Annotated in this window: 52 protein-coding genes (1 of these 52 only partly in view); 25 read left to right on the top strand and 27 right to left on the bottom strand. The window is 42.7% G+C overall.

The genetic code is table 11. The features are described 5' to 3' along the window. The 3 genes from CHA01nite_RS00700 to CHA01nite_RS00690 form a co-directional block, all read left to right on the top strand. Window positions 1-530, top strand: partial view of a peroxiredoxin gene (locus CHA01nite_RS00700; RefSeq protein ID WP_146939301.1) — the 3' portion only. The gene continues 103 nt to the left of window position 1, outside the view; only the last 530 of its 633 coding nucleotides appear in the window; its start codon lies off the left edge, out of view; the stop codon is at window positions 528-530. Between the two features lie 124 nt (window positions 531-654). Next, window positions 655-960 (top strand): thioredoxin family protein, encoded by a 306-nt coding sequence (locus CHA01nite_RS00695; protein ID WP_146939300.1) that lies wholly within the window; start codon window positions 655-657, stop codon window positions 958-960. Between the two features lie 2 nt (window positions 961-962). Next, the gene (locus CHA01nite_RS00690; protein ID WP_146939299.1) at window positions 963-1,211 is read left to right on the top strand and encodes a DUF6952 family protein; all 249 of its coding nucleotides are present in this window, start codon (window positions 963-965) and stop codon (window positions 1,209-1,211) included. Between the two features lie 365 nt (window positions 1,212-1,576). On the opposite strand, the gene CHA01nite_RS00685 is transcribed toward CHA01nite_RS00690, so the two are convergent. The 4 genes from CHA01nite_RS00685 to CHA01nite_RS00670 form a co-directional block, all read right to left on the bottom strand. Continuing rightward, entirely contained in the window at window positions 1,577-2,263 is a 687-nt protein-coding gene (locus CHA01nite_RS00685; protein ID WP_146939298.1) for a Bax inhibitor-1/YccA family protein, read from the bottom strand. A 26-nt stretch (window positions 2,264-2,289) separates the two neighbouring features. Continuing rightward, window positions 2,290-2,757, bottom strand: a complete 468-nt coding sequence (locus tag CHA01nite_RS00680; protein WP_146939297.1) for a peptidylprolyl isomerase — start codon at window positions 2,755-2,757, stop codon at window positions 2,290-2,292. Window positions 2,758-2,822: 65 nt separating this feature from the next. After that, the gene (locus CHA01nite_RS00675) at window positions 2,823-3,269 is read right to left on the bottom strand and encodes a peptidylprolyl isomerase (RefSeq protein WP_146939296.1); all 447 of its coding nucleotides are present in this window, start codon (window positions 3,267-3,269) and stop codon (window positions 2,823-2,825) included. Window positions 3,270-3,304: 35 nt separating this feature from the next. Further along, the gene (locus CHA01nite_RS00670; RefSeq protein ID WP_146939295.1) at window positions 3,305-4,339 is read right to left on the bottom strand and encodes an acyl-CoA reductase; all 1,035 of its coding nucleotides are present in this window, start codon (window positions 4,337-4,339) and stop codon (window positions 3,305-3,307) included. A gap of 59 nt (window positions 4,340-4,398) precedes the next feature. Here CHA01nite_RS00670 and CHA01nite_RS00665 point away from each other — a divergent pair, with 59 nt between their 5' ends. From CHA01nite_RS00665 to CHA01nite_RS00635, 7 genes are all read left to right on the top strand, one after another. Next, on the top strand, window positions 4,399-4,749 hold the full coding sequence (locus CHA01nite_RS00665) for a 4Fe-4S binding protein (protein ID WP_146939294.1): 351 nt from the start codon (window positions 4,399-4,401) through the stop codon (window positions 4,747-4,749). 120 nt (window positions 4,750-4,869) lie between these two features. Beyond that, window positions 4,870-5,934: a 3-phosphoserine/phosphohydroxythreonine transaminase gene (gene serC / locus CHA01nite_RS00660; RefSeq protein ID WP_146939293.1), complete on the top strand. Its 1,065-nt coding sequence runs from the start codon at window positions 4,870-4,872 to the stop codon at window positions 5,932-5,934. Between the two features lie 121 nt (window positions 5,935-6,055). Then, window positions 6,056-7,018, top strand: coding sequence for a D-2-hydroxyacid dehydrogenase (locus CHA01nite_RS00655; protein WP_146939292.1), 963 nt, complete (start codon window positions 6,056-6,058; stop codon window positions 7,016-7,018). A gap of 3 nt (window positions 7,019-7,021) precedes the next feature. Continuing rightward, window positions 7,022-8,266 (top strand): DUF1015 domain-containing protein, encoded by a 1,245-nt coding sequence (locus tag CHA01nite_RS00650; protein ID WP_146939291.1) that lies wholly within the window; start codon window positions 7,022-7,024, stop codon window positions 8,264-8,266. Window positions 8,267-8,320: 54 nt separating this feature from the next. After that, window positions 8,321-9,727 (top strand): M20/M25/M40 family metallo-hydrolase, encoded by a 1,407-nt coding sequence (locus tag CHA01nite_RS00645; RefSeq protein ID WP_146939290.1) that lies wholly within the window; start codon window positions 8,321-8,323, stop codon window positions 9,725-9,727. Window positions 9,728-9,740: 13 nt separating this feature from the next. After that, window positions 9,741-10,526, top strand: coding sequence for a hypothetical protein (locus CHA01nite_RS00640; protein WP_146939289.1), 786 nt, complete (start codon window positions 9,741-9,743; stop codon window positions 10,524-10,526). Window positions 10,527-10,740: 214 nt separating this feature from the next. Next, window positions 10,741-12,096, top strand: coding sequence for a M28 family peptidase (locus tag CHA01nite_RS00635; protein WP_146939288.1), 1,356 nt, complete (start codon window positions 10,741-10,743; stop codon window positions 12,094-12,096). 423 nt (window positions 12,097-12,519) lie between these two features. Here the strand turns inward: CHA01nite_RS00635 and CHA01nite_RS00630 are convergent, their stop codons facing one another. Next, window positions 12,520-13,671, bottom strand: a complete 1,152-nt coding sequence (locus CHA01nite_RS00630) for a phage tail-like protein (RefSeq protein ID WP_146939287.1) — start codon at window positions 13,669-13,671, stop codon at window positions 12,520-12,522. 569 nt (window positions 13,672-14,240) lie between these two features. Between CHA01nite_RS00630 and CHA01nite_RS00625 the strand changes: the two genes are divergently transcribed. Beyond that, on the top strand, window positions 14,241-14,615 hold the full coding sequence (locus CHA01nite_RS00625) for a hypothetical protein (protein WP_146939286.1): 375 nt from the start codon (window positions 14,241-14,243) through the stop codon (window positions 14,613-14,615). Between the two features lie 153 nt (window positions 14,616-14,768). Here CHA01nite_RS00625 and CHA01nite_RS00620 read toward each other — a convergent pair whose 3' ends face one another. From CHA01nite_RS00620 to CHA01nite_RS00595, 6 genes are all read right to left on the bottom strand, one after another. Beyond that, window positions 14,769-15,932 (bottom strand): aspartyl protease family protein, encoded by a 1,164-nt coding sequence (locus tag CHA01nite_RS00620; RefSeq protein ID WP_146939285.1) that lies wholly within the window; start codon window positions 15,930-15,932, stop codon window positions 14,769-14,771. A gap of 86 nt (window positions 15,933-16,018) precedes the next feature. Continuing rightward, window positions 16,019-16,594 (bottom strand): hypothetical protein, encoded by a 576-nt coding sequence (locus CHA01nite_RS00615; protein WP_146939284.1) that lies wholly within the window; start codon window positions 16,592-16,594, stop codon window positions 16,019-16,021. Window positions 16,595-16,620: 26 nt separating this feature from the next. After that, entirely contained in the window at window positions 16,621-18,027 is a 1,407-nt protein-coding gene (locus CHA01nite_RS00610) for a T9SS type A sorting domain-containing protein (RefSeq protein WP_146939283.1), read from the bottom strand. A gap of 68 nt (window positions 18,028-18,095) precedes the next feature. Beyond that, entirely contained in the window at window positions 18,096-19,133 is a 1,038-nt protein-coding gene (locus CHA01nite_RS00605; protein WP_228458304.1) for a peptidylprolyl isomerase, read from the bottom strand. A gap of 81 nt (window positions 19,134-19,214) precedes the next feature. After that, window positions 19,215-19,724, bottom strand: coding sequence for an FKBP-type peptidyl-prolyl cis-trans isomerase (locus CHA01nite_RS00600; RefSeq protein ID WP_146939282.1), 510 nt, complete (start codon window positions 19,722-19,724; stop codon window positions 19,215-19,217). 135 nt (window positions 19,725-19,859) lie between these two features. Further along, window positions 19,860-20,930: a branched-chain amino acid aminotransferase gene (locus CHA01nite_RS00595; RefSeq protein WP_146939281.1), complete on the bottom strand. Its 1,071-nt coding sequence runs from the start codon at window positions 20,928-20,930 to the stop codon at window positions 19,860-19,862. Between the two features lie 84 nt (window positions 20,931-21,014). Between CHA01nite_RS00595 and mnmC2 the strand changes: the two genes are divergently transcribed. Further along, window positions 21,015-21,689 carry a tRNA (5-methylaminomethyl-2-thiouridine)(34)-methyltransferase MnmC2 gene (mnmC2, locus tag CHA01nite_RS00590; protein ID WP_146939280.1) on the top strand — a complete coding sequence of 225 codons (675 nt, stop codon included), beginning with the start codon at window positions 21,015-21,017 and terminating at the stop codon, window positions 21,687-21,689. A gap of 577 nt (window positions 21,690-22,266) precedes the next feature. After that, a complete protein-coding gene (locus tag CHA01nite_RS00585) occupies window positions 22,267-22,683 on the top strand; it encodes an NUDIX domain-containing protein (RefSeq protein WP_146939279.1) in 417 nt (138 codons plus the stop codon). Between the two features lie 34 nt (window positions 22,684-22,717). On the opposite strand, the gene CHA01nite_RS00580 is transcribed toward CHA01nite_RS00585, so the two are convergent. Then, complete coding sequence (locus tag CHA01nite_RS00580; RefSeq protein WP_146939278.1) at window positions 22,718-23,422, bottom strand: DUF4294 domain-containing protein; 705 nt, start codon at window positions 23,420-23,422, stop codon at window positions 22,718-22,720. 52 nt (window positions 23,423-23,474) lie between these two features. Between CHA01nite_RS00580 and chrP the strand changes: the two genes are divergently transcribed. Continuing rightward, on the top strand, window positions 23,475-24,548 hold the full coding sequence (chrP, locus tag CHA01nite_RS00575; RefSeq protein ID WP_146939277.1) for a chryseobasin maturation metalloprotease ChrP: 1,074 nt from the start codon (window positions 23,475-23,477) through the stop codon (window positions 24,546-24,548). 317 nt (window positions 24,549-24,865) lie between these two features. Continuing rightward, window positions 24,866-25,516, top strand: coding sequence for a ribulose-phosphate 3-epimerase (gene rpe, locus CHA01nite_RS00570; RefSeq protein ID WP_146939276.1), 651 nt, complete (start codon window positions 24,866-24,868; stop codon window positions 25,514-25,516). A gap of 383 nt (window positions 25,517-25,899) precedes the next feature. Here the strand turns inward: rpe and CHA01nite_RS00565 are convergent, their stop codons facing one another. From CHA01nite_RS00565 to CHA01nite_RS00530, 8 genes are all read right to left on the bottom strand, one after another. Then, window positions 25,900-26,316, bottom strand: coding sequence for a nucleoside-diphosphate kinase (locus CHA01nite_RS00565; RefSeq protein ID WP_146939275.1), 417 nt, complete (start codon window positions 26,314-26,316; stop codon window positions 25,900-25,902). An 876-nt stretch (window positions 26,317-27,192) separates the two neighbouring features. Next, on the bottom strand, window positions 27,193-28,119 hold the full coding sequence (gene rsgA, locus CHA01nite_RS00560) for a ribosome small subunit-dependent GTPase A (RefSeq protein ID WP_146939274.1): 927 nt from the start codon (window positions 28,117-28,119) through the stop codon (window positions 27,193-27,195). Window positions 28,120-28,314: 195 nt separating this feature from the next. Continuing rightward, complete coding sequence (locus CHA01nite_RS00555; RefSeq protein WP_146939273.1) at window positions 28,315-29,394, bottom strand: chorismate mutase; 1,080 nt, start codon at window positions 29,392-29,394, stop codon at window positions 28,315-28,317. Window positions 29,395-29,946: 552 nt separating this feature from the next. After that, the gene (locus CHA01nite_RS21140; protein WP_507762370.1) at window positions 29,947-30,375 is read right to left on the bottom strand and encodes a DUF8439 domain-containing protein; all 429 of its coding nucleotides are present in this window, start codon (window positions 30,373-30,375) and stop codon (window positions 29,947-29,949) included. A gap of 194 nt (window positions 30,376-30,569) precedes the next feature. Further along, a complete protein-coding gene (gene dnaX / locus CHA01nite_RS00545) occupies window positions 30,570-31,655 on the bottom strand; it encodes a DNA polymerase III subunit gamma/tau (RefSeq protein WP_146939271.1) in 1,086 nt (361 codons plus the stop codon). A gap of 102 nt (window positions 31,656-31,757) precedes the next feature. Continuing rightward, the gene (locus tag CHA01nite_RS00540) at window positions 31,758-32,387 is read right to left on the bottom strand and encodes a TetR/AcrR family transcriptional regulator (RefSeq protein ID WP_146939270.1); all 630 of its coding nucleotides are present in this window, start codon (window positions 32,385-32,387) and stop codon (window positions 31,758-31,760) included. A 7-nt stretch (window positions 32,388-32,394) separates the two neighbouring features. Beyond that, on the bottom strand, window positions 32,395-33,651 hold the full coding sequence (locus CHA01nite_RS00535; protein WP_146939269.1) for an aminotransferase class I/II-fold pyridoxal phosphate-dependent enzyme: 1,257 nt from the start codon (window positions 33,649-33,651) through the stop codon (window positions 32,395-32,397). A gap of 234 nt (window positions 33,652-33,885) precedes the next feature. Beyond that, entirely contained in the window at window positions 33,886-34,641 is a 756-nt protein-coding gene (locus CHA01nite_RS00530; RefSeq protein WP_146939268.1) for a helix-turn-helix transcriptional regulator, read from the bottom strand. A gap of 94 nt (window positions 34,642-34,735) precedes the next feature. Here CHA01nite_RS00530 and CHA01nite_RS00525 point away from each other — a divergent pair, with 94 nt between their 5' ends. Both CHA01nite_RS00525 and CHA01nite_RS00520 read left to right on the top strand, forming a co-directional pair. Beyond that, window positions 34,736-35,383 (top strand): DUF1349 domain-containing protein, encoded by a 648-nt coding sequence (locus tag CHA01nite_RS00525; protein WP_146939267.1) that lies wholly within the window; start codon window positions 34,736-34,738, stop codon window positions 35,381-35,383. Window positions 35,384-35,798: 415 nt separating this feature from the next. Next, window positions 35,799-36,128, top strand: a complete 330-nt coding sequence (locus CHA01nite_RS00520) for a hypothetical protein (RefSeq protein WP_146939266.1) — start codon at window positions 35,799-35,801, stop codon at window positions 36,126-36,128. Here the strand turns inward: CHA01nite_RS00520 and CHA01nite_RS00515 are convergent. Then, window positions 36,114-37,697 carry a Na+/H+ antiporter gene (locus CHA01nite_RS00515; RefSeq protein ID WP_146939265.1) on the bottom strand — a complete coding sequence of 528 codons (1,584 nt, stop codon included), beginning with the start codon at window positions 37,695-37,697 and terminating at the stop codon, window positions 36,114-36,116. The genes CHA01nite_RS00520 and CHA01nite_RS00515 overlap by 15 nt on opposite strands. A 711-nt stretch (window positions 37,698-38,408) precedes the next feature. Here CHA01nite_RS00515 and CHA01nite_RS00510 point away from each other — a divergent pair. Further along, a complete protein-coding gene (locus CHA01nite_RS00510) occupies window positions 38,409-38,828 on the top strand; it encodes a hypothetical protein (protein WP_146939264.1) in 420 nt (139 codons plus the stop codon). A gap of 64 nt (window positions 38,829-38,892) precedes the next feature. Here the strand turns inward: CHA01nite_RS00510 and CHA01nite_RS00505 are convergent, their stop codons facing one another. From CHA01nite_RS00505 to CHA01nite_RS00490, 4 genes are all read right to left on the bottom strand, one after another. Then, window positions 38,893-40,617, bottom strand: coding sequence for an SNIPE associated domain-containing protein (locus CHA01nite_RS00505; protein WP_228458302.1), 1,725 nt, complete (start codon window positions 40,615-40,617; stop codon window positions 38,893-38,895). A gap of 202 nt (window positions 40,618-40,819) precedes the next feature. Then, window positions 40,820-41,245 (bottom strand): hypothetical protein, encoded by a 426-nt coding sequence (locus CHA01nite_RS00500; RefSeq protein WP_146939263.1) that lies wholly within the window; start codon window positions 41,243-41,245, stop codon window positions 40,820-40,822. A 3-nt stretch (window positions 41,246-41,248) separates the two neighbouring features. Continuing rightward, on the bottom strand, window positions 41,249-41,962 hold the full coding sequence (locus CHA01nite_RS00495) for a glycohydrolase toxin TNT-related protein (protein WP_146939262.1): 714 nt from the start codon (window positions 41,960-41,962) through the stop codon (window positions 41,249-41,251). A 223-nt stretch (window positions 41,963-42,185) separates the two neighbouring features. After that, a complete protein-coding gene (locus tag CHA01nite_RS00490) occupies window positions 42,186-42,986 on the bottom strand; it encodes an HAD family hydrolase (protein WP_146939261.1) in 801 nt (266 codons plus the stop codon). A 550-nt stretch (window positions 42,987-43,536) separates the two neighbouring features. Between CHA01nite_RS00490 and CHA01nite_RS00485 the strand changes: the two genes are divergently transcribed. From CHA01nite_RS00485 to CHA01nite_RS00470, 4 genes are read left to right on the top strand one after another with little or no spacing between them, the layout of a single operon-like run. Further along, complete coding sequence (locus CHA01nite_RS00485; protein ID WP_146939260.1) at window positions 43,537-43,980, top strand: sugar dehydrogenase complex small subunit; 444 nt, start codon at window positions 43,537-43,539, stop codon at window positions 43,978-43,980. Further along, window positions 43,977-46,040, top strand: coding sequence for a GMC oxidoreductase (locus tag CHA01nite_RS00480; RefSeq protein ID WP_146939259.1), 2,064 nt, complete (start codon window positions 43,977-43,979; stop codon window positions 46,038-46,040). The genes CHA01nite_RS00485 and CHA01nite_RS00480 overlap by 4 nt, the downstream gene beginning before the upstream one ends. 5 nt (window positions 46,041-46,045) lie before the next feature. After that, complete coding sequence (locus tag CHA01nite_RS00475; RefSeq protein ID WP_146939258.1) at window positions 46,046-47,542, top strand: ferritin-like domain-containing protein; 1,497 nt, start codon at window positions 46,046-46,048, stop codon at window positions 47,540-47,542. Between the two features lie 16 nt (window positions 47,543-47,558). After that, complete coding sequence (locus CHA01nite_RS00470; protein WP_228458301.1) at window positions 47,559-49,103, top strand: peroxidase, FMP-type; 1,545 nt, start codon at window positions 47,559-47,561, stop codon at window positions 49,101-49,103. 303 nt (window positions 49,104-49,406) lie between these two features. Here CHA01nite_RS00470 and CHA01nite_RS00465 read toward each other — a convergent pair whose 3' ends face one another. Continuing rightward, window positions 49,407-49,868, bottom strand: a complete 462-nt coding sequence (locus tag CHA01nite_RS00465) for an Lrp/AsnC family transcriptional regulator (protein WP_146939257.1) — start codon at window positions 49,866-49,868, stop codon at window positions 49,407-49,409. A gap of 758 nt (window positions 49,869-50,626) precedes the next feature. Between CHA01nite_RS00465 and CHA01nite_RS00460 the strand changes: the two genes are divergently transcribed. Beyond that, window positions 50,627-52,612 (top strand): FIDD domain-containing protein, encoded by a 1,986-nt coding sequence (locus CHA01nite_RS00460; RefSeq protein ID WP_146939256.1) that lies wholly within the window; start codon window positions 50,627-50,629, stop codon window positions 52,610-52,612. Between the two features lie 81 nt (window positions 52,613-52,693). On the opposite strand, the gene CHA01nite_RS00455 is transcribed toward CHA01nite_RS00460, so the two are convergent. Then, window positions 52,694-53,860 carry a cytochrome-c peroxidase gene (locus CHA01nite_RS00455; RefSeq protein WP_146939255.1) on the bottom strand — a complete coding sequence of 389 codons (1,167 nt, stop codon included), beginning with the start codon at window positions 53,858-53,860 and terminating at the stop codon, window positions 52,694-52,696. A 579-nt stretch (window positions 53,861-54,439) separates the two neighbouring features. Here CHA01nite_RS00455 and CHA01nite_RS00450 point away from each other — a divergent pair. Continuing rightward, entirely contained in the window at window positions 54,440-56,776 is a 2,337-nt protein-coding gene (locus CHA01nite_RS00450) for a TonB-dependent receptor (RefSeq protein WP_146939254.1), read from the top strand. Between the two features lie 3 nt (window positions 56,777-56,779). Next, window positions 56,780-57,577 carry a DUF4249 domain-containing protein gene (locus CHA01nite_RS00445; RefSeq protein WP_146939253.1) on the top strand — a complete coding sequence of 266 codons (798 nt, stop codon included), beginning with the start codon at window positions 56,780-56,782 and terminating at the stop codon, window positions 57,575-57,577. Window positions 57,578-57,671 lie beyond the last annotated feature (94 nt).

The following is a 57,671-nucleotide window of genomic DNA, read 5'->3' as shown; positions in this document are numbered from 1 at the left end:
AGCAGAAAGTACTTTTGTTCTGGTACCCGAAAGATTTTACTTTCGTATGCCCGACGGAACTTCACGCATTCCAGGAAGCTCTGCCTGAGTTCGAAAAAAGAAACACAAAAGTAATCGGTGCTTCTTGTGATACCAACGAGGTACACTTCGCATGGCTGAACGTTTCCAAAGACAACGGTGGTATCGAAGGCGTAACTTATCCTATTCTGGCGGATACCCACAGACAACTGGCCAACATGCTTGGGATTGTAGACCAGGATTTCGAATATAACGAAGAAGGGGAAGAAGTTTTCACCGGATCAAACGTAACTTACAGAGCAACTTACCTGATCGACGAGACCGGAAAAATTTTCCACGAATCGGTAAACGATATGCCGCTTGGCAGAAACGTAAAAGAATATATGAGACTGATCGATGCTTATACGCACGTTCAGAAGCACGGTGAAGTTTGCCCTGCCAACTGGGAAGAAGGAAAGGATGCGATGAAAGCAGACCGTACTTCTACTGCTGAGTATTTAGCTAAAAATTAAAAATTTTTAATATAACAATGTAACAATCTAACAGTGTAACAATTTTTAAGAGCAGTTTTTTGAATTGTTAGATTGATTAATTTTCAGATTGTTACATTGTTTATTTTTTATAAAAAAATAAACAATGTATACCGAATTAACAGAAGATACGCTTCAGAATATCGTAAGCGAAAATGAAAAAGTGGTTGTTCAATATGGAGCGACATGGTGCGGGAACTGCAGGATTATGAAGCCTAAATTTAAAAAATTAGCTTCTGAAAACGACAGCATTCCTTTCCTGTATGTAGATGCGGAAAAACTGCCGGAAAGCAGAAAACTGGCTAAAGTGGATAATCTTCCGACGTTTGCCATTTTCAGAAACGGTGAACTGGTAAACCAGGTACAGTCTAACCAGGCGGAAAGTTTAATCAATTTATTTAACGAGTTGTAATTATGAAATTACCGATTATCAGACAGTTCTACCAGAACCAGACGCCTGCAAATTTAGAGAAGACCCTTGAAGTACTTGAAAGCTTCACGGAATTCAGAGGAACTACCGAAGAAGATCTGAATGTTGCCGGAGAGCTTATTACCAATATCTGCGGCGCCCTGGAAGTTCATGCCAGCGTACAGAGCGGAATGAGTGAAAAGGATGCTTTGAATTCTTTTGCCCAGAAGGTTTTAGGTTCGATCGACAAATAGTTTCAAACACTAATTTCACAAATATTTTTCACAGATGAACACAAATATAAGATTGTGGCGCCTGTGATTTTATTAGTGCCATTTGTGTTTAGACTCACAGAAATTTTAAACACTAATTTCACCAATTTCTTCACGAATGAACACAAATATAAAATTGTGACGCTTGTGATCTTATGAGTGCCATTTGTGTTTAGACTCACAGAAATTTTAAACACTAATTTCAATAATTTCTTCACGAATAAACACAAATATAAAATTGTGACGCTTGTGATTTTATTAGTGCCATTTGCGTTCAACCGACCAAAAATAAAAATCCCGATGCCCAGACATCAGGATTTTTTGGTTAATCAAATTTCTTATGTCGATTAGCTTCTTCTGCTCATCAGGATACTCAGGATATACCAGAACAACAGCATGATGGAGGCAAACAGCTGTAAAGATGCTCCTACATATTGATTCGTGCTGTATGCATTCTTCAGGATGCTGGTCTGATACAGAATCGTTGCAGAAGCCAGGATCACCATTCCCACGGAAAACCAGAGTCCTAAATTGAATCCGAAAAGCATTCCGCCTGCAATCAGTCCCAAAGAGATAAATCCGCCGATAATGATTACATTTCTTAAAAAAGAAAAATCCCTTTTGGAAGTAAATGCAACCAGGGAAATCCCGGCAAACATCGCTATAGTAAGCATGGCCGCCTGGAAGATAACGTTCGGTCCTGCATAGAGCGTAGCAATCTTGATCAGCGGAAGGAATATCACTGCTTCCAGGATGATATAAAACCCAAGTCCGAAATACTGCGTAGACCGGCTTTGCGAAAGCGACCATTTGGTGGCCAGCACCGAGGCCAGCCAGAATACCCCGATAATCAGCAGCCAGATGTACCGTTGGGCAAACATGGCAAAAATCAATTGGTCCGGAACCATTTTAAGCATGACACTTTCTACCCCGATAAAAGCAAGGATCGACAGGGCCACATGGATGTAGGTCTTCCTGTAAAACGCTGCTTTATCCACATCATTGGCATGCGCCACTAAAACATTTGTCATCATAGTTTTATTTTTTAGTTTAAATTATTTTATTTCGTAACCTTATACGGCTTGATCCCCATTATTTTTCCGTCTTTTTCGAATACGGCCGTGATGATCTTCGCCGGTTCAGCCGATTGGTCATCCGCATATTTGTACTGGATCATCGGATAGCTGCTTCCATCAATAAAAGGCTTGTAGCCGCTTTTAGTAATGGCAAAGGTTTTACTGGTATCAATATCAACAGCCAGCTTCTGATAGACTGCTTCCGTAACCATTTTTCTTGCTTTTTCCGACAGCAGTGCATCCATTCCTTTCCGGTCGGAAGCTTTCAGCGCACTGATGAATTTCAGGAAATTACCGTTATACAGGGCAAGCTCCTCTTTGCTTAACTGCAAAGCCGCTTTGGTACCGGTATCGATATTCTCCTTTTTTGTTTCAGCTTTAGGAGTTGCTTTTTTCTGGGAGAAAAAGAAAGGTGCCGATAAGACGGACAGGATGAATATTGTTTTTTTCATAAGCTCTTATTTCAGATAACCCATTAACAGAAATACCTACGTACTTATTGTCTGCAGTTTGTCTTTTATTTGCTGTATTCCGGCTTAACCCCGAGAATCTTGCCGTCGTTTTCAAAAATGACGGTGATGATATCCCTTGGCGGATCCGACGGGTCATCGGCATATTTGTACTGGATTGCCGGATAAGTCTCATTATCCAGCAGTTTCTGGTAGCCCGATTTATACACTTTGGTCTTCCGCTCAAAACTGATCCCGCCGGACAACTTCCGGATTACATCATCGGATACAATATGCTTTACTTTATCGGAGATCAGATAATTGACAGCCTGCGTATCCGAATCTTTCAGTGCTGTTACAAACTTTATAAACGACTGGTTGTAAATGGCAAGCTGGTCTTTGCTTAATTCGGAAGTCAGCTCAATTTTCTTGCTTTCTACAATTTTGATCTGGCTTGCCTGGGAAAATCCCAGCTGAAAAGCCAATACGGTAAGTACCGTCACTATTTTCTTCATACGGATCAGGATTGGTAACGGCAAGATACGAAGAATTATATTACCGATAAAAATTTCATGGTGTCCACGTTATCTGCGTAGGTATTCAGTCCCGGATTCTGTGCCTCGCCCGGGGTAATGGAGTCCAGACCCAGTTCTTCCCTGGCTACGATACACTGGATATGCTCTTCATTTTCAGCGATAAACCCTTTCACTTCATCCAGGGAAGAATACCGGCTGAAATTGATAACGGAAAGAGGACTGAATAATTTTTCATCCTCTTTCAGCATCACGAAATTATTATCCCAGAACTTTTCCTGGTTCAGCAGGTAGATTGCCCGGTTGTAGTCGTAGTTGTTAGCATATTTATGATGGTTGATGATATCCTGAAACCCGACAAAGCTCTCGAAAATACGGTCGATTACAAAATCTTCAGGAATAAACAGGCGGGTTACGTTTCTGCAGCCCAAGCCGAAATACCGGAAAATATCCTCCGCCAGCAGCTTCAGTTCGTTTTCCGTTTCGTCACCTTTTAAGACGGCAACTGAAGTTCTGTTTTTACGGATGATATGCAGGTGGTTTTTAAAATAATACTCAAGGTAGCGCGCCGTATTGTTGCTTCCGGTGGCTATTACCGCATCGAAGTTCTCCAGCCGCTCAACAAATTCAAACGGAACGGTGCCTTCTGAAAATTCATTCCACTTTTTTAAGAGGAACGGGATCATGTACTTATCCTTTGAAGAAAGCTTGATCACCGGGATATGGTTGCTCAGCACCACGGAAATCACATCATGGAAACCGACCAGCGGAATATTCCCGGCCAGGATAAGCCCTACCCTCTTTGAGATTTTTGAAATCTGATATTCCTTCAGCCAGTTGTTTATATTTTCTTCTGTAAGCAGACCGGCCCACTGCTGCAGGGCAAATCTTTGGTTTTCAATGGTGAACCACGGGTTTTCTATTTGGGTTCTTTGTAATAAAGATTCAAAACCGGCATCCTCTTCATTGTAAGTTGGCTGATCTTTTGCTAAAAAGTCTTTTATATATTCACTGAGTCTGATAAGACCTAAAACTTGATTTTCGGTATTCATAATTACTGTAAAATTGGGGAATATTTTGTAATTTTGTGCAAATTTAAAAAAAATTAGCGATGGCTATTAAAATAACTGATGAATGCATTAACTGCGGAGCCTGCGAACCGGAATGCCCGAACAATGCAATTTATGAAGGAGCAGTAGACTGGAAAGCTTCGGAAGGTACTGAACTGAAAGGTACCGTAACCCTAACCTCAGGACTTACCGTGGATGCCGATGCACCGCAGGAGCCTGTAAGCGATGATGTATACTTCATTGTAACCGATAAATGTACGGAATGCAAAGGCTTCCATGAAGAGCCTCAGTGTGCCGCGGTCTGCCCTGTAGACTGCTGCGTACCGGATGAGGACCATGTAGAATCTGAAGAAGCACTGCTTAGCAAAAAAGCATTCTTACACGGAGAATAAAAAGCTGCCGTCTCATCCATCATGAGGCGGTTTTTTATATACCGGAAATCTGAATTTTAATAAAAAACGATCAATAAAGCCGTAAAATAATTTTTTACGGAAACCAAAAAAATAAATAATATGAGCAAAAAGCACAACTTTAGCGCAGGACCATGCATCTTACCTCAGGAAGTTTTTGAAAAATCGGCACAGGCGATCCTGGATTTTAACGGAATCGGACTTTCCCTTCTTGAAATCTCGCACCGGAGCAAAGATTTCGTAGCGGTAATGGATGAAGCGCGCGCCATTGTAAAAAGGCTGATGAATCTGGGTGACGATTATGAAGTTTTATACCTTGGCGGGGGTGCCAGCCTGCAGTTTGCCATGGTTCCATATAACCTGATGAAAGTTGGAGGGAAAGCGGCTTACCTGGACACGGGAACATGGGCCGCAGGAGCGATTAAAGAAGCTAAAAAAGTAGGGACTGTAGATGTATTAGGATCTTCCAGAGAAGAAAACTACTCATTTATTCCTAAAGATTATACGGCAGGTGCGGAATATGACTATTTCCACTGTACCTCCAACAATACGATTTACGGGACCCAGATGAAATCTTTCCCGGAAGTGGATACGCTGATGGTCTGCGATATGAGCTCCGATATTTTTTCGAGACAGCTGGATTTCTCGAAATTTGACCTGATCTATGCCGGAGCCCAGAAAAATATGGGACCTGCCGGGGTAACTCTGGTCGTAATCAAAAAAGAAATTTTAGGGAAAACCGGAAGAGAAAATATGTTCTCCATCCTGGATTACTCACAACATATCGCCAAAGAATCCATGTACAATACGCCGCCGGTATTCCCGGTATATGCTTCCCTGCTTACCCTGCAGTACCTGGAAAACAACGGGGGCATTGCTGCGGCCGAAGCCAGAAATGAAGCCAAAGCAAAACTTCTGTACGATGAAATCGACAGCAACCCGCTGTTTGAAACGTTCTGTGTAAAAGAAGACCGTTCCCTGATGAACGTTTCCTTCAAGATTACCGACGAAAGCAAAAAAGAAGCGTTCGATGCAGCGTGGAAAGCAGCAGGAATCAGCGGATTGAACGGGCACAGAAGCTTAGGCGGATACAGGGCCAGTTTATACAATGCCATGCCGGTTGAAAGCGTACAGGTACTGGTGGATGTCATGAAATCCATTAACTAATATAAAAATTTGAAATTCAATTATTTAAATAATAACCGGTGTTATTTTAAATTTTCTTAATTTGCGCCACTGTTAAATTATTTAAAATGTATCTGTTTAAATAATTAAAGAATATAAAAACATGAGGGTTTTAGCTAACGACGGAATTTCAAAAGCGGGTGAACAGGCATTGAAAAATGCAGGAATCGAAGTACTGGAGCACAGGGTTGCACAGGAACATGTCATCAGCTTCATCAATGAAAACAACGTGGATGTCCTGCTGGTAAGAAGTGCCACGAAAGTGAGACAGGATGTTATCGACGCCTGTCCCGGCCTTAAAATCATCGGAAGAGGAGGCATCGGGATGGATAACATCGATGTTGAATATGCGATTGAAAAAGGAAAGTACGTCATCAATACCCCGACGGCTTCGTCAAAATCAGTAGCAGAGCTGGTGTTCGGCCACTTCTTTTCTCTGGCGAGGTTCCTCCATGAGTCCAACAGGCTGATGCCGCTGGAAGGAGAAACGCACTTCAACGCCATGAAAAAGTCATTTTCCAATGCCTATGAGCTTTCAGGGAAGACGCTTGGTGTTATCGGATTCGGAAGCATCGGCCAGGAAGTACTGAAAATAGGGATTTCTCTGGGCATGAACGTGAAGGTCCTTACCAGAAAGCCGAAGACCAAAACCCTGACCCTGGAATTCTTTGACGGCCAGTCGCTGAATTTTGAAATCACTTCCACCAATGATATGGATGCCTTCCTGAAAGACACGGATTTCATCAGTATCAATACGCCTAAAACGAACGAATATATCATCGATACGCCACAGTTTGAGAAAATGAAGGACGGCGTTTATATCGTCAATACGGCAAGAGGCGGTGTGATGAATGAAGTGGCCCTGATCGATTTCATCGAATCTGAGAAAGTAGCGGGTGCCGCACTGGATGTTTTTGAAAAAGAACCGAGCCCGGAAGTCCTGTTATTGATGAATCCTGCACTTTCACTTTCTCCTCACATCGGGGGAAATACGGTGGATGCGCAGGAAAAAATCGGAGTCGAGCTTGCCGAACAAATTATTAAGATTAAAGAAACTATACAATAAAATATGCCTATTTTTAAACCTTTTCGTGGAATAAGACCTCATAAAGACTACGAGAGCACCTTTCCTACCCATCCCCTGGATAATTTCACCCAGGAAGAGATCGCGGAAAAAGCTCAGGTAGAAAATACTTACATCCATATGATCAAGCCGTATGTGGTAAGCAAATCCAAAGATATCGACCGTAATTTAAGAAAAATCCGTTCGACATTTGAAGACCTGATGGAAGAGAAAAAACTCGTTCAGGACAATTCTTCATACTATCTTTATGAGCAGATTTATCCCAACAAACAGGTTTTCAGGGGACTATTGGGTTTAGCGAGCATCGAGGATTTCTGGAACGGGAAAATCAAAAGGCATGAAAGTACCATCCCCCAGAAAAAAGAGAAGCTGGCGCACTATCTGGAAAAAGTAAATCTCCAGGCTGAACCGGTATTGCTGACTTATCCGGCCAATTCCAAGATCGAACTGCTGATGAATCATGAGGAAAAGAACGTTCCGATCTTCAACCATGTGGATACCAAAGGCATCCGGCATAAAATCTGGCGGATCGACAACCGTCTGAAGCTGCAGCAGTTTAAGGAAGTGATCGATCAGATCGACGCCTTCTACATTGCAGACGGCCACCACCGGATCGGCTCCACGGCTTTAAATGCGAAACACCAGAAAAATAAAAACAAAAGGCATAACGGAACGGAACTGTACAATTTTGTCTACAGCTTTATCGTTTCCAACCAGTCCATCAAGATCCACGATTACAACCGGATTGTTTCAGACATTAACGGATTATCAAACGCAGAATTTTTAAAAGAGCTGGAGAAATATTTCCTTATCCATGAAAAAGGTGAAACGGCCTATTTCCCTTCCCAGAAATTCCACATTTCCATGTACATGGACGGTATATTTTATTCCCTTCACGTAAAGCACGATCTGCGTTCCCAGGAAATATCACTGGACAATCTGGACCACCACCTTCTGGATAAATATATTTTTAAAGATATTCTAAAGATCGAAGATCCGGACAGTTCCGAGAAAATATCCTACGTAAAAGGGACTTCCAATATTGAAGGGATCAGCCAGCTGAAAGAAAAAGTAGACAACGGCGAAGGCAAAGCCGGATTCGGGATTTACCCCGTGAGTTTCAACGATATGATCAGGATTTCAGACCTGAAACTGAGCATGCCTCCGAAATGTACCTTCATTGAGCCCAAGTTGGTTACTGCCCTGTTAATGTACGACATGAAACAATAAACTATTACCAATTTTTCCTTACTTTTAGCAACGGAAAAAGAAAGGTCAATAAAAATGAAAAAAGCATTCATTATCATTCCACTCTTTTTGGGTGGATTTTTATTTTCTCAGAAGAAACCCTTGAAAAGACCGGTAAAGAAGACGTCGACGACTGTAAAATTAAACTATCACGATGAGTTTAAAAAGATTTCCGATGAGATCATGACCAACGGAACGGCATACGAAAACCTTGGCCAGCTTACCAAAGGAGTCGGTCCCCGCTTCAGTGGAACAGCCGGGTACCTGAAAGCCGTAGAATGGGCGGAAAAAAAGCTGAAGGAAATGGGCATCGATATGATCTGGAAAATGGAAGCCAAAGCTCCGGTATGGATCAGGGGAAAGGAATCCCTGCAGATCAGGGCCGGAAACGGCGACTGGAAAAATATCAGGATGCTTTCTTTCGGAAATTCTGAAGGGACGGGCGGAAAAGACCTTACCGGAGAAGTCGTGCTCATCGGTTCAATTTCCGAACTGAATGCAATGTCGGTAGGACAGTTGAAAGATAAAATCGCTTTCGTTAACCTTCCGATGGATCCGAAAATCATCAATACCAGCGATTCTTATTTGCTTACTGCCAAATCGAAGCTAATTTCCGCTTCCGTAATTGCCAAAACCGGAGCGAAAGCATTAATCATAAGATCTTTAACTACTGCTTCTGATGATACACCGCATGCGAAAATGGTATATTATGAACCGGACGATAAAGTACGGATTCCGGCACTCTCCATTGGTGTAAAATCGGCGGACGAGCTTGAAAAACTACTGAAAAGCCAGAAAGTTACGGCCAGGCTGAATATGACCGCCCAATCCAAAGGCGACACCACCAACCCGAATATCATTGCTGAAATCCAGGGAAAGAAAGATTCCAAGGTGATCGTTCTCGGCGCCCAGCTGGATTCCTGGGACTTCGGGGAAGGCGCTATCGACGACGGTACGGGAGTAGCCCAGTGTATGGAAGTACTACGGACTTTTAAAGCCATGGGTATTGAAAACAACCATACCATCCGGGTGGTATTTTATGCCAACAGTGAAAACGGCGGCCAGGGACGGGAAATGTATGCCGCTTACGTGAAAAAGAAAGACGAAAAGCACGTTTTTGCTCTTGGAACCGACGCCGGAGGCTATTCACCCAGAGGCTTTTCCCTCGACATGCCGCCCCAGAGGAGAAAACTGATCTTTGAATGGAAAAATTATTTCCTTCCCTACGGCGTCTATGATTTCGACCAGACCGATGCGATCCAGGATATTTCGCCGCTGAAAAAGCTGGATATTCCGTTGGCTGAGCTTGTGGTGGATACCCAGCGGTACTTCGATTACCACCATTCCGAGCAGGATACTTTCGACAAGGTGAATAAAAGGGAGCTACTGTTGGGTGCAGTGGCCATGACGCAGCTGGTTTTTATGATTGATAAAAACTGGTAATTATTCTTTTGAAATGAATACTCTCAACGACTTGATTTCTAAAAGTAATCTCAATGGCTTTAAAATCAAAAAAATAGACTATATCTCAGAAAAACAACAAATTATCTTAATTAAAGAAAAACAAGACTCAGAAGTATTCATCGAAATTCTAGATGTAGAAAATAATATAAGAAAGGAAGTTTTGCTGGATGAAAAAATCTATCTCACACCTTATGAACGCATAGAATTTCATGCAATCGATCAAGAAAGTTTTTATTTAAGTATTAATTCTTGGCATTTCAAAATAAATTCTGACGGAAAGACTGTTTTAAAAAAGCAACTTGACAACGAGCCAGATTATTTAAACCATAAACATATATTAAAGAATTATATTTTCCGGGAAGATCTAACTTTGATAGATCTGGAAGATTTTAAGGAATATGATTTAACGATTTTTTTTGATGAGAATTTTGATGAATATGATTTTACCTATTTCTACTTTGAGGACAGATACGGATTATATTCTTCATCAGATAATAATATTCTCACCATCACTCTTTATTGCAAAGACCGTGAAAATCCAAATGTTTTACATTGTGTTTTAAAAATAAATTCTTTTGATAACATTGATATTCTATTGGCTGATAAAATCGATCAATTAGGCTGTTACTATATTATCAGTGAAAATTTACACGAACTTGCTTATGAGACTTACTTTCCTGAAGACGAAAATCTCTACATCAGAGAAATATCCAAAGAAAATTTTAAAAGATCTAAAAGCTTTGTAATAGATAAATTAGCGGAACTTATTTTTTTTTAATAATCATCAGTTTATATTGTTGTACGATGAAAAAATTGAATTTCGGGAAAGAGATCAGAATAATCTTTTAAAAAGCATTCCAATTGATCATAAATCTTCTTATAAACTGACAAAGAATATTCTGTTTTACATAAAAGATACAAAACTGAATTATATTGAATTTTAAATGAATTCAATTCCATATATAAGTTTGATTAACAATCAGCTATTAAAAATGAAAAAGATATTAGGAACATCATTATTATTTCTGGGTTTGACAGCTTTTGGTCAGACCAAAGAAGATTCTGTACAATTTGCAAAAATTTCTACGGAAATACTGAATAACGGAAAAGCATATACCGAGTTGCGTGATCTTACCAAAAATATCGGCCACCGCCTCAGCGGTTCTGAAGCTTATGAAAAATCGGTGCAATGGGCCGCGCAGAAGCTCCGTGATGCCGGAGCCGACAGGGTGTGGCTGCAGGACGTGATGGTTCCGGTCTGGGTAAGGGGAAAAGAGTCTCTACAGATCAGAACCGCCAACGGGAAGTGGAAGAGCCTGAAGATGCTTTCTTTAGGAAACTCTGAAGGCACCGGTGGAAAAGATGTTTCAGGAGAGATCCTCATGGTACGGTCGATGCAGGAGTATGATAAGCTCACGCCGGAACAGGTGAAAGACAAGATTGTTTTCTTCAACTACCCTTTCAGCCAATCGTTTGTAGAAACTTTTAAAGGTTACAGTGATGCTTCTAAATACAGGACCACGGCAGCTTCTTTAACAGCGAAAAAAGGGGGGAAATTTGCGATTATCCGTTCGCTTTCTTCTGCTTTTGACGATGTGCCGCATACCGGAGCCATGCGTTACGGCGATGATAAAAAAATCCCTGCGGTTGCCATTGGAAGCACCACTGCCGATGCACTGGCGGAACTTTTACAGAACGGAAAAGTAACGGCAAAACTCAACTCCAGCTGCGGAATGAAAGGCGAAAAACGTTCCCATTCGGTCATCGGTGAGATTACGGGTAAAAAGGACAGTCAGGTTATTCTTGTGGGAGGACACCTGGATTCCTGGGATGTGGGCGAAGGTGCCCATGATGACGGCGCCGGAATCGTACAGAGCATTGAGGTTTTACGGACGTTTAAAAAACTCGCTATTCCAAATAATCACACGATCCGTGTAGTTTGTTTTGCCAATGAGGAAAACGGTGTAAAAGGAGGCATTCAGTACGGTAAAACGGCAAAGGAAAACAATGAAAAACATCTGTTTGCCATTGAGACCGATGCCGGCGGTTTCAGTCCGAGAGGAGTTTCCCTTGAAATGGACGATGCCCGGAGAAAACAGATCCAGGGTTGGGCAAAACTGTTTCTTCCTTACGGAGTTTATGATTTTACTGGAACGTTCTCCGGTACCGACCTCTACCCGCTTCACGACATGGGGGTTCCGACGGCAGAGCTTGTGCCGGATTCACAGCGGTATTTCGATATCCATCATACGGAAGAAGATACTTTCGAAAAAGTAAACCGGAGAGAACTGCTGATGGGCGCCGGAACTTTGACGCAGATGGTTTATATAATTGACAACAACTGGTAAATCGGAAAGCTTGAACAGGGATTTCTGAAGGCTTAGGTATAAAGCCTCAGTGGCGCTCACAATTTAACCTTTGCATTTTTCCATAAACGCTTTCTGCCGATTGAAAGAAGCGTTTTTTAAATAAAAAAAAGTTTATTGAAACAGGTTCAATAAACTTTTTTTATGATTAATTATTCCGATAACCTCCGAATCCAGCGGGAAATTGGGTTAAGTAAAATTGCTTCCGGCCTCTGATTTTCTGAAAGCAATAAACGGACTCAGTCCTGTCAGGGATACATTATTGTTTTTCAAATATACCCATAACGCTTTAGAACTTTATAAGCAGAACGGCATCATTGTATTTTCCGGCATGATTGCGGTTAAATTCAGCATTGACCATTCATTTGCGAAGCAAAATTCACCCTAAGCAGATTCAGTTGATATCTAGAATTTATAGGCTACAAAACGGTCAATTGCCAGTCCGCCCGGGATGCTCTGATAAGGCGGGTTTTCCGCAGTACCGCCCCATCGCTGGAGCTTGGTAGCTGCCGCCCCGTTATTTGCAGGCTGGCCCGCAATCGGCTTGATGGTCAGATAAATATCCTGCGGACCGGTGGTTACGATAAAAAAGGTATTGTTAACGGTAAATCCTCCCATTCCCGAAGTTACGGAATTATACAAGCTGTTCCAGGTACCGGGTACTGCACCGATGGCATTGGAAAGGTTTAATTCGTTATTGATTGCGCCGCGGGTAATCAGATATTCCACCTGTCCCGGAATCGATACCGCATTATCAAATCCGAAATCTGCATTCAGGAATACCAGATAGGTCCCTGCCGAAGGAAGCGAAAGCCTGGCAACCGAACTGTAACGGCCTGCCGGAATAGAATTATTTGTTGATGCCTGTGCATTATTAATCAGCCAGGTTCCTTCTACATTGCTGGAAAATGCCATCGTCCGCCAGGTCCCTACTCCGTTTGCATCACTGGTCAGTACTTTTCCCTCTCCCTGGGTTCCGTCGGTAATTTTCAGAGCTCCCGGAGTGGTTCCGTTGTTTACTTCCAGTTTAGCGGAAGGACTACTGGTTCCGATACCTACTCTGTTATTTACGGCATCGACGTTAAAAGTACTGTTGTCTACGGTAAAATGGCTGGTTCCGCTGGTTGCAGACGAGGTAAAAGCCATCGTATTGGTTCCCTGCGAAACCGTACGGTTGGAAGTTAATGTACCGTTGTCTTTGTACAGATCGCTACCTGCGCCCACTTTCTGCCAAAGGTTACCGTCGAAGAAATAATATCCTGTAGCGGTAATGTTTGCCCGTTGTGAAACTGCGTCTCCGCCTGCAATGTCGCTGATGTAGATGATTGTTCCGGCCTGATCTGCGCCGTATACACTGTTTCCTTTGGCGGTAAGCTGTGCCCTGGTAAGACGCGGGGCCTGAAATCCGTCTGCATCACCGGTACCAAGATTAGCCGCAATATCAAGGGTGGTCTTCGGTGTTGAAGTATTGATCCCTACACGTCCCTGCTGAGCATTTATATTTCCGGCAGAAAACATCATGCCCAGGGTAATTCCCAGAATAAATCTATTCTTCATAATAACTGTTTATAAGAGGTTTGAATTTAACGGGTGCAAAGATAATTGAATTTAAATATTTTTAATCATATTTAATTATTATTTAATGAAAAATTATTTTACTTGCTGAAAATAAAATTATTACACAATTTAGAGCCTCATTATTAAATTTAATGTAAAATATTATTCATTTTGGAATCAACAGGCAAAAAGTAGAAAGTGGTAACGTCCTGATCTTAAGAAGTTCAGCAATTTAAAATCAAAGGAAAACCTGGATTCAGAGTTTAATAGAACTTAAGAAAAACTCCGGTCAACACGTTGGAAAAGGGAAGCCGGATGCCGGAATTTCACTTGTAGAAAGTAGGACAAGAGGTGGTAATCAGTAAACGAATCAGTATTTCAGATATTCCAGGAAGTAAGGCAATACCCGTTTGCCGCTCAGCTGTCCGCCCGGTACAAAATTTCATTCTGCTGATCTGATTTCTCTCCCGGGTTTACTTTGGAATAACAAAACGCCTGAATAAGAATTCTGCTCTAATTCCTTTCATTTCCAAAAAATAATCTTACTTTTAACCTTCAGATCAATAACTATGAAAAAACTATTTTTTGCAGCCTGCATAATGATGGTATGCAGCAGCCAGACCTTAACGGCACAGTCTAAAGCGTCGGCAAAAGTACAGACTATGGATTCCAAATCTTCCATGCTGAAATCGCTCTGGAACAAAATGGTACAAGGAATGGTTGCCAACGGCACCCCTAAAGCAAAAACTGAAAAATTTGCAGATTGCTTTACAAAAGACTTAGGGGAAAAGTTAACACCCGAAGAACTTACCTTATTTTATAAACTGAATAACGTAAAGCCCGGACAGAACCCTCCAAAAGAGCTGATCAGAAAGGCCGAAGATATGGGCATTAACGAAAAAATGCAGACCATCGGAATGAGCTGCGCCTCACTTCTGAAATAACCGGTTAAAATCAGTCTGACAGATTGTTAATTACAAAAAAACAGACGGCCCATTATTTGAGCCGTCTGTTTTTTTTATGGATCAGGATAAACAGGCTTAAAATTTTAAAGTAAAATACACTTTATCAGACATAAGTTGCCTTTCTTGAGGAGTTTAATTCAGATATTCTTTCCGGTCCAGATTAAAATCCAGTATCCTGCCGTCTCTTTTTATTTTAACTGAAATGGTCTTCTGATCCTTTTCCACCCTGTTCATAAAATAATAGCATGACGCTTCCCCATCCAGGTGATCCAGCATCACGTTATTGATACTGATAATCGAATCTCCGATTTTCAATGGAAAATGGTCCTGCTGAAAGACAAAAGCCACTACCGGCTTCTGATCGATAAAACGGTACGTAAAGCCGAATGATTCAAGTTTCGGAGGATTGTTCCGGAGCTGTTTCAGGTAAATGGAATTGTTTTTCCAGTCCATGATGAAAGCAAAATCCCGGAGGAACTCATTCCCCATAAGGCTGGAAGTACCGGTAGACAAGATTTCATCAGAAAACATCCGGTTTCCCAACATTAGGGAGTCGGTTCTGAAAATAGCCGCTTCAACCGGTTTTGCCGCTCCGAAGGCTCCTGTTGACCGGGTACCGAAAGTTTTTACCTTACGTACTGCTTTCGCCGGATCATAGCTTTTTTCTGTAATCTCAAACCTTCCTGAAAATCCGGTATCGAAAGTAAGTACTGTACTTTTCCCGAAAAGCGAGGTTTTTATCGCCGGGGTTTTCTGGGCCTGCGGCTTGAAAGGGAGAACGAAAGTATAGTCTTCAGGATGGAAAAGGGAAAGATCCCGGGTAGCCTCGAGCAAATTTTCGCTGTAATTGATGCGCCAGAACAGCTTGGCCATCTGGTTGGCCCCGATAATCCCGTCGACCTTCAGGCAGCTCAGTTCTGCGGAATTAAGATCCAGTACAATGGCTCCGACATTCCTGAAAACCAGTTGATCAACAACCATTTCCGGGAGTTCGGTAAAGATCTGCTGCTGCCTGCTGTTATTGGAATCCCCTACCGATCTCCTGTATTTTTTCTTCAGTTTCAGTTCGTTATAGATGGCATTGGAAATCACCGTCGGTGCTCCGGAATCGAATAAAAAATTATACGTCTTGCCATTGATCTTCACTTTTACAAACGGCAGGTTGTTCTCAAATCTCAGATTGATTTTTTCCACTGCATGCTGTAGCTGTACGTTCCCTTTTTCAAAAAATTTCTTGCTCTGCGCATATACCGTCGTCATAGAAAGCAGGAAGAATGAATACAGAATCTTTCTCATTGGCTTATTTTAAACGAAAATAAGGTTTTTTTCGGGGACAGAGAAATTATCAGCCTCTTCCGCAGGAGTTTAAATAATTAATAAGCTTAAATCTTATCCAGAGCCTTCTTAGGCAACACTTTCACCAGCTGCGGTTTGTATTCTTTCTCGAGAATGACGAATTTCCAGTTTTTCCGGTCCCGGGAAACGGCACAGGCTCTCATTCCGGCATTGATGAGATAAGCTCCTTCCGTAGCCAGGTATTTCACATTGTTTTTCCCGTATTTCTGAGTAAAAGCGGCGTCAATCTTCCTTTTCATTTCATCATTCATGGAACTGACGTTGCATTTCAACGTAAAGAAATAAGGGACCATGGCAAAATATTCACTGCCGATCTTCTCGGGTTTTTCAATTGCTCCGAACTTCAGGCTGCTTATCTCAATCTTCATGAAAGGATTGTTGTAGGTCATGGCCAGAATCCGGGTCATTTGCTCTTTCGGGATTACCGTAAAAAATTTCGGATAGATGTAATTCACGCCCTGCTCAATTTTCTTATCCTTAATGCTGTTGATAAAGCCGGTAAGTGATGTTTTGATGGCGGCATCTTCAGGATTAGCCTGAGCATGCGCAAAACTGATACAAAACAGGACGGCAAAAAACGATACGAATAATTGGTTTTTCATAGGCATAAAGGTTAAAAATTCTGATCTTATTTTTTAATAAAAGAAGTCATCACACGTCCGGTAGCTTTTACCGCATAAAATCCAAGTACATATTTTCCGGTGGGCAGGTTTCTGATGTCGATCTCATTTCCGTTCATGGTTCCTGAAGCAAGCATTCTTCCGGAGGCATCATACAGTTCGTACCTGCTGTTCTGCACTTCTCCTTTTATTCTTATAAAATCAGTCGCCGGATTGGGGTAAAGTGTTACATCATGGATCTTTTCTGTTTCCTGTACCGACAGGGCTGCACTGGTATTGTATAAAATATCCAGCCCTACATTGTAATCGGCGATGACAATGTCTTTCTTCCCGTCACTGTTGATGTCACCAACCGCAAGCCCGTCTTCATTGTAGCTGCTGGCATAAGCCACCGGAAACAGCTGATAACCGTTTGCATAATTACCGAAGCCGTTCTGCGAATAAGTCGTTACCCGGCTCCAGCCTCCGTGTACGGCAATGATCTCATTTTTACCGTCGTTATTAAGATCGGCTACCCGTAAGGCATCGGGAAGTTCATAAGCCGGCATTTCACCCTGGTCTGCATATAAAGTGCTTCCGGTAACCTGATGAAGAATCCTGATCTTTGAAGTGCCGTTCGGTCCCCGGCACAGAAGAAGGTCCTGCTTTCCGTCATTGTTCACGTCGCCAAGCGTCATCCCGTCATAAGTCTGGCCTGCATCAAAAACCACAGGATTCGGATTCATGGTATTCCCGGTGGAAAAATAAGTGTATACTTTTTTGAGGTTCGGGATATGGATTACCAGATCGTTGCTGCTGTCGTTGTTCATATCGGCAATTTCCATCATCGGAGCCGGATAGACGTAGGCATTCGCCGGCTTGGGAATGCTGATTCCCTGGAAGGTTCCTGCTGTATTCTGCTGGTACAGAACCTGGATATTCTGCCAGGTGGAGAGGATGATATCGTTTCTTCCGTCACGGTTCATATCGGCAATCCGAACCCGTTCCAGGGTTTCAATAAGCGGAGTGGTAATGATGGGATCGAGCGCTCCTGCTGCGTTCTGGTAAAATACTCCGTAAAAGGAAGACGGCGACTTGATCCCGACAATAATATCATTTTTACCGTCCTGGTTCAGATCCCCGATGTCGATGGACCCGATGATTTTATAGTCGCTTGCGTAAGGATAACGGACCGGTGGGTCCAGTGTTCCGTTAGCATTCTGCAGATAGACCAGGATAGAATGATTGTTGATGCTCGAACCGTAGGCCTGAAGCCCCAGAACCACATCGTTCCGTCCGTCATTATTTACATCTCCTATTTTTACGACTTCAGGCCAGGACTCCGTCCATTTATTTTCATAAGGTAAAAAGCTGATCTGGCTGAATGCTCTGGAAGAGGCCAGCATAAGGATTACCAACAGGTATTTATTTCTCATGGTTATTTGGTATATCGGTTGCTAAAAAAGCCATCCCTGCGGACGGCTTTCTCAGTATAAAATTCAGATTATTTCACTTTTACAAGCTCCACATCGAAGACCAGCCATGCATTTGGCGGAATCACTCCCCCTGCACCTCTTTCTCCGTAGCCCATTGCCGGCGGGATCAGTAAAGTAGCTGTCTCTCCTTCTTTCAACAAAAGGATTCCTTCGTCCCAGCCTTTGATCACTCTTCCCATTCCGATCGGAATTTCAATCGGCTCGTTTCTTTTAAATGATGAATCGAATTCGGTACCGTCAACCAGTTTTCCTGCATAGTGTATGGAAACGTTGTCACCTGCTTTCGGTGCTTTGCCGTCGGCTGTTTTTGTGATCTTATAATACAGTCCGGATTCCGTTTTCTGCATTCCTGCTTTCAGGTCTTCTACCATTTTCTCCTGGTTCGCTTTGAATTCTTCTTCCTTTTTCTTTCTGTCAGCCTCTTCTTTTGCAGCGGCTGCTTTGTTGTTTTCAGCAATTTTTGCTTTTCCTTCAGTGAAAGTTTTTGCAGGATCGTAGTTTTTGTACTCGTCTCCTTTGCTGAAGATCGAGACCTTTTCTAAAACGATATCGGTTTTAGGCTTGTCCTGAGGTCCTTTTTCTACATTGGCGATCGTATCGATCACGTCTTCTCCTTTTACTACTTTTCCGAAGATCGTATGTTTTCCGTCCAGCCAGGGAGTAGCTACTTCCGTAATGAAGAACTGGGAACCGTTGGTATTCGGTCCTGAGTTCGCCATGGAAAGAATTCCTTTTCCGGTGTGCTTCAGGTCATTCTTTTCATCCTCGAATTTATATCCCGGATCTCCCATTCCCGTTCCCTGAGGATCTCCCCCCTGGATCATGAAATCCCTGATCACACGGTGAAAAATAGTCCCGTCATAATAAGGTACTCCTTTTGCCTTTGCTTTGTTATCGATCTTCCCTTCTGCAAGCCCGATAAAATTCGCTACGGTTACAGGGGCTTTCTTGTCTTCAAACTTAACAATCATATTGCCTTTTGTGGTCTGAAGGTTTGCGTAAAGTCCGTCATTAAGACCTTCGTAAGTTTCTTTGTCTACGTTCATTTTTTTATAAATTGGTGTACAACTCATCAGCGAAACACTTGCCGCTGCCAGAATTATATTTTTGTTAAACAATTTCATGGATTATAATGCTTTTAATTTTATGATTAAAGGAATATCATTATCGATCTTCTTTTCGTCGCCATAGGTTCCGTAAGCCAGAGCTGAAGGTACCAGAAGGGTTACTTCCTCACCATCGCGGATAAAGCGCAAAGCATCCTCTACCGCTTTCATTTCATCAAAATGCCCGAATTTGGCATCTTTCCTTGCCACTGGCTGATCATAAATTTTGGTCTGGTCGAAGTCGTAAAGATCATAGGAATAGGAAATCAGGCTGTTGTCCTGCCTTCTCTGCCTCTGATCAAATCCCTGCGCATCGGTCCAGTAGTTCAGCTGGGTAGGATAAAATTTTGTAGGCTGCCCGTTGATCCAGTCCTGGATCTGTGTTCTTTCCATACTGTTGAGATTCCGCATCCTGTTGCGTGAAACTTCAAGATCATTCTTGCTGAGGACGCCGCCTACGGGAGGATGGGTCTGCGCATTCTTGCTGCATCCCATTAAACCCAGTACCGATATGAAGAGTATTTTTTTCATAAACTTTTGCGAAAATACACATTTCGGGAATCATTAACAAAACTTGCCGCCAAAGTTTAGCGATTTTCACTGCAGCCATTGCAAAAAACAAAGGCCGGAAAAATTCCCGGCCTCTGCTTATCTTTTATATTCCGATTAAACGGTTTCCAAAACATGGTCTACTTTTACCCTCCATCCGAAAGGATCCTCGGAAAGGTTGGTCTGAAGGTCAACCAGATCATTTTTGAGGACTACCGCGAAGCTTTCTTCGTCTGATAATCTCGGAAGTTCAAGCTTTTCACCGTTATAGCCCAATGCCTGGAAAACAGTGGTTACCACTGCCGTTCCGACACCCCAGACTTCTTTAAGGGTACCGTTTTTCTGCGCTTCGATAACATCTTTTACTTTAATAGGCTCGATCTTTACTTCAATTCCCCTTTTATTGGCCAGCTGGATAAAACTGTCTCTCGTAACCCCGTCAAGGATTTTCTCGGAAGTCGGCGGCGTATAAATCGTATCGTTGATTCTCACGAAGACATTCATGGTTCCGCTTTCTTCAAAATATTCGTGGGTAGCATCATCCGTCCAGATGATCTGCTCGTAGCCTTCTTCAATGGCCAGTTGGGTCGGATAGAATGAAGCGGCATAGTTTCCTGCTGCTTTGGCCGAACCTACTCCACCGCTTGCCGCTCTGGAATAGTGGTCTGAAATTTTTACGGAAACCGGTTCCGTATAATACATTTTGGCAGGCGTTGCCACAATGGCGAACATATATTTATTGGCCACCCTTGCTTTCAGTGCCTCTTCCGTTGCGAAAATCAGTGGTCTGATATATAAGGACATTCCTTCTCCTGAAGGGATCCAGTTGCGGTCTGCATCCACCAGGGCTTTCAGTCCGTCCAGAAACATTTCTTCCGTTACTTCCGGCATGGCAAGACGTTTCGCCGATTTATTGATACGTTCAAAATTCTTTTCAGGCCTGAAAAGGAAAACCTGTCCGTCTTTGTCTTTATAGGCTTTCATGCCTTCAAAACAAGCCTGTCCGTAGTTTACCCCCATCATCGCAGGCGTAAATTGTAAAGGACCATAAGGAACCAATTTTACATCACCCCACTTTCCGTCTTCATACTCACAGATGATCATATGATCGATGAATGTGTTTCCGAATGAAAAGTTGTTGGGATCGAATGTAGAAATTCGGGAGTTTTCAGTTTTTTGAATTATCATTTCTAAAATTTTTTATGAGGTTCTACAAATTTAATATAATTTTCTAAATATAAAAATTTTAGAGTAAATTTGTAAAAAAATCACTTGAAAAGAGAAATAAAGACTACCAAAGACGGCAGTAAAACGCTATTTATCAACGAATTGAATGAAAACTACCATTCGCACCATGGTGCATTACAGGAAGCAGAACATGTGTTTATTAAAAACGGATTAAATCTGATAAATGATTATGAAATTAATATTTTAGAACTCGGTTTTGGAACAGGTTTGAACGTTTTGGTAACAATTAATGAATATTTAAAAACTGACAAAAATCATATCATCAATTATTTTACGCTTGAAAAATATCCCATAAACCAGTCGGAAATTGACGATCTGGCCTACTTTGAGCTTTTTGATAACCCTGAATTCAGGAATATTTATCAGAAAATTCATCGGGCTGAGTGGGAAAAATCAACGGAAATCATTAAAGGCTTTCACCTGAAAAAGATCGAATGTGACTTTTTTACCCTGAAAGACACAGACTTACCTCAAATCAATCTTGTGTACTATGACTGCTTCGGCGCGAGGGTTCAGCCGGATCTTTGGGAAAAGCCCCTGTTTGAAATGGTTTCTGACAAAATGGCGGTTAACGGTTTGTTAACGACCTATTCCTCTAAAGGCAGTGTAAGAAGGATTCTGCAGGACCTGGATTTCCGGGTGGAAAAAAAACAGGGTCCTCCCGGAAAACGGGAGATGATCAATGCGGTTAAAATGTAAGATGCAGGACAATTACTTTAATGTGAATTCGAACGTACAGACATCATATTCAGTTGATTATTCAATTCAAAAATAAAATTAGAATGATTCAGCCGGGATTTTGAATACCATTCATCCTGATAGAACGAATAAACGGATCTCGCTTCTGAAAGGATTTTATCCTATCCTGTACCAAACCGTCCCCTCAGGACTTTAATCAGTTTGATGAATTAGACCTTTCATCCTATATTTGACAAGAGAAAATTCCGGCGTCCGTCTTCAAGCCGCTTAATGCATGTTCCTCCTTGAATTCATGTTATATTAAACTTAATTGGCAGAATTTCCATTTGAACCGTTAAGATCCGATAAGGTTCTCAGAATATGAAGGTGGGCTTTGCTTTATGTGATCAATAACCTTCCGGCACTACAATTCACCTACCGGCCTCCTGATCTGATATAGCCAGGATTTACATTTAATAGTGTGGATAAACTTTTAAATAGTTAAAATGGGATCTTATTGCCGGACATTAACTTCAAAAATCTACCATCTGTTCATTTCAGCTAAAATTCCTACCTTAGCCTTAACCAAATATTAGATATGATAGATAAGATCAACATCAGGGTATACGCCTGTGCGGTGAAAGATAAGAAAGTACTGGCCCTGTTTGAAGAATATGCCGGCGAACCTTTGATGAAGTTCCCGGGTGGCGGACTGGAATTCGGCGAAGGCGTTACTGAATGCCTGCACCGTGAGTTCGATGAAGAGCTGAATGTAAAAATAGAAATTGTAGAGCATTTTTATACGCAGGAAGGCTTTCTTGTCTCGCGATTCAGGGAAAACGAACAGTTACTCACCATTTACTATATCGTCAATATCGTCAACGAACAGGACTTCCTGATCCTTGATCCGTGTATTGAGAGAACCGAATGGGTGGATATCGACAGGCCGGACAATCCGTTTCCTTTACCGGTAGACCGGATGGTTTTTGATAAATTAAAAGAAAAATTCCTGTAAGTGCTCTTACAGGAATTTTATATTTCATATTTTATTATTTCGGTACCCTGAAAGTACTGGCTCCCGGATAAGGCTGCAGGTAACCGGAATTCCAATTGGATTGAAGCAGCGATTCCAGATATTCATCGGTACGGTTGCGATGCGGGTTGTACTGGTCTTTCAGGTCGATATCAGCCATTTTACCTTTTACATTCCACCAGAACGCACTCCATCCGCCTCTTAATTCTTTGATGATCTCGTAAACGTTTTTGCCGGTGGCCCGGTTCATCAGTTTGGCAAATACCTGTCCTTCGGTGGTGGTAAGATCCCTGAGCTGTTTTTCATACTGGTCGGCCAGGATATTCTGACGGTCACGGATGTATTTTCTTTTGGATTTATCATCCAGATTGGTCATTTCACCCTGGATATCGCGGTATTGCTGTAAAGCAGTAACAAACAGCGGATATACCCGGTAAAGTTTTTTATTCAGGAAATAATAATAATTCCGGTCCAGTTGGTTATTGAATTTCGGTTTATTCAGAAGAACCAGCTCATCCATTACCACCACCGTTTCGCCGTTGATCTCATAAATCTTGGCCTTCTGCCGCTCATCATAAAAATATTTGTTTCCGAATTCGTCTGTTTTCAGCAATTCCTGAGGATATTGGCTTAACGGCTTGGCAATGACCGAATCTTTCTGACCGAAAATGCTTACCCCAAAAAAGAAAAGGAAAAGACAAATAATCTTACTAAATTTCATTATTTTTACACTTATTAGAACAAAAATTGAACGCAAAAATCATTCCTTTTTTATGAAATTTGAAAAGAAATCTTTGAAATTTTTAGAGAGATATTTAAACACGTCATCCCCTACCGGATACGAACACGAAGGGCAGAAGATCTGGATGGATTATATCCGTCCCTACGTCGATCAGGTGGAAGTGGATCACTACGGAACCTGCTACGGAATCATCAATCCGGATGCTGAATTTAAAGTGGTTATTGAAGCCCATGCCGATGAAATCTCATGGTATGTAAATTATATTACGGATGACGGCCTGATCTATGTGATCAGAAACGGAGGTTCCGATCAGACAATTGCCCCGTCAAAAGTCGTTCACATCCATGGGGAAAAGGGAATTGTAAAGGGGGTTTTCGGATGGCCGGCCATTCATACCCGGACAAACCAGAACGAACCTACTCCTAAAATCGAAAATATCTTTATCGACTGTGGTGCTACGACCAAACAGGAAGTCGAGGATATGGGGATTTACGTAGGCTGTATGATCACTTATCCGGATGAATTCTTTGAAATGAACGACCGGTATTTTGTCTGCCGGGCCCTGGACAACCGCATCGGCGGATTCATGATCGCGGAAGTGGCGAGGCTTCTAAAAGAAAATAAAAAAACAATTCCTTTCGGCCTGTACATTACGAATTCCGTTCAGGAAGAAGTGGGATTATACGGTGCGGATATGATTGCCGATACCATTAAGCCCAATATCGCCATCGTAACCGATGTTACCCATGACACCACCACCCCGATGATTGAGAAGAAAAAAGAAGGCGACCAGAAATGCGGAGCCGGACCGGTGGTCTTCTTTGCACCGAGCGTACATCATACCATCCGCGAACTGATTATTCAGACAGCCAAAGCAAGGAACATTCCTTTCCAGCGGGCAGCCGCCAGCCGCGCAACGGGAACGGATACGGATGCCTTTGCCCACTCGAATGGCGGGGTTCCCAGTGCATTGATTTCTTTACCTTTACGCTACATGCACACTACAGTAGAGATGGTTGCAAAAGAAGATGTCAGAAATGTTATTCAGCTTATTTACGAAACCATCCTCGAAATCAAGCCGGAAATGAAGCTGAAGTATCACTAGGTTGAAAGGCTTTTTCAGGCACTTTGTAAGAAAGCCGACATTCGTCTATATAATGACTGCATTGTATTTTGCTTATGTTTTCTTTCTTATTGTGTACAAATGGTTTGATCCACTCCATTGGCCCGGCTTATAAGATGATCCTGGCGATGATGGGAGTTTTTCAGCGTGGTTACTGTGGTACTGTTTATCGCATACCGGCTGCTGACCATTAAAATAATCATATCAGGTTGACTGCCATTGAAATAACTGTCTTTTCAGTTATTCTCATTTATTATTTACCGGTGGTCAATCCATTCTAATACCGTATAAAAGTAAAAATGAAAACCAAGCTTATTGCTCCTTCCCTTTTAGCCGCAGACTTCGGGAACCTGCAGAGAGATATTGAAATGCTGAATCAATCCCAGGCCGACTGGATCCACGTGGATGTCATGGACGGAAGGTTCGTCCCGAATATTTCGTTCGGGTTTCCCATGATGAAAACGGTTCAGCAGCACGCCACGAAATTTGTCGATGTCCATCTGATGATCGTGGAACCCGAAAAGTACGTCGAAGAATTCATAAAACAGGGAGCCGACCTGGTTTCCGTGCATTATGAAGCCTGCACCCATCTCCACAGGACCATCCATCATATTCAGGACCTGGGGGCAAAGGCAGGGGTTGTTTTAAATCCTTCCACTCCGGTTCTGATGCTGGAAGACATCATTGCCGATGTTGATCTTGTTCTTTTAATGAGTGTTAACCCGGGATTTGGCGGTCAGAAATTCATTGAAAATACCTACAAGAAAATTGCGGAGACCAAAGACCTGATCCTGAGCAATAATTCGACAGCCTTAATTGAAGTGGATGGCGGGGTAAATGTAGACAATGCAGCGAAACTCTTTGAAGCCGGAGCCGATGTGCTGGTTGCCGGAAATGCCGTATTTTCTGCAGAAAGTCCGGAGCGGACCATCGAGCTGATGAAGATTTAATATTTTTTAAAAATAGAATGCACAAAAGGCAGTTCAAGGGAGAACTGCCTTCTTCTTTGTGAAAATTTGAGCCTGTAATGGTTATTAGTTTCTTAGAAAACTTTAATGCTTAAATTTTCCTTTTGTTCTAATGCTGACGTAAAGATGAGAATAAATACACAGAATTTTATCCGTAAAAACACGGAAAATACATTTACGTATTTCTACGTAATACCACATTATATTAAATTTTTTAATTTAATTCCAGCATCTCTTCCTCCCTCCGGTTTTTTAATCCAGATTCTGCTTGTACCGGAATACTAAAAAACATAAATCAGACACTTTATAAACCAAGAAATCCGGAGAAAAATTCTCCGGATTTCTTTATGATCAATTGAATGTTATTAAAAAATTTCTCTTCCTGAAAAATGGAATTGGGCTTCGATCAGCGCATTCTCATCAGAATCAGAACCGTGAACGGCATTTTCCCCGATGCTTCTTGCAAACATTTTTCTGATGGTTCCTTCAGCAGCTTCTGCAGGATTGGTAGAACCGATCAGTGTTCTGAAATCTTCAACGGCATTGTCTTTTTCAAGAACTGCAGCAACGATAGGTCCTGAGCTCATGAAATCTACCAATTCTCCGTAGAATGGTCTTTCAGCATGTACTTCGTAGAATTTTTTTGCATCAGCTACCGTAAGCTGTGTCAACTTCATCGCTTTGATCTTGAAACCTCCTTCTGCGATCTTACCCAATATAGCACCGATATGTCCGTCTGCAACTGCATCAGGCTTAATCATAGTGAATGTAATGTTAGACATAAAATAGATATTTTTTTTAATGGCGCAAAAATACAAAAAATTCCTGTCTTTTTAATTTTAAAAAATTTTTAACATAAATATAACATTTGTTAAGAAAATAAAGACAAAACTTTGGCACAGGATTTGTTACTACTATTACGATTCTCATGTTTAATTTGAGTTTTCATGGTTATTAGTTTTTACCCAGCTTCGGCTGGGTTTTTTATATCCAAAATTCCCCAAAATTGTAACCCAGGTCTCTGACTTCTTAATAATTAAACTATTGTTTAACAAAAATTGCTGCCAGCATAAATCAAATCAGATAATAAAAATAAACAGAACTCTATTAAATTTCCTTGTCAGAAAAAAAAAGTCCGGACCGTAGAATAATGTAAATAGATTGGATCTAAATCATATTCAGCCATTCACTTGATTCAAAAATAAGATTAGAGTCAATTCAGTCAGGATTTTCAGTAGAATCCCCAGATAAAATGAATAAGCGATGCGTGCTTCTGATCGGATTCTATCCTATTTTTTATAAAGATCATCCCTTCGCGACTTTAAACAATATAAATTTGACTATGGTTGAAAAATGAAACCAGGTTTATTTATTCAGTATCAAATAAGAATACCGTCTGATGGAATGACAAAGATTTAATTTAATTATCAAGACTTTAGAACCTATTTCTGAAAGGAGAAACCTATGGCATCCAGCTTCCCTCTTCCTGCTTGTTAATTTCAGCGCCTCTGCGGGTTCACATTAGACTCAGGAATCAGTAAAATTTTTTAGATCGGAGTTTTGCAACGGAAAATTTATACTCAGCAGGAATGTATCTGTCTTCGAAGATCCTACAGAATCAGTCTCCAGTAACGAGGTAGGATTAAATGACAGTTGGATTATTTCTGGGCCGCTTCTTCCGCTTCCTCCATCAGTTTAATATAGGTTGAGTACCGGGAATACTGGATATCACCCGTTTCCAGTCCTTCGATAACGGCACACTTCGGCTCATTGATATGAAGACAGTTGTGGTATTTGCATTCTTCTCTCTTTTTAAAGATTTCCGGAAAATAATGCTGTACCTCTTCCTTATCGATATCAATCATGGCAAACTCACGTACTCCCGGGGTATCGATCACGTTGCCGCCGAAATCCCAGAAATGCATCTGGGCAAAAGTTGTGGTATGCTTCCCTTTCAGATGGGTATCGGAAATTTCAGAAGTTTTCAGATTAAGTCCGGGCTGCAGAGCATTAACCAATGTTGATTTCCCGCATCCGGAGTGTCCGAAAAACACGGACGTTTTGTCCTGAAGAAGCTCTTTCAGTTGGCTGAGATGCAATCCTGAATAGGAAGAAATTTCCAGGGAGCCGTATCCGATTTCATGATAAAGGAACTCCATATCTTTTACGGTCTCGATTTCCTCGTCATTAAGAACATCCATCTTATTAAACAGAATCAGAGGAGAGATGTTGTAGGCCTCACAACAGGCGAGAAACCTGTCCAGGAAACCAAGTGAAGTTTCCGGATGTTTTAAGGTAAAGATAAAGCACGCCAGATCTATATTCGAGGCAATGATGTGTGCTTCTTTCGAAAGATTGACGGATTTCCGGATCAGATAGTTGGTGCGCGGATCAATTTTCGTAATCCAGGCAATATCGTCCTGTTCCAGCTGGAACTCCACAAAATCCCCCACAGCAAGCGGATTGGTAAGACGGGTTTTGATCAGTTTGAATTTTCCGCGGATCCTTGCCTCGAAAATTCGCCCGGTTTCCATTTCCAAAACCTGATACCAGCTCCCTGTAGATTTAATGATTTTTCCTTTCATATAATAAGATGATGCAAATATAAGGAATTCGGTTCAGGTTTGGGAGTAAGAGTGTCTGAGAGTTGGAGAATATCAGTTTTTCATACCCTCAGGTTAAAATTTCGTTCTTCCCTACTCCCATACACCCGTATACATTTATACGCATAGACACTCTCAAACTCTCACACTTCCATACTCTCAAACGCACAAATTCAATTATCTGTTGATCATAATGCTGTTCTGCACCTCAATCGATTCTTCATGAATGGCCTTGAATAATTTTTCTATAAATTCCTGAGACATTCCTGTTTCGATGGCTTTCTGATTGGCATATTCCGTAATCACCTTCCAACGGTCCGGCTGAAAGATGGCAATGTCGTTTTCTTTTTTCAGCTTACCGATTTTTTCTGAAATCTTCATCCTTTGGGACAGCAGTTCGATCAGCTGGAAATCAATATCCGAAATCAGGGTCCGGTGCCTACCCATATCACCTTCAAAGCCTTCAACACCGGGGTTTCTCATCTTCAGGTTCCCGATCAGTCCGGCCAGGACTTCCGGGGTAATCTGCTGGGAAGCATCACTCCATGCTTCATCCGGACTGCAGTGGGTTTCGATAATTGCACCCTGGTAACCTACGTTCATGGCTTCCTGGGTAATGTCCGCAAGGCCGGTTCTGTTTCCGCAGATATGGGAAGGATCGATCAGCATCGGGATATCCGGGAACTGGCTCTTGAAATCCAGGGCAATCTGCCAGTTCGGATTATTCCGGTATTTTGTTTTTTGGTATGTGGAAAACCCTCTGTGGATTACCCCCAGGTTTTTAATATCCTGCCCCAGGAGACGCTCCAGCGCACCGATCCATAAAGCCAGATCCGGATTTACCGGGTTTTTCACCAGGACGGGCTTATCAGTTCCTCTTAAAGCCATGGCAATCTCCTGTACGGTAAAAGGGTTTACAGTAGAGCGGGCACCGATCCAGAGAATATCCACATCCGCTTCCAGGGCGGCAAAAACGTGATGGGCATTGGCTACTTCGGTTGCTGTTTTGAAACCGTATTCTTCTTTCACTTTTTTCAGCCAGTTGAGCCCTATTACGCCTACACCTTCAAATCCGTTAGGCTTTGTCCTCGGTTTCCAGATTCCTGCGCGGAAAATCGGTACATTGGCCTGGGTTTCACGTATTCTCCTGGCAGTTTCCAGCATTTGGGCTTCACTCTCCGCGCTGCAGGGTCCTGCGATCATGATGGGTTGGGAAAATGCATCCGTCCAGCTGCTTTTTAATTCTTTTAAATCCATTATTCTTACTTATTTTTTTGTTTTATATTGAGTACATAGCAGAAAGCATTATAAAATTACTTTATAATTCTTTTCAAAAAACTGCCGTTAAAAAATTATTTATTAAGGAAAAAGGAATTGAAGAAATCAATATCCCATTATTTTTTGGAAAGAAATTCAGTTAGCAATACCAATAATAAAATCGATAATAGTTTCTGAAATTTCTAAAACTGGTAAACAAAATGCTGAAACCACCGCCGAAAAATTCATCAGCGGATGCGAAAAAAGACTGGTATGAATGGGTTAATTTTTCCATTGCGGATCGTCTGTTCCTGGCTCTTTGTTTATAAAATGTACTGATCTGAAAAACAATTGCCTGATCAAATACCAGACAAATATATAAAATTTATTTAAATATCAATTTTCAACCGGATCTTTTTTCATGCAACCTGTAGAAAATCAGTTTTTGAAAAAATCGCCATTTGAATGATGAAAGCCAAAAGGTTTGAAAACGCGCCATAACTTTGATACATTTGTTCGGAATCTTTAAATCTGATTATTTCAGACATTCTGTTAAGTAAGATCGAACTTCAGCAGATCATCTAGATCTTTCAGCAGCGGATTTTTTTCTGCAAATTTTTCAAAAATCTTTTTCTTTGTCATTACTTCAATTTTCAGGTTTTCGGTATCTCTTTTATACACGACCTCAATGGAAAAGTTATGGACTTTCGTCTTGAAATGATTGAAAAATTCGCGGCTTACTTTATCGAATTCCACCTTTGCAGAGTCTGACGGAAATAAAACCGTAATCTGGTTTTCACCGGATTTCAGAAGCTTGAATGTTTTGATGGCATTGAATACAAAGGTATCTTTACGCTGAAGCTGTTTCAGAAGGATGCTCCATTCTGCCTGGAGATCAGTTTCGGTAAAATGGCTTTGCGGAAGATCCCCGGTTTTTTCAACCGCTGTATTTTCCTCTGCTACAGGTTCTTCCTTATTCAGGAAAGCGTTGACGCTGAACCCCGAAGAAACAGCCTGCCTGGTAAGCGGCTTGGTGGTTTTTGTAATTATTTCAGCGGACTGAGCTTTAATAGCATCTGCCGGTCCGGGCGATGTAGTTTTCGCTTTTATTTCTTTGATTTCCCGGCTTTCAGGAATTTTAACGTCGTCTGTCTTTTCAGGAAACGGCGGGAGAATTAAGAACTTTTTTTTTTAGCAACGCCTGGATCAGCCGTTAAGGAAGCCAACTGCATCAGAGCAATTTCTACGGTAAGCCTCGGGTTCTTTGAATTTTTATAATTGATATCGGCGTGGTTGCTGATTTCAACGGCATCGATCAGCTGCTGCGGATTCCATTTCCGTGCCTGCTCCACAAACTTTGTCCTCGTCTGTTCGCCGACTTCAATAAGCTCGATGGTAGAAGCATTCTGCGCCATCATCAGATCCCGGAAATGATTTCCCAGCCCTGCAATGAAAATATGAGGGTCGAAACCTTTTTTTACAATTTCGTTGAAGGCAAAAAGGACTTCGGGGATTTTATTTTCTTTGGCTAAATCGACGATTTTTAGATACTGATCATAATCCAGAATATTCAGGACTTCCGCCGCTTTGGCTAATGTGATGTTTTTCTGCGAAAAGGTGGAAAGCCTGTCGAAGATGGAAAGGGCATCCCTTAATGCTCCATCGGCTTTCTGGGCAATTAAATACAGCGCATCATCCTCATACCGGATAGCTTCTTTCCGGGCAATGGACCTTAAATGTCCCTGGATATCTTCGATGACAATTCTTTTAAAATCGTAGATCTGGCATCTTGACAGGATGGTTGGAATAATCTTATGTTTTTCGGTTGTAGCCAGAATAAAGATGGCATGTGCAGGCGGTTCCTCAAGGGTTTTAAGGAAAGCATTGAATGCAGCAGAAGAGAGCATATGCACCTCATCGATGATATAGACCTTGTATTTACCGGTCTGCGGTGCGTAACGTACCTGATCGATCAGTTCCCGGATGTCATCCACGGAATTGTTGGATGCGGCATCCAGCTCATAGATGTTATAGGCAAATCCGTCTTCGGAAACGGAGCCGTCCTTTTCATTGATCTTCCTGGCCAGAATACGGGCACAGGTAGTTTTGCCGACGCCCCGGGGTCCACAGAACAGCAGAGCCTGGGCCAATTGGTTTTCTCCGATTGCATGTTCTAAAGTATCCGTAATATGAGACTGCCCGACAACAGTATCAAACTCCTGGGGGCGATATTTTCTTGCAGATACGATAAAATTTTCCATTGGCCAAAAATAAGAAATATAGTTCTAATTCAAAAATGAAAATCTTCAAATTATAATAAATCTTAATCTGGTCCAATTGGAAAATTTTCTCTCATCATTATTTTATTTTGATTCGTAAGCGAAATCGATGATCTCAACAATAGCTTTTTCGATTTCCTTTCTTCCTTCTTCCGATTTCAGGTCGATTCCGCAGAACACATTGGCATTGTAGGCGGTGTAAAGGTTCAGATAGTAGGCTCCTGAAACCAGAAGTGCCGCAATGGCACGATACCTTACTGCCTGATCGCCGAAGTGAGGATCCACTACATTTTTGAAGAGCATTTCTCCTGATTCTTCACGGTCATCCGCTACCTTTTTCAGAATCGGCTTGTTCTCTGAAAGTCCCCAGAGGATAATCTTCTGAAGCTCCTTGTTTTTCTTGATATGTTCAAACTGATTGAGGATGGCGACTTTCGACAGTTCTTTCCCTCCGTCCGAAATATCGACCTGGATATTATCCTGATTCATCCGGCTCCAGTAATCCTGGGAACGGATGTACTCGTCAATCAGCTTTTCAGTGCTTCCGAAATACTCGTAAATAAGCTTTTTGTCAAACCCCGCTACTGCAGCGATTTTGCTTACCTTCAGGCCTGAATAGCCTTTGGTTCTTAAAATTTTTCCGACTGCGGCCAGCAGTTTCTGTTTGGTCTTTTCTTTATCCCTGATCGGGCCCTGTACCACTTTTCTAGGCATGTTATTATTATTTTTTTGCAATATGCAATTTTTTATTGATATCTTCAAATGCATTGAGCGTTTTGTCGAGATGTTCTTTCTCATGTGTTGCCGTCATACTCATCCGGATTCTCGCATCCTTACGCGCTACGGCGGGGTACATGATGGGGTTGGTATATACACCGCGGTCCAGCAGCATCTTTCCTACATCCATAGTGGTGCGGGGCTCCCCGATCTTTACCGGGATTACTGCGGAACGGGTGGTTCCCGTTTCCAATCCCAGAGCATCCAGCCCATTTTTGAAATAATGGATATTTTCCCATAATTTTGTTCTCAGATGGGGTTCTTCATCAATGAGATCAATTGCTTTAACGATTCCCGCAGCCGTTCCCGGAGGCGTGGTGGCAGAAAAAATCTGCTGCCTGGACTGGAACCGGATAAAATTCGTCAGTTTTTTATCCGCAATCACGTACCCGCCGATATTTCCGAAGGTTTTACTGAATGTCCCGGTAATGATATCGATTTTATCCAGCAGTCCGGCTTCTTCAATGGTCCCTCTGCCTGTCTGCCCAAGGATCCCGACCCCATGTACATCATCGATCATCAGATAGGCATTGTATTTTTTTACTAATTTATAAATCTCTTCGATTGGTGCGGTATCTCCATCCTGAGAATACACGCCGTCTATCACAACAAGCTTGGTCCGAAACTGCTGTTCAGAAGTTTTCAAAATGTGTTCCAGTGCATCGAGGTTATTATGCGGGAATGTTTTCCGGTTTGTCAGAATACACCCTTCATAAACACTGGCATGTACCGCCATATCAATAATAGCGATATCTTCTTTCTGCAGCAGGATCTGCAGGGTAGCACTGTTGGCTGTATATCCTGTTGTAAAAGTTACCGCTTCCTCCTGCCTGCGCCCGAAAAAGCCTGCGATCTTGGTTTCCAGCTCATTGTGATAGGAATAATATCCTCCAATGAGAGGGGTGGCGGCAGATCCCGTACCGAATTCTTCGATTCCCCGCATTGCCGCTTCCTTTACTTTTGGGTGCTGTGTCATTCCCAGATAATCGCTGGTTACAAAACTTATGATATCCTTTGTTACATTGTTCTCTCCGATATTCATGATGGAGCTGCAGCCGGTATTGTTCTGCAACCGGTAACGGTGTCCGTTGGTCTTCATATATTCCAGGAAGTCATAATAGATATCTGCCCGCTGCATCATATCAAACCCCTCAATATTCTCAAAATCTTTGAAAGTGGCTGTTGTAAAGTCGATTTTCATCCTTATTTTATATTTTGTTAGCTGTTTGTACTAACAAATATAAAAATATTTTCAAAGTAAATTCAACGATCTTTCTAATAAAATTTAATATGCATAGAATATTTTTATTAAAAAATCATAAACACTACTCATATTCATAACTGACAAGAAAAATTAACAATAAAAATCCAATTTATAAAAGCCTGATAAAACGTTAATAATTAAACGATTAATTAATAAAAATGAGACAATAATTCACTTCCAAAAGCCTTTATTAAAGGCTTTTACTGAATTTTTCACCTTTAATTTTTCCAGAATATTCTGGCGGTGACGGCTTACGGTATTGATGCTGATGGAAAGGATGCCCGCAATTTCCTTGCTGGTGAATCCGTCACCGATGTACTTCAGGATTTCCATCTCCCTGGCAGAAAGTACGTTTTTATAGGTTAACCGGTCTTCGGACACGACCTCTCCTTTCGCCGTATTGATAATCATGAATTCCGGAGAAAGGTGCAGCGACTGGTTTACAGCTATATTGTACAGACAGAGGGCAAACCGCAATTTGAGATGGTAAGGAGAGTAAAAATAGAACATCCGGTGCCTGACCAAACGATAATGGCCGTTCCTATCCCTCATTCTTAATTTTGACAATACACTGAAATCAGATCTTTCTTTAAAATCGATGGTTTCGAGCATTCTGAAAAACCGCAGTTCATGAATGTATTTTTTAAGCTTATCATCCGGATGGATTCTTTTAAGAATGTCTTCTTCCCAGATCGAATCGATTATTTTCGGATTTTCAGATGAGTCAATACCCAGTTCTGCTGCCGTTCCGGAAAAATACACATAGCTTTTATCTTCCTGCATATCGCTGAGCACGGCAATCGCATTCTCTATTTTGCAATAAGACAATGCTGTATTTTTATACAGCTCAGCATCCAGGCTGCAGCCTTTATTTTTTTCGCGGTTCCGGACCAGGAGTTCTTTGTTCAGCGTATCAACGATTTCCATAAAATGGTTATTTATAAGTATTGATGAAGACCATCTTTCATTTTACCTTTGCTAAAATAATAATTATTTGGGCGATTAAAGACCGTTGAAGAAAATGAAGAAAATATTTTTAAGCTTTTGCACCTTGTTTATGATTAATAAAAGCCTTTCCCAGACCCTGGAAAAGATGATCTGGTTCAATGAGCCGGAAAAATGGGAAATTAAAGATAACCGTTTATCAATGTTTGTTACGCCGCAGAGCGATTACTGGAGGATCTCACATTACGGATTCACGGTGGATGATGCTCCTTTTCTTTATACGACCTACGGCGGGGAATTTGAAGCTAAAGTCAAAATTAAAGGAAGCTATAAAGCCAGGTTCGACCAGATGGGCCTGATGCTGAGGATCGATAAGGAAAATTACATCAAGGCGGGAATAGAATTCGTAGACGGAAAATACAACCTCAGTACAGTGGTGACGCATAAAACCAGCGACTGGAGCGTTATTGCCCTGGATAAAATCCCGTCCGAAGTCTGGGTCAAGGCGGTAAGAAGGCTTGATGCGGTAGAGGTATTCTACTCTTTCGATGATAAAAACTACATTATGATGCGGAATGCCCACCTCCAGGACAACAGTCCGGTCATGGTAGGTTTGATGGCTGCCTGTCCTGACGGTAACGGATTTAATGCGGTTTTTGAAAATTTCAAGGTAAAACATCTGCCTGATGAACGCCGTCTCCAGTGGCTTCAGAATCATAAATAACCAAATGAGACTTTCAGCATATACAGTCAATCTTTCAGCCTCCATCCAGGAGGCTTTTTTCTTGACTTCACCATGCTACTAAATGCCGATTATTAAAACATAACTTCCGGATACCACAAAATATTTAATAATATTCTGTTTTAAAGATAAAATATTACATGATCCGGTTGTTTTATTACAAATTTTCAATACATTTAATCAAAATTAGATTTTTTGGTGAGATATTTGAACTGGAAAATTTACTTTCGTCACACCAACCGCTTAAAATAAATGATATGTCAGTGCACTTTATTTCCCCGAAGGATTACCTGATCAGGTTTCTGAAAAGATCCCTGCCGATTCCCGTCAATGGCTTTTGAGTTTTCAGCACCAGTGTCTTGATTTTATTCCAAATTCATTAAAACCATTTACCATCATGATTTTTGAAGATGAACATTCTGTATTACAGGATAGCCACAACCTTTCGTTTGTGAAAAATGTAGTAAACTTCCACGGGGACAAATCTTTCATTCTGAATTCGCTTCAGAAAATAAAAAACAATACTTTATGCAGGATCAAGAGAAAGATGATCAATAAGCTAATTAAAGAATACACGCGTCACCTGAATTATATCGAAAACGAAGACCCTGATTCCAAACCGGAAAATTATGAGCTTTCACCGGTATACGCAAGGCAATCTTATAACAAGGTGGTGAAGGAAAACGAATACCTGGAAAAAGTAATGGCTTTACTAATTAACCAGTAAAATCCTTTCTTCTTCCAGATCGATCTTCATCAGGTGTTTTCTGATCAGGTCTTCGTCGAAATGCTGATTACGGTCATGATTCTGCTCAATCAGCCATGTCCGTTGCCTGTCCAGCACATCCAGATAAGCCTGTTTGATTTCGGAAGAAAGTTTCAGATCCTGTTCTTCTTCCAGTTTTCCCCGCCATTTTTCATTGATCTGCTGGAGAAAAGGGCTTTTTTCCAGCAATCCGCGGTAGTTCAGATCCAGATGATCAACAGTCAGTTTTGCCATTTCACGGCGGATCAGATCTTCTGCCTCGTCATCGGGAAGATGATCCTTATAGGCCGGCATGTTTACTTTTCTGATGATAAGCGGAAGGGTAAGCCCCTGTGCCAGGAGCGTGGTAAGAATAACAACAAAGGTAATAAACAGGATCAGGTTCCGGTGTGGGAAATCCGGGCCGTTATGGGACAGCTTTACAGGAATGGACAATGCAGCTGCAAGAGAAACAACACCGCGCATCCCGGTCCAGCCCAGAATAGCAGGAACTTTAAATCCAGGATGCCGGGAGTCGGCTACCGTGATAAAATTCCGCGCAATCAGTGTAATGACAACAGCGCCGTAGGCAGCCAGGATCCGGACCACCACCAGCACCAGGGTAATCAGCAGGCCATAACCAATCGCAGTATAGACACTTACCCCCTGCAGACCGGAAGTAATTTCAGGCAGGTCGAGCCCGATGAGAATAAATACCAATCCGTTTAATATAAAGGCCAGGCTGTCCCAGACACTGATCCCGCGAAGCCTGGACGAAGTGCTTAAAAAATTATGCCGGTGATTGGACAGCAGGAGGCCTCCGCTCACCACGGCAAGAACGCCGGAACTGTGAATTTCCTCAGCGGCAATATACATGAGATAAGGCGAAACAATGGTCAGGACGGTATCCATATTGGCATCCGTAGGAAGGATTTTCTGGCCTTTCATAAAAAGCCATCCGATCAGCAGGCCGGTCCCGATCCCTCCGATCAGCATCCAGGAAAAGCTCAGGACTGCATCCTGCCAGATAAACTGGCCCGTAGCCACCGCAATCATGGCAAACCGCAGAATAATCAGTGAAGAAGCATCATTCAGCAGGCTTTCCCCTTCAAGGATCGATGACATTCTTTTCGGGACCTTCACAAATTTCAGAATGGCTCCGGCGCTTACGGCGTCCGGCGGGGAGACGATCCCTCCTAGCAGAAAACCGAGTGCCAGTGAAAACCCCGGAATAAAATGATTGGCCACAAAAGCCACAATGGTTGCCGTAAGCAGCACCACAACGAATGCGAAGCTTCCGATAATACGCCGCCACCGCCACATCTCCTTCCACGAAATTTTCCACGCCGCTTCATACAACAACGGCGGAAGAAAAATAATGAAAATAAGTTCGGGATCGATATGGATCCGCGGAATATCCGGAATAAAACTGATCAGCAGCCCCGCAACAACCAGCAGAACAGGATAGGCTACCCTGATTTTATTGGCAATCATGATCAGCAATATGATTACAATAATCAGCGACAGGTAAAAGGGAAAGTTTTCTATCATTTATTAATGTTTTTTTTATTAAATATACATAAAACAAGAATTTCTTTTGCACCTCCTGTTCCGGCTCTTAAATTATTTTGACGGTAAAGCTGATTATGCCGGATGATACATTGAAAAGCCGGCCGGTCTACTGATTCAGGCTGATTCAAAAATTATATCAGGAGCGCAATAGTATCTGAAGAAGAGATTTAATTCAGAATATTCCAAGGGAGTTTACAAAAAGCAAGCCGATCCGATTCAGGATAATACAGAGCATGTATGACAAGTTACATCAGGATGCCCATATAAATAAACAATTTTTTGACCGCCTTAGAAAGTGGGTTATCTAATTATTTTGCTTAATTTTTTTGTGACGCAACAGGGGATATCTCCTTCATATAAATTTCCGGAATATTTTTACAGGAATTATAACAGCATGACTTATCATATTTCCGGATCTGTGATTTTGATTAAATCACCTGAAATTGATTAACCAACATTATTTACAATACATTAAGTACCACACAAGTACCACATATTCAACTTTCATATATTTGGTCTGTCTATTTAAAAATATGCAACTTTTCTTTATTTAAAAGGGCTTCAGGACCTTTTCTGGCGAAGAATAAAAATGGATCCGGTTTATTATTCCAAACATAAGGCATGGTATTTGCAACCTTGATAAGTACGATATATCGTAAATAAAAAATAACTTAACACACACAAAATAGTATGAACGTTGCAGATCTAAAAATCAAAAATTTAGTGGAATACAAAAATCAGATTTTTAATATTACTGAGATATTCCAGGATAATGAGGGAAAAAATTATTTTGTAAAGATTGAAAATGACATCCACAGCTTTTCTGTACCGGCAGAATCAATCAAGCCGATCCAGATTACTGAAGAATGGCTTGAAAAATTCGGTTTTCTAAGGACATACAGTTCCGAACAGCGGATCCGTTATGAAAGACCGGAAACTTTTATTAAGTATGACATCGATCTGAATTCAAAGAAAATCGTAGAAGGATTAAAAATTTACGGAAATTCAATAAGATGCAAGTACATTCATGAGTTTCAGAATATTTTTTCATGTCTGTTCGGGAAAGAGCCTGCTTCTATGACTTACGGCTTAGTAGGCACCGAATCTTAATAATAATATATTTTTCAACAAAAACCACAGCTTTAGAAGTTGTGGTTTTTTATGTTTGACAGCTTTATTCTTCCATCAGGATTTCTTCCGTGCTCACAGGATCTGCAATTTCCTGGAACTGCTCCCATTCCTGTTCCAGCTGCTTATCGGTTTTCATTTCTTCTTCAAGCTTCAGTGTTTCCCGGTACTGCCTGGCTTCTGCGGCCATGGTCCACTTACAAGGGATTCCCAGGTGATCGAGATGGTTTCTGATCTCATGAATCCCTAATCTGAAAAACTCTTTCCGCGGATTGATTTTATTCAACTGGTTTTTCAGGAATTTTCTGTGAAGTTGCCTTTCCAGCGCGGGAGCATCTTCCGAATAGATCATGGCATGTACATCAAATTCAAAAGGTACGCTTGCATCACCCAATTCCCGGACCCGGTCCATGGGTTCAAGCCGTCTGGTCATTCCTATCTTATAAACATTTTCACCGAAAGAGCCTATATTTGAAATCACATATACATTTCCGGATTTGGTCTGCTGTGCCATGGAAATGGCCCGCTGATTCTTTTCTTCTGCCACAATAAGCCTCCCCTGCAGCTGCTCCAGCTGCTGCTGGAAAATCAGACGTTGCTCTTCATTGGCTTTTGCCACCTGGGACTCGGCCTTTTCAATCAGCCTTTTCAGCGTCAGTTCTTCTTTTTCTGCATCTTTAATCGTCTTTTCATATTCTTTACGGGCTTTTTCTTCTTCGCGCATCTGCTCACGGATCTGCCGTTGTTCCTCCATTTCCTGCCCTTTGAGTTCCTGTGCAATAACAGCCCACTTCAGTTCCTCAAGACGCGCTTCATGATACACCGGTGCTATTCTGGCTTTCCTGAAAGCTTCCCCGTTAAAATTAACCAATTGAAAGACGTCATCCATTTTCTGCTTCAGAATTCCATAATTGTCTTTTTTCACGGAGCTCAGAATTGTCTCCACTTTTCCGTTATAGGCATCAATTACGAAATCGACAGCAATATTTCTTCGGTATTCGTCCATATATTCACAGATTCCGGCCTGCCGGCTTGTAATCATCAACCGGTTGTTCTGGCGGAGTTTTTTCAGGTTTTCACCGGCTTCCTTATGGCTGAATTCCTCTGCAAGCTCATCGAGCAGGGTATAAGAAGGGATAATATATTCATTACCATAGCCTTCAATCACATTTTTCATTGCTTTGATCCGGTTTGTGATCTCATCGGCTTCCCGCAAACTGCGGTAGGCATCTCCGCCGATTGAAAGCGCTTTGTCTTCCGCAGCATCAATAATCCGTTTGGATTCCCTTACGGCATTTTCATACAGCAGCTCAACTTCCCGGGTCCTTTTTTCTTCCAGCTCTTTGGCAACCCTTCTCGACTCTCTGGCCTGAAACTGTGCATTTTCCAGTTCCAGCTGCGCCTTTTCTTTTAATTTCAGACTGTCCTTCTCTGCTTTTTTCAGAAGATATTCGCATTCAACCTGAACGTTGATAATGTCCTGGTATTTGATCAGCGCATCATTATGATTCTTAAGCTGAATATTTCTTTCATCCGTTGTCCTTTTATCGATCTGCAGATTGGAGAATTCCGCCCGCAATCGCTGAATCTTATCATTCAGCGACCTCTTGTCGGAAAGATGATTGGAGATTTCGTTTTTCAGCTGGCTGATCTCCTGGATTAGAGCGGTGATACGATGATCTTTCGCTGCTGATTCTTTTTTGGTTTTTCCCAACATGATGAAGGCACAGAGCATCAGCAGGAACAAAATAATGATTAATATGATTTCCATAGTATAGGGTATTGTTTTACAATATTAGCAATTTCCAAAGGCAATTTTTTACGGCAATCCGTAACTTATTCGCAGAATTAATCCAATCAGTTCTGAACCCTAAGTTTATGCATAAATAAATCACACCGATTCACCAGATTTTTATCTGTAGAATAAGCATAACCATCAACTATATTTGGCCTGCGTTAAATTTATAACTGATTTACACAGCTGACGTATAATTCCAGATTCCTGAAATTTCCAGCATTTCGAGTCCGGGCTGCTTTTCGCCATAGCCGAAGATCCCGATGTATTTTGAAGCACACTTCATACAATCAGTTCCAAAATATAAAGTTGGCAGATTGTCCACCGTAATTTTTCCCAGATAAAGCCGGTCCGGTGAAGTTTTTCCGGCCATTCCGTTTTTCAGAAGGTCATTTCCGGAGAGCACTTTTTCATGTTCATAAAGATGCAGAACCGGAAAACCTGATTCATACGGCGTTAGTCGGAGGGTGTTTCCGTTTCCGCATTGGCAACAGGTAAACCGGATTTCAGCCGACCGGCCGATCTCCTCATTGACGAAGATTTCTTTTTCCGTTGCCACTTTTTTACCGACGGCTATTTTTTCTGAGATGGGATATAAACTCATGTCTTATTTCTGGATAACCGTTCCGGCCAGGTTGTTGTATTTCCCGCTGGGGCTTTTTACGATGGTTACTCTGATGTACCCTTCCTGTGCCAGCTTATTCCATGTTTTCTGATAGCCGGTCATGGGATCAACCGGGATTTCCCACATCATCTGTGTTCCGCCGCCTACCTGGCCAAACCACGGGATGACGTCGGCAAGCTGCCCCTGGAAGGAAAGCAGGTTGTTCAGAACATCAATTTCGTAATAAAAGTCATAGGATTTTTCCGGCATATTCAGCGCCCGCTGGCTGAAGGTATAATGATATCCGTCAATTACCGGGCTGGTAAAGCTTCCGCCCAGCGTCGGAGTGCCCGTACCGCTGTAATTGCCGACCGCACCGCTGTAGCGGTCGTATTTCTGTCCGGCTTCGAACGAAACGTTATCGACGATATTGTATCCGCCGTTGGCAGGAGGCCAGCCGCCGTTCAGATTGCTGTTTTTAAACAAAGCTTCCAGGCTGCTCCAGCTGCCCTGTTTATAAAGGTCATAGATCTCGCTCCGAAGGGACGGGCTTACCTTTCCGGAAGGATCATAGGTTTTCGCGAGTGCATCGGCATTCTGATAAAAAAGCGTCATTACAGGCGGAATGCTGTTTTCTGAAGCCTCATCATCCGATGAACATCCCACTGAAAGAAAAGGAATTGTTAAAAGTAAGATGTACTTAAATAAATGATTCATGGTTAAAGTTTTAGACCCATAAATTTAACGGAGATATTCTATCCGTCCAAATCTTTTAAAGAAACAATTTCTATTCTGAAAAAAAAATTGTGCTGTGTAAAGGAATAGACAGAGGCTATGCTTATGACAAATTTTTATTAATGGAAGTTTAGGAAGTAAAGGAAGCAGATAAAAAAACCTTCAGGCTTAAGCTGAAGGTGGCAAATATCCATGAATTATCTGATTAATTGATGTTCAGATAATCCTTAATGATTTTCAGGACGCCGAAATTATCGTTGGAGCAGGCTTCAAAGCTGGCTGCTTTTTTTACGGAAGGATGCGCATTTTTCATGGCATAGGAATATTTGGAGTTTTCCAGCATCTGGATATCATTCATATAATCCCCGAAAGCCATTGTTTGTTGAGGGGTGATATTCAGAGCTTTCTGAAGCTTTTCCAGGGCAGCTCCTTTATTGATATTTTTATTCATGATATCGAGCCAGTATTGTCCGGAGACCACAATGTCCAGATCGTATTTTTCAAATTCTTCAAGCTCCGGATATACATTCAGTTCCGAACCGCCGGAATGGTAAACGGCAATTTTAAAAATGCTGTCGTGAATTTCCCCTGTCAGGTCTTCCCTTCTTTCGCTGTCTGCGTAAAACTGTGAGATATAATCGATGAAATCCTGGTTGTCGGTATCAAAATATGCTTTCTTCTTCCCTGATAAAACAGCAGTAGCCCCGGGAATTGCCCGGATCTTCGTAATAATCTCGGCAATATATTTAGGATCCAGCTTATCGGCAAAAAGCTCTTCATTTTTATAAATTACATAACCTCCGTTTTCTGCAATAAAGGCCATTTCGCTTTCCGTTTCACCAAAGTATTTGGTAATCCCCATCATCTGCCTTCCGCTTGCAGGAACGAATAAGATGTCTCTTTTTTTAAGTTCATTATAGATTTTCGGAAACTCCGGACTTACCTCATGCAGTGAGTTCAGAAAAGTTCCATCCATATCCGTAACGATCATCCTTATATCCTCCATAAAATATTCTTCAGTAGTTGTTTAATTTAAAACAAAGATATTGTATTAAATTTTAATGCAAATTTTAACACTTTGCACGATAATGCAAACAGCCTGCCTTTATTTCGCCGAGGTTATCATTAAACCGGTTTCAGACTTATAACGCGGTCTTCATAAATCCAGATGATTGATCTATTACGGACAAAAGGATCTCATCCAGCCTAATCAATGAATTCAGATGCCTGTTTTTTTATTATTGGCACCATTATATGGGTATTGTCAGACTTATATTCCAATCCCGGGATAATCATTATTAACTGAAAATTCATGTTCGGTATACATTTATTTAACAACATCCGGAAAATTTTATTTCATTATTAAAATACAGAATCCATAAATATGAATTTTTGATTTAATCTTAATACTTTGCACTTTATTTTGAAAGATTACAAATAAATACCACCTATTCAAACCCATATGAAAAAAACTTACTTTTACAGCGGGAATAAATCGATTTAAACATTTAAAGCGGATTTCTCAAAAACTAAATCTAACCATTAAAACTCAACGAATGATTATTGACAAAGTCCTCAACGTCGACGATTATTACTATGACGTGTTCATGGCCATCTCCGAATCCCTTACCGGGTTCTCCATGAACGAACTGCAGGCTACCGGTTTGGCCGGAACCTATTACAGGCATATCCTTACTCACATCGAATCGGCCACCTTCATTGGGTTTCTGAATATTTCTAAAAATATTCTCGAAAATTCTTACAGCCAGGACCAGCTGAAAAATGCCGTTAATGCTGAAGTCTTTTCCGATCCCGCGACGGAAGGCATTGCCCGGAGCATAATCACCCTCTGGTATATGGGGACCTGGGAAGGTGCCTACATCAACGGGCTTTCCTACAAAGAAGGACTCGTTTGGACCGTGATGCATGCCCATCCTCCGGGAGCCAAACAGCCCGGCTTTAAATCCTGGAGTGTAAAACCCGTAAACAGCAACTCATGAATCCAACCGAAGCACCACAGAATAAAAAAGATGTGATTATTGTAGGAACCGGAATTGCCGGATCCCTGATTGCCAAGCTCTTAACAGACCACGTTTTTGATAAGCAGACCAGGAAGATGATCCACCGGTCCGATTCGGGCGACCCGGATACGTACCGTGAACTATCCATCCTGATGTATGAAGCAGGATTGGAAGCAGGACTGGAACTGGATTCCGCCTCATCCATGACCACTTATAATGAGTACATCCGTAAATTTTACAAAGAAGAAGCCAAAGTACCGAACTCTCCCTACCCGGATCTCAGACAGGCCCCCTCACCGAATGTTCTGGATATGCAGCCGATTACCCCGCCGTTTCCCGATAAAAAGGGATACCTGGTACAGTTTGGTCCGATACCATTTGCCAGCGATGCCATCCGTGTTGGCGGCGGCACTACCCTTCACTGGCTGGGAACCACGCCGAGAATGCTCCCGAACGATTTCAGGCTGAAAGAAAAATACGGCAGGGCCATGGACTGGCCGATTGATTACGATAGCCTGAAGCCGTATTACGAAATGGCGGAGTTTGAAATCGGCGTTTCCGGAAATGTGGCTGCACAGGAATACCCGATTAAAGAAAGCATGGAGGATTATTACGGGAAAGATTATGTCTTCCCGATGGAAGAAATACCGCAGAGCTATATGGATCAGCAGATTATCAGAGGCCTCGCAGGAACTTCCGTCCAACTGAATTTTGAAAACATCCCGCTGACCCTGGTCCCGTCCCCTCAGGGAAGGAATTCGACGCCCAATCCAGCGTATGGCAAATCAAAACTGATTAAAGCCGCCTCCTCAGAATCAGGATACATCCTGTCATTGGCCGATATAGACCACGAAGGGTACAAAGCCCTTGGAGCTGTCTGGAATCCCTATCAGGGCGAACGCTGCGAAGGAAACGCTTCCTGCGTACCGATCTGCCCGGTCCAGGCAAAATACAATGCCCTGAAAACCCTGAAGAAAGCTTTATATAAAGTTAATAAAAACGAAAACCTGCAGCGCAACCCGCACATCCAGGTGCAGGCACAGAGCGTCGTATATAAACTGAGTGTTGATCAGGAAAATCAGGACCGGATTTCAAAAGTCCATTTGAGAAGATATTTCACACAGGAAAAGACGGATTTTGCCGAAGAGGTGATTGACACCAGCGATTCCATCGTTATCCTGGCGGCAAATGCCTTTGAAAATCCCAAGATCCTTCTGAATTCAAAATATACCGCGGTCGAAGACGGGCAGAAAGTTGAAAAAACCGTAGCCAACAGCAGCGACCAGGTCGGAAGAAACCTGATGGACCACATGGTGATGCTGACCTGGGGACTCTTCCCTGATCCTGTTTACTCCTACAGGGGCCCGGGTTCCACGACCAACATTTCGTCCTTCCGCGACGGAAACTTCAGGAGCGAATTTTCCGCATGGATCTCCCCGCTAGACAACTGGGGATGGGCCTGGCCCGCATTCTCCCCGGGATCCGACCTTTCGGAATTTTTAAGTGAAGGGCTTTTCGGTGAAGAACTGAAAGAAGCACTGGCTTACCGGCTTTCAAGGCAGGTTTTGTTTCATTTTGAGATTGAACAGCTCCCGAATCCCAACAACAGGGTTACGATCAATGACCAATACCTGGATGTACTGGGAATTCCAAGGCCGGTAGTCAACTACGAACTCACCGAATACGAGATGCGTGCCATGGAACAGGCGAAACTGGCCTCCGACCAGATGTTTGCCAGACTTGGCATTAAGGATTTTACCAGGTATAAAGCTACAGACAACAATACCTTCATTTACAACAATGTAAGGTATTCCTACAACGGAGCCGGACATATCGTCGGTACCCACAGGATGGGACACGATAAAACCGATTCCGTAACCGACAGCTACTGCAAGGCCTGGGACCACCCGAATCTCTACATCGTCGGTGCCGGAAACATGACGACCCTGGGAACCTCCAATCCTACCCTTACGCTGGCGGCTTTCACCATCCGATCGGTAGAATCCGTTTTAAAAGACCTGGAAACCATTTTAAAATAGTACAAATGAGACAGAAACTTATCCGTAAAACAGAAAATCAGGAACAGCCGGAAGCCAATGCTTTTGCAAAAGGTTCCTTCGCCCATCATACAATCGCCGCAGAAGCTATTTCACTGCAATCTTTATTATTCAGTCCGGCCATCAGCAAAGACGACTGGACGGAGGGACTGAAATACCACAGCAAAACCCTTACGAATCTGCTGCTGAATCATCAGATTGAAGAATTTAACACGTATCTGGAATCGCAGTTTAATCATGAGATCACGGGAGAACTGCAATCTGCAGAAATTTCGTTCCAGCCTTCAGAAACGAAAAAAGGCCTGCTGAAAATGGATTACCGCCCGGTATTGCAGGACCTTTTGCAGACCGCCATCCTGATCGAGCACTCCACCATTCCGCCCTATTTAACGGCTCTGTATTCCATTAAGGACGGCACCAATATCCTGGCCTCCCAGATCATCAGAAGCGTAGCCGTAGAGGAAATGCTGCACATGATTATGGTTTGCAATGTGATGAATGCCGTGAGCATACAGCCGTCGGTCAACAGGCCTCAGAATTACCCGACCTATCCGATGAAACTGCCCATGAATGTAGATTTCTTTGTTGGTCTGGAAACATTCTCATCCAACAGCATTGCTACCTTCATTGCAATCGAAAGTCCGAGCACCCCTCTGGTAAAGGCACCGAAGTACGTCGCTGAACCTGAAGTCTCCGGCTTGCTGTCGAAAATTACGGCTCAGGAAAATAACCTGTGGACCCTGGAAAACATGAAAGAATTCATTATGAAGAACGTTCATACCATCGGTGAATATTATGATGCTTTGTTTTTCTATATTGTTGTTTTCCAGATCGCCGCCTATTACGAACGGTATGGAAAGTTGCCTCAGAATTTCGAAGAGCTGAATACCGGCGGTATCTTTACCGGGGATCCGGCCAGACAGATCCGTCCGGAACAGTATTACGGCAGCGGCGGCAAGCTGCATCCCGTTGAAGCTCTGGATGGCGTTATTCTGGTATTTCAGGAAATCAAAGGCCAGGGAGAAGGCGCAGACGATTCTATTTTTGACGTAGATCCGTCGCAGTTTGAAGAAGGGGCGGAACTGGCACATTATTTCAGGTTTAAAGAAGTTTTCCACGAACACTTCTATGCCGGTGGCGACTACAGGCCGTTTACCGATGAAAACGGAATGATGCCCGTAACGACACCGCCTGTCGGGAAACCGCTTCCTGTAGACTGGAGTGCCGCCTATCCGATGATGCCGAATCCGAAAATAGCGGATTACCAGTCCAATCCAGCATTATTTGAGCAGGGAAAAGCTTTTAATGCCACTTACAAAAAACTGCTGGATGCCATTCAGGCAGCTGTTGAAGGCCAGCCGGAAGAACTCGCAAAATCCGTCATGTATATGTATGCCCTGAAAGAGCAGGCCATCGGACTGATGAGCCAGCCCCTGAGCGCGCAATACAATGCGGGACCTACCTTTGAATACCCTACCAACTAAATAAAAAACTAAGACCATGCTAAAAAGAAACAAAGACCATGCGGGCCGGGAAAGCCTGATGGCGAAAACTTCCGCAGCGCCTGCAAAAGGCTATCTCGAAAACCTGATGTCAGGATACTCCAAGCTCCTGATTGACGATCCGGTAAGACCTTTCAGGGAAAATCAACTTCAGGATATCGTCAATGATGTGGATTATGGGATCCTTGCCGCACTGGACGGTACCTGGGTGAGCTACAATGTCAATTACAATAAAAACGTAGAAAGACCTTCGCTGGCCAGCGGGGTACACACCACGATTATGCCTTCACCGGGAACCAATCCTGGAACCATCCCCGGAAAATTCAGTTTCGACAGCGAAGAATATATCGAAAAGCTGACGTTTGCCCTTGTTCCCGGCGGTGTCCGGAACCGCGGCGGTGCGGCAGAACTTTTTTGCGGCGCCCTGAAATATGAGCAGAGCATCAAGAGTGTTACCCGGGCGGAAGGACAGCCTGGTTTACAGTACACTCCGATCCACGAAGAAAACGGGATGTATTTATGGCTGAGCGATGTGTACAATTACGCAGCCAATAAAGAAACCATCAAAAGAGACCGGGGCATCCATGCCTTCAATACCGAAGACTATGAAAAGTACGGCTATAAAGGGGAATACCGCGACGAACCTTTGGTCCAGGTAAAGGATGACTATGGAAACCCTTCCTACATCCTGCTGAGTGAGCTGAAAGAAGGACAGGCGTATTACGAAATTATTCCGGCCCAGGATATAAAGCCGGGAGACGGAATTTCAGGCCCTTACTTTATTCCCGATTATTCCATTTCGAGAAGCGGTGTCATTCCTCACGGAAGCACGATTACCCTTTTGGGTGATATTGCTCCAAGCGGCGGCAGTTACCTCATCAGCGGGGCTCCGCAGTTCCCGCATGGTGATGCCGCGTGGGAACCTGACCACCTAGCCATCTCCCCTACGATGGGCGGAGCCGGGGCAAGCGCGACCCATCCTATCAATCTGGACCAGCCGGCACCGGCCTGGGTGCATGAAACCCTGAATGATGGAAACGATCCGGGTTCCAATAAAATTTATACGCAGCGGATCATGGCCGACGACCTGTATCCGTACTGCGTGCGTCCGGATTTGAGATTAAGAGATACGCTAAGCGGACAGCAGGTTAAAAACTATGTCCAGATCCAGCTTTCCTCGAAAAACAAAACCGGTGCCCAGGGAGGAATCCTGAACGTTCCTTTTGTCACCCGCTATGTCCCGACCGTAGAAGTAAGCTTTACCCTATGGATCGAAACCGTGGTGGAAGACGGCAAAGAAATCCTGCAGCTTCAGTATGAGCAGATTATCCTGTTCGAATTCCAATTCGGAAATGACGGCGGCACGACGAGCTGGCCGCACATCCAGACCAATACCCTGCGCAAGCTGGAAGATATTCCGGAGGATCAGAGAAAGATTATCGAAGAACAGTTTTTTGACAGGCCCGTAATCCATACGCCGCTTTCCGAAACAGCGGATATGGCCGTAAATCCGCCACCTGGATGCCCCATGCACAGAGGATAAGACTTTATAAATTAACATAAATCCGAAGAATACATCAGATTGCCAGGCCGGAAGAAGGAAGTTGGATGCCGGAAGTTCCTTATGTCAATACTGCATCAGAGGTGTTGATTATCGAGTGGGAATATTTGCCGCTTTAGCAAAGATGGCTTTGTTTAATTCCTCACTCAGAAACGCGACCTTCTATTTTCCATTTGATATAAAACTAAATATATCTGATTTCACATTAAACAATAAATCCTGCAGTGATATAATTAGGCTGCAGGATTTTTTTATTTAAAAGCGGAATATATCTGAATCACGGGGTCAAATCATCAATCCATGCGTGTTTTTCACCTGAGCCATGACGAAAGTACTGTGTGTGCTTCCGATCGAGGGTACGGCACCTAAGATGTTGAAGACAAAGTTCTGATATTGTTTCATATCGCGCACGTGGACTTTCAGCAGAAAATCAAAATCCCCGGAGATGCTGTAGCATTCGGCCACTTCTTCAATTTCTAAAATTTCACGTTCGAACTCCACCGCGAGGTAGCTGTCGTTGCTTTTTAACTTCAGCTGGCAATAGACGGTAAAACCGAGATTAAGCTTTTCGGCATCCAGAATGGCGGCATATTTTTTTATATACCCTTCCTGTTCAAGTCTCTTTACCCTTTCAAAAACCGGTGACGGAGAAAGATTAACTTCTTTTGCCAGTTCTTTTACCGTTAATTTTGCATCATTCTGAAGCAGTCTTAGCAGCTGCATATCCTTACTGTCAAGGTGTTCCATAGAATATTATTCTTTTATAGGTGATCAATTACACAAATGTACAGAATATTATTCTTTTCAATATCTATTTTAAAGTTTTATTTGCTTAATATTACAATAATGTTAAATAATATATTCTAAATATATAATTTTACTCAAAACAAAACACCGGAATAAGGTAGATGTTTTTCACGTAAAATATAAGGGAATATTTTATATCGGGATCACTCTGATTGGGGAGTGGTCTCATTTTTAAAATTTAATAATAATTCCAAAAGGATTTTCATTTTAAAGTACATCATTAAGTTATACTTAAATTAATCTTAGGGTAAGCAGCATTATGTAAATAAAGCTGCTTTTATTTTTTCATTTGTAGAAATGAGCGGTTGCAGAAATTCAAATAAATTGTTAAAAACCAAATTAATATTTTACATCCGAAGTAAAGAAGCATTTCATGATTTATATATTGTTACCGGATATACAATAACTTTTTCAGTTATTTTCAATATCACAACATAACTTAAAGGGGAATAATTTAACAATATTATACAGATATACCGTATTTAAGAAAACATTGAGAAATAAAACAAATCATTTTATAAATATTTCCATAAATTTACACTTTAATTCAATTTATAAATAAATGAGACCAGCTGTCATTTCACTAAAATCAAAGCGGTATATTTTCAGATATCTCAATCATTTGCTGTAAATACTTTAAATCAAGATAATCATAAAAGGAAATATACTCCTTTTTAAATAAAACTAAATTTTATCCTATGAGAAAAAACTATCTTTTATTCTTTATTTTTTTACTCTCATGTTCAGGAAGACTCTTATCGCAAACGTATCAGCTGGCAGGTAACCCTGTGAATACGACCGGCTGGACTATGGTAGCCCCTACAGTAGTTAATACGGATTTCGTGCAACTGACGCCCGATACCAACAACCAGTCCGGCTCCATCAGACTGAATGATCCCATCAACCTGAAATACTGTGATAAGTGGAGAGTGGAGTTTGACTTCAGAATGGATTCCAACCAGGCCGCCAACGGAGACGGGCTTGCCTTCTGGTATCTTGCCAATCCTCCGGTAGCCAGCGTCCTGGGATCCGGGCTCGGTGTATCGCAGAATGCAGTGGGTTTCATTGTAGGACTCGATACCTATAACAATACCACCACTGCCGTGATGAGTAAAGTCCATGTAGCGTACGGACAGGTCACCAATACCACCGATACCAATAATGTGGAATTCTTTAACGTTCCGGGAAGTTCTTTCCATTCGCCGGATATGAACACTACCCTGCCTTTTCAGGGAACGGCTTACAAACATGTGGAAGTGACCGCGCAGGTGGACCCGGCTGCTCCGGCCAACTGGATCGTGAGGATTACCATCAACGGAAATGTGATCTGTAACCAGTCCTTTGCTCCGTCCGGAACCGCTGCCGGGATGACGGTGGGCTTTTTCGGCTTTTCCGCTTCTACGGGTGGAAACCGGTCCAGACACTCGATTAAGAATGTAAAAGTTTTTGTGGATAAAGTCCCGCTGTTGCAGGCTTCCATTACCAAGAATATCTGTCCGGATGTTACGGGAATGGCCCATATCAATCTAACGGCACTTAATTCCCAGCTTACCGCGAACCCCAACAACTATACTTTCGCCTATTACACGGGCGGAGCCCCGATTACGAATCCTGCCGATTTCCAGTACAATAGCAACACCACCGTTTCAGTGGTGATCAGGGATCCGGCACAGGTCTTATGCGACAATAACGATGCAACCATCAATCTGCAGGTAGCTCCTACCGTTACCGTCAACGACACTTCACTGAGAACCTGTTTTATTGAAAACAAGCCTTCCACAGGATTATTCAATCTTACTTCGGCAACAGTAACGGGAACAGCAACAGGCCTGATCAAAACCTATTACCCCTCCCTTACAGACGCACAGAATCAGACGAATATGATTCCCGACCCGGCTAACTACATTGCACCGAACGGAGTAATTTATGTAAGGGTAACCAATTCTGCCGGATGTTTTAATATTGCCAAAGTAACGCTGGAAGTTATTTCGCCGGTTTATTCAAACGTCCTGGAAGAAAAAACCATCTGCATGGAAGATACCACGACACTCGACGCGGGTCCGGGATTCACCGGCTATCAGTGGAGCACGGGTGCCAGCACACAGGCTATCAGCAATGTCGGCGTAGGAACTTATTGGGTAAAACTGAAAACCGGAAACTGCGTGGTTACCCAGCCGGTGAAAGTGTATGCTTCAGAACAGCCTGTTATTTCGGGTATTGATATTATCAACAATGTGGTTACCGTGCATGCTAACGGAGGAACGACACCTTACAGATATTCCCTTGACGGGGTAAAATGGCAGGATTCCAATGAATTTAAAAATGTTCCGAGAGGTGATGCCATGATTTATGTAAAAGATGCCTACGACTGTGATCCTATCAGTGTCACTATCGTTGTCCCTAATTTGATTAATGTGATTACGCCAAACGGCGACGGTGTAAACGACGGGATTGATTATTCTGCCCTTGCCGGCAAAAAGAACCTCCAGTTCAGTGTATTCGACCGGTACGGTGCGGAAATCCACCATGGCGACCGTCTGAACAAATACAAGTGGGACGGAACTTCCGGTGGTAAAAAGATATCCACGGGAAGCTACTGGTTCTCCATTACATGGAATGAAAATGATAAAAAAAATACCCCTGTCAAATATTCGGGATGGATCCTCGTAAAAAACAGAGACTGATAATCCATTCAAAACTTGAAATTCAGAGGTAATCTGAGTTACAGCAGTTCAAAATAAAACCTCCGGGAATTTCCGGAGGTTTTATTTTGGCAGTTCGGGAACCGTTACAGTTCCGGGTGCTGATGATAACGTTCTTAAAAACGCTTCCAGCTGGAAAATTTCTTCATCCGACAGCTCCAGCATTCTCACCATCCCCGATTTCTGGGACTGCAGAGCTGTACCTTCATGAACCGTCGCCCTCTTCAGGGTATGCTCGGGATTTCCCATGCTGTAAAAACGGATTACTTCCGTTAAGGTTTTCATTGAACCGTTATGGAACCACGGACCGGTCCGCGATACTTCCCGTAATCCCGGTACTCTGAATTTACCTGCATCTTCAGGATTTTTCGTAACAGGATACCTTCCCAAATCCTCTCCTTTCTCACCCATTAAAGAAGTTCCTATATTTTCAAAACGGTTGCTGGAAAAATATCCGGAATTATGACAGTTGATACATTGTGCCTTCGTCCGGAAAAGATGCAGCCCCATCAGTTCATCGTTGGTATAGGCATCTGCTTTACCATCGATAAACAGATCGAATTTTCCGGGAGCGCTTTTCACCGTCCTTTCAAAGGTAGCAATGGCTTTGGAGATCCGGTCTTTGGTTACTGACTTGTCACCGAATGCTTTTTCGAATAATACTTCGTATCCTTTTATCTTTGAAATTTTTCCGGCGGCGATATCGATGTGCTCTCCCATTTCCTTTTCATCTTCAATCGGCATCTGCGACTGCTTTTCCAGGGTACCTGCCCGGCCGTCCCAGAACAGGGATCTCGCATAAGCCACATTCAGGATACTCATGGCATTGCGGGTTCCCGACTGCCGGTCGTGGCCGAAGGAGAACGTCCGGTTATCACACCAGCCCAGTTCAGGATCATGGCACGAAGCACAGGCAATCTGATTCGACCTGGAAAGCCTCGGATCGAAAAAAAGTGCTTTCCCTAATAGCTCTTTTTCCGGCGAATACGGATTGTCTTCAGGAAACGGAGTTTCGGGCAAATGCCCGATTTCCGCAAAAGAAGAAAGGGATTCAGGATCCAGCACCGGTTTCGGCCATTGTGAAACATCCCCGGAAGAATAGAGTTTCCTCAGGTGATCCATAAAAGCATTTTTCTGACTGATCTCTTTCTGTACGGTATTGTTCAGGCAGTTATGCAAAAGTGAAGCAACCAAAAATAAAACAAGGATCCAGCTTAAAGCATTTTTCATAACCGGCAGAAGTTTTCGCAAAAATAGTATATTTAAATGGTATTCATTCAGACAACGGGAACACTGTACAGAAATCCGATCAGGAGGCTGGAAGGAGGAAGCGGGAAGTTCCTGGCGTCATTATTATAATCGAGATATTGATAATTAAACACAACCATCCATTCTGATAATAAATCTAATATAACGTAATCTGGTTGAACTGAACTAAATTAACGTGAATTCGGCCGTATTTAACTTAAATTCCGCCTTTTAATTAAAGAATACGATTAGGGTTAATTCGGTCAGTCTTTTTTAATAGAATTCTCTTCGATAACATGACAAAATGTTTCGCCTGATTGCCAATACCTTTGACCGTATTTTTGACAAGAGAAACTTCCCGCATCCTGCTTCTATCTTCGGACCTGTTCATTCCGGTTTCTTCTTCGAGTTTACGCTAATTAATATTCTCTGATTCAAATTAAATCAGATGACTGTTACCCGGTATTTTCATGGCAGTTTAACAAAATTCACCGGATGTTTGTCTGATTGAGAAGGAATAGGCTATATTTAGGCTCTGATTCCAATAATAAACAAACTTACATGCAGATAATATCCCTGAAAACCGCCACTTCAGCCACCGCGATCTGTTTCAGCACGGTTGTTTTTGCCCAGCAGAATCATTCGGTGAGCGGTACGGTAAAAGATAAGAAAAACGGAGAATTGCTCATCGGTGTTACGGTAAAAGTGGCGGAAGATCCCGGCATTTCAGTTATATCAAACGATTACGGGTTTTATTCCCTGTCCCTGCCGAAAGGAAACTACCACCTGATCATTTCCAATCCCGGCTTTAAGGACTTTCAGCAAACTGTTTCGGTGGAAGATGATACCAAGCAGGATCTGCTGCTGGATGCAGGAGAAAGCGAAGACCGTATGGCAACCATTGACGAGGTTGTTGTTTCAGGCATCAAAAAAGACAGGAACCTGACTTCTGCCCAGATGGGCACGGAAACGGTCAGCATTAAGAATATTGAAAAGCTGCCGGTCCTGTTCGGCGAAAGGGATGTGATGAAAACCATCCAGCTGTTACCGGGCATCAAGAGCAATGGAGAAGGGAACAGCGGCTTCAGTGTCCGGGGCGGTGCTACGGACCAGAACCTGATCCTGCTGGACGAGGCAACGGTGTACAACGCTTCCCATCTGCTCGGATTCTTCAGCACCTTCAACAGCGATGCACTGAAAGATGCCAGCATCATCAAAGGAAACAGTCCGGCACAGTATGGCGGACGCCTTTCTTCGGTACTCGACGTCAAAATGAAAGACGGAAACAATAAAGCCTACAACGTCAACGGCGGAATAGGAATCATCAGCAGCCGGTTAAGTGTTGAAGGGCCGATTCAAAAGGAGAAATCATCTTTTATCGTTTCAGGAAGAAGAACGTACGCCGATTTGTTCCTGAAAGCCACGGATGACTTCAAAGACAACAAGCTGTACTTCTATGATCTGAATTTAAAAGCCAATTATCAGGTGAATGAAAATAACCGCCTGTATTTATCCGGATATTTCGGACGGGATGTACTTGGACTTGGCGATACCTTTGCTTCAAACTGGGGAAATACAACGGCAACCCTCCGCTGGAACAGTATTATCAGCAGTAAATTATTTTCCAATACCTCGCTGATTTACAGCAATTACAATTATGATTTCAGTGTTAGCAGCAATAAAAATACGTTCGGCCTGTCTTCCAAAATCGAAGACTGGAACCTGAAGCAGGACTTCACGTGGTTTGCCGGTAATAAGCATTCGGTAAAATTCGGGCTGCAGTCGGTATATCACATTATTACCCCGAGCAGTGCCTCGGGAACCAGTGTTAGCAGCTATCCGAGAAATCCGCGCTATTCCTGGGAAAATGCCGTGTATATCAATGACGATTTTAAAGCTGCCGAAAAACTGACCATTAATTACGGGCTGAGGCTTTCGCTGTTCAGTGTCCTGGGTGGCGATACCTATAACCTGTATGAGCAAGGGGTGCTTGCCGGTTCGGAATTCCTCGAGAAGGGCAAGCTGGGGAAAACCTATGTAAATGCCGAACCGAGGATAACGGCCAATTACCGGCTGAACGAGTTCAGCAGCATCAAAGGAGGCTATGCCCGGAATACCCAGAACCTGCATCTCTTAAGCAACAGCGGAAGCGGAAACCCTACGGACCAGTGGATCGGAACCAGCTATACCGTGAAGCCGGAAATTGCAGACCAGATAAGCTTCGGATACAGCCGTAATTTCAACAACAACAATTATGAGCTGAATGCTGAAGTGTACTACAAGTCCATGCAGAACCAGATCGATTATAAAAACGGCGCCCAGATTGCCTTCGATACCGCAGCCGATGTGGAAAGTGAACTGCTGTTCGGGAAAGGAAGGGCTTACGGCCTGGAACTGATCGCCAAAAAGAAAAGCGGAAAACTGACGGGCTGGATTTCCTATACCTTATCCAAAACCGAAAGAAAGATCGACGGAATCAATGATGACCAATGGTATAATGCAAGGATAGACAAAACCCACGACCTGGCCGTGGTAGCCACCTACCAGCTGAATCCCAAATGGTCTTTTTCAGGATTATTTGTCTACAGCACCGGAAATGCAGTCACCTTTCCGACAGGAAAATATGTACTGAACGAACAGTCGATCCTCCAGTACAGCAGCAGAAATGCCGACCGGATGCCTGCTTATCACAGGATGGACCTGAACGCGACATACGAACCGCAGGGCAACAGTCGCTTCAGAGGTTCCTGGTCTTTCGGCGTTTATAATATTTACGGACGGGAAAACGCCTATTCCATTGCTTTCAAAGACAATCCCGATAATCCGGGAACCTTCCGTGCCGTACAGACCTCGCTGTTCAGATGGGTCCCGAACATTACCTATAACTTTAAATTTTAACCGATGAAAAACCTTTTGTTAAGTATACTGTCCCTGCTGTTTCTTGCTTCTTGTGAAAAAGATATCAATCTCGACCTGCAGGACCAAAGCGGAAAAATTGTCATCGAAGGAAATATTACCGACGCGAGCGGACCTTACCTCGTTAAAATCACCAGAACGGTAGCCTATACCTCATCTGCACCTTACACCACCATTGAAGATGCGCAGGTGACGGTAAGCGACAATACCGGACAAACCGAGACCCTGACCTACGCCGGAGACGGATATTATGTCACCAATACTTTTGCCGCCCAGCCGGGAAGAACCTATACCCTGAAAGTGACGGCGGAAGGCCGGCAGTATTCTGCCCAGAGTACCATGCCCCAGCCGGTACCTTTCGACGGACTGGATCAGGATTCCTTCCAGGTAGCCGGGGAAACCACCTATACGCTGCTGCCGGTTTTTACCGATCCTTCCGCACTGGGCAACCGGTATCTTTTTATCTATTCGGTGAACAACAGTGCTCAGAAGTTTTTTGCAGAATTTTCAGATAACGTCAACAATGGTTTATCCAACCAAAGGCCTTTGCTGATGCCTAATGACAAAGACGGCATTCAAGTAAAGGCAGGCGATACCATTCATGTAAAAATGCAGTGCATCGACCAGAATATATTTACCTATTACTCCGCGCTGCTTCAGATCCTGGATGGCGGTGCGGGATCGGGCGTAACACCGGCCAATCCGCCAAGCAACATCAGCAACGGCGCATTGGGTTATTTTTCCGCACACACGGAGCGATTCCAGACGAAAGTCATTGAATAATCCGGTCAGCTTCGGAAACAAGCCTGCCCGCAATTCCGGACAGGTTTTTTTATTTTTAATGATATAGCTGACACCTCATTAAAACTTTTTCATA

It is taken from the genome of Chryseobacterium hagamense, from assembly GCF_007991455.1.
GTDB lineage: Bacteria > Bacteroidota > Bacteroidia > Flavobacteriales > Weeksellaceae > Chryseobacterium > Chryseobacterium hagamense.
The sequence above is the reverse complement of the archived record's forward strand: the minus strand, read 5'-3'. Positions and strand labels throughout refer to the sequence as shown.

What these genes read in the sequence shown, in the direction of transcription:
- CHA01nite_RS00630 (WP_146939287.1), bottom strand. Translation starts at nt 13,671, where the DNA reads ATGAAGAATAGATTTATTCTGGGAATTACCCTGGGCATGATGTTTTCT.
- CHA01nite_RS00585 (WP_146939279.1), top strand. Translation starts at nt 22,267, where the DNA reads ATGATAGATAAGATCAACATCAGGGTATACGCCTGTGCGGTGAAAGAT.
- CHA01nite_RS00655 (WP_146939292.1), top strand. Translation starts at nt 6,056, where the DNA reads ATGAGGGTTTTAGCTAACGACGGAATTTCAAAAGCGGGTGAACAGGCA.
- CHA01nite_RS00610 (WP_146939283.1), bottom strand. Translation starts at nt 18,027, where the DNA reads ATGAGAAATAAATACCTGTTGGTAATCCTTATGCTGGCCTCTTCCAGA.
- CHA01nite_RS00515 (WP_146939265.1), bottom strand. Translation starts at nt 37,697, where the DNA reads ATGATAGAAAACTTTCCCTTTTACCTGTCGCTGATTATTGTAATCATA.
- CHA01nite_RS00465 (WP_146939257.1), bottom strand. Translation starts at nt 49,868, where the DNA reads ATGGAACACCTTGACAGTAAGGATATGCAGCTGCTAAGACTGCTTCAG.
- CHA01nite_RS00470 (WP_228458301.1), top strand. Translation starts at nt 47,559, where the DNA reads ATGCTAAAAAGAAACAAAGACCATGCGGGCCGGGAAAGCCTGATGGCG.
- CHA01nite_RS00445 (WP_146939253.1), top strand. Translation starts at nt 56,780, where the DNA reads ATGAAAAACCTTTTGTTAAGTATACTGTCCCTGCTGTTTCTTGCTTCT.
- CHA01nite_RS00535 (WP_146939269.1), bottom strand. Translation starts at nt 33,651, where the DNA reads ATGAAAATCGACTTTACAACAGCCACTTTCAAAGATTTTGAGAATATT.
- CHA01nite_RS00625 (WP_146939286.1), top strand. Translation starts at nt 14,241, where the DNA reads ATGAAAAAACTATTTTTTGCAGCCTGCATAATGATGGTATGCAGCAGC.
- dnaX (WP_146939271.1), bottom strand. Translation starts at nt 31,655, where the DNA reads ATGGAAAATTTTATCGTATCTGCAAGAAAATATCGCCCCCAGGAGTTT.
- CHA01nite_RS00490 (WP_146939261.1), bottom strand. Translation starts at nt 42,986, where the DNA reads ATGGAGGATATAAGGATGATCGTTACGGATATGGATGGAACTTTTCTG.
- CHA01nite_RS00675 (WP_146939296.1), bottom strand. Translation starts at nt 3,269, where the DNA reads ATGAAGAAAATAGTGACGGTACTTACCGTATTGGCTTTTCAGCTGGGA.
- CHA01nite_RS00525 (WP_146939267.1), top strand. Translation starts at nt 34,736, where the DNA reads ATGAAGAAAATATTTTTAAGCTTTTGCACCTTGTTTATGATTAATAAA.
- CHA01nite_RS00595 (WP_146939281.1), bottom strand. Translation starts at nt 20,930, where the DNA reads ATGATAATTCAAAAAACTGAAAACTCCCGAATTTCTACATTCGATCCC.
- rsgA (WP_146939274.1), bottom strand. Translation starts at nt 28,119, where the DNA reads ATGAAAGGAAAAATCATTAAATCTACAGGGAGCTGGTATCAGGTTTTG.
- CHA01nite_RS00580 (WP_146939278.1), bottom strand. Translation starts at nt 23,422, where the DNA reads ATGAAATTTAGTAAGATTATTTGTCTTTTCCTTTTCTTTTTTGGGGTA.
- CHA01nite_RS00530 (WP_146939268.1), bottom strand. Translation starts at nt 34,641, where the DNA reads ATGGAAATCGTTGATACGCTGAACAAAGAACTCCTGGTCCGGAACCGC.
- CHA01nite_RS00475 (WP_146939258.1), top strand. Translation starts at nt 46,046, where the DNA reads ATGAGACAGAAACTTATCCGTAAAACAGAAAATCAGGAACAGCCGGAA.
- CHA01nite_RS00680 (WP_146939297.1), bottom strand. Translation starts at nt 2,757, where the DNA reads ATGAAAAAAACAATATTCATCCTGTCCGTCTTATCGGCACCTTTCTTT.
- CHA01nite_RS00500 (WP_146939263.1), bottom strand. Translation starts at nt 41,245, where the DNA reads ATGAGTTTATATCCCATCTCAGAAAAAATAGCCGTCGGTAAAAAAGTG.
- CHA01nite_RS00635 (WP_146939288.1), top strand. Translation starts at nt 10,741, where the DNA reads ATGAAAAAGATATTAGGAACATCATTATTATTTCTGGGTTTGACAGCT.
- CHA01nite_RS00460 (WP_146939256.1), top strand. Translation starts at nt 50,627, where the DNA reads ATGAGAAAAAACTATCTTTTATTCTTTATTTTTTTACTCTCATGTTCA.
- CHA01nite_RS00520 (WP_146939266.1), top strand. Translation starts at nt 35,799, where the DNA reads ATGATTTTTGAAGATGAACATTCTGTATTACAGGATAGCCACAACCTT.
- CHA01nite_RS00640 (WP_146939289.1), top strand. Translation starts at nt 9,741, where the DNA reads ATGAATACTCTCAACGACTTGATTTCTAAAAGTAATCTCAATGGCTTT.
- CHA01nite_RS00555 (WP_146939273.1), bottom strand. Translation starts at nt 29,394, where the DNA reads ATGGATTTAAAAGAATTAAAAAGCAGCTGGACGGATGCATTTTCCCAA.
- CHA01nite_RS00605 (WP_228458304.1), bottom strand. Translation starts at nt 19,133, where the DNA reads ATGAACGTAGACAAAGAAACTTACGAAGGTCTTAATGACGGACTTTAC.
- CHA01nite_RS00645 (WP_146939290.1), top strand. Translation starts at nt 8,321, where the DNA reads ATGAAAAAAGCATTCATTATCATTCCACTCTTTTTGGGTGGATTTTTA.
- CHA01nite_RS00665 (WP_146939294.1), top strand. Translation starts at nt 4,399, where the DNA reads ATGGCTATTAAAATAACTGATGAATGCATTAACTGCGGAGCCTGCGAA.
- CHA01nite_RS00455 (WP_146939255.1), bottom strand. Translation starts at nt 53,860, where the DNA reads ATGAAAAATGCTTTAAGCTGGATCCTTGTTTTATTTTTGGTTGCTTCA.
- CHA01nite_RS00685 (WP_146939298.1), bottom strand. Translation starts at nt 2,263, where the DNA reads ATGATGACAAATGTTTTAGTGGCGCATGCCAATGATGTGGATAAAGCA.
- CHA01nite_RS00600 (WP_146939282.1), bottom strand. Translation starts at nt 19,724, where the DNA reads ATGAAAAAAATACTCTTCATATCGGTACTGGGTTTAATGGGATGCAGC.
- CHA01nite_RS00540 (WP_146939270.1), bottom strand. Translation starts at nt 32,387, where the DNA reads ATGCCTAGAAAAGTGGTACAGGGCCCGATCAGGGATAAAGAAAAGACC.
- CHA01nite_RS00620 (WP_146939285.1), bottom strand. Translation starts at nt 15,932, where the DNA reads ATGAGAAAGATTCTGTATTCATTCTTCCTGCTTTCTATGACGACGGTA.
- CHA01nite_RS00505 (WP_228458302.1), bottom strand. Translation starts at nt 40,617, where the DNA reads ATGGAAATCATATTAATCATTATTTTGTTCCTGCTGATGCTCTGTGCC.
- rpe (WP_146939276.1), top strand. Translation starts at nt 24,866, where the DNA reads ATGAAAACCAAGCTTATTGCTCCTTCCCTTTTAGCCGCAGACTTCGGG.
- CHA01nite_RS00495 (WP_146939262.1), bottom strand. Translation starts at nt 41,962, where the DNA reads ATGAATCATTTATTTAAGTACATCTTACTTTTAACAATTCCTTTTCTT.
- CHA01nite_RS00615 (WP_146939284.1), bottom strand. Translation starts at nt 16,594, where the DNA reads ATGAAAAACCAATTATTCGTATCGTTTTTTGCCGTCCTGTTTTGTATC.
- CHA01nite_RS00485 (WP_146939260.1), top strand. Translation starts at nt 43,537, where the DNA reads ATGATTATTGACAAAGTCCTCAACGTCGACGATTATTACTATGACGTG.
- CHA01nite_RS00480 (WP_146939259.1), top strand. Translation starts at nt 43,977, where the DNA reads ATGAATCCAACCGAAGCACCACAGAATAAAAAAGATGTGATTATTGTA.
- CHA01nite_RS00650 (WP_146939291.1), top strand. Translation starts at nt 7,022, where the DNA reads ATGCCTATTTTTAAACCTTTTCGTGGAATAAGACCTCATAAAGACTAC.
- serC (WP_146939293.1), top strand. Translation starts at nt 4,870, where the DNA reads ATGAGCAAAAAGCACAACTTTAGCGCAGGACCATGCATCTTACCTCAG.
- CHA01nite_RS00690 (WP_146939299.1), top strand. Translation starts at nt 963, where the DNA reads ATGAAATTACCGATTATCAGACAGTTCTACCAGAACCAGACGCCTGCA.
- CHA01nite_RS00510 (WP_146939264.1), top strand. Translation starts at nt 38,409, where the DNA reads ATGAACGTTGCAGATCTAAAAATCAAAAATTTAGTGGAATACAAAAAT.
- CHA01nite_RS00450 (WP_146939254.1), top strand. Translation starts at nt 54,440, where the DNA reads ATGCAGATAATATCCCTGAAAACCGCCACTTCAGCCACCGCGATCTGT.
- CHA01nite_RS00695 (WP_146939300.1), top strand. Translation starts at nt 655, where the DNA reads ATGTATACCGAATTAACAGAAGATACGCTTCAGAATATCGTAAGCGAA.
- CHA01nite_RS00670 (WP_146939295.1), bottom strand. Translation starts at nt 4,339, where the DNA reads ATGAATACCGAAAATCAAGTTTTAGGTCTTATCAGACTCAGTGAATAT.
- chrP (WP_146939277.1), top strand. Translation starts at nt 23,475, where the DNA reads ATGAAATTTGAAAAGAAATCTTTGAAATTTTTAGAGAGATATTTAAAC.
- CHA01nite_RS00565 (WP_146939275.1), bottom strand. Translation starts at nt 26,316, where the DNA reads ATGTCTAACATTACATTCACTATGATTAAGCCTGATGCAGTTGCAGAC.